This window comes from Glutamicibacter sp. FR1 (assembly GCF_047300825.1).
Lineage (GTDB): Bacteria > Actinomycetota > Actinomycetes > Actinomycetales > Micrococcaceae > Glutamicibacter > Glutamicibacter nicotianae.
In genome coordinates this window covers 56,521-113,421 of record NZ_CP178602.1, presented here as the reverse complement: position 1 = coordinate 113,421, position 56,901 = coordinate 56,521, and the positions used below count along the sequence as shown (strand labels likewise).

Genomic DNA, 56,901 nt, shown 5'->3' with positions numbered 1-56,901 from the left:
TGCCTGCATGCAAGTGGGCTGGACTTCGCTGGGTTCCTTCAGCACACGCTTCACCGAAGTGGTTGGGGAAACCCCGTCCGCCTACCGGGAACGGGATCATTCTGCCACGGGGCAGATCCCTGCCTGCATTGCCAAGATCCTTTTGCGTCCCGAGAGATTCTGAGCAGTTTTGAAGAAGCGCGAGCTGCGCGGCGCTGCCTAGGCTGGAGCCATGGCAAATATTTCAATCACTCATGTCCCGTTGACCGTGCTCGATGTAGATGAGGCGCTCGCGTTCTACCGCGATGCGCTGGGCTTCACGGTAATTTCAGATGTCGCCAACGGCGGCTTCCGCTGGGTCTCGCTTGCGGGCTCCGATGGCACCGGCACCAGCTTGGTGCTTTCGGCTCCGGGCGCCGGCCGCTCCGACGCCGATGCGCAGGCCCTGGCCGAGCTGGTAGCCAAGGGAACCATCGGTCCGCTGGTGCTTTCCACTACCGACCTGGACAAGGTGTTCGAGACCGTGAGTGCCTCGGGCGCTGAAGTCCTGCAGGAGCCGATGGATCAGCCGTGGGGTCCGCGCGATTGCGCATTCCGCGACCCTTCGGGAAATATGGTCCGTATCAGCCAAACGGTTTAGGGAGAAAAGCATAAGCAGTACTGAACAAGAGGGTTTTTCGGCCGCTGAGAAGGCCGCGATGAAAGAGCGCGCCGCTGAGGTGCACGTTCCGAAGAAGCGCATGACCAAGGCCGAGAAGGCCGAGCAGGCTCGACGTGAAGTGGGAGAGAAGCTTGCTTCCTTCGAAGGAAACGACAAGGTGCTGGCCGAGAAGCTGCACCGGATCGTCACCTCCACGGCTCCTGAGTTGGAACCGAAAACCTGGTATGGCATGCCAGCCTACGCCTTGGACGGCAAGATCTTGTGCTTCATGCAGGATGCCAAGAAGTTCGGCACCCGCTACCTGACCTTCGGCTTCAACGATGTTGCGCAGCTCGACGAGGGCACGCTCTGGCCCGCGTCATTCGCCATTACCGCGCTTGATGAGCAGCTGGAGGAAAAGCTTGCCGCGCCGGTCGCCAAGGCGGTAGGCCGCTAAGTCCGGCTGGCAAGGCGGGCCTCGATCGCCTCTCAGTCATCGAGGGCCTCTTGCTCTGCCCTGGGCAGGGCCCTGGCCAGCAACCCGGCAGAAAGCGCGAAGACCCCGAGCAAACCGATCAGCCCCATGCCGACAGGCAAGGAGCCCAGCTGGGCGGCGTCTTGACCCAAGACGGTGAACAGCATGGCGGCACCGAGCCCGAGGATTCCGAATCCAGCTGCCATGAAGCAGACCACAATGGATTTCGGCCCGGGATTCCAGTGCCCCAGTGAGGTGAAGTCGCGGTACGCGATGATGCCGATGGCAATGCTGAGCGTGGCCACGGCGCCGATTACGAGCATCACCAGCCATGTCGGGCTGTATCCGGCGCCATCGGCTCCTGCGTGGCGCACCAGCTGTTCCGGAAGCTCGGGCCGCAGGAAAAGGTACAGGGCCAAATAGGCCATGACGGCGAGGCAGGATGCGGCAATCATCTGCTGCCCCTTTCTTCGCATCTTCATGTGTTGACCCTACGACATGGGCGGATTAAAGCCAATAGCCGTGGAACTGGATTTCCCAGTTCCACGGCTAGTGGTGATTCCGCTAACGGCTCAGCTTTCCAGGGCTGCCGGTGCCGGCTCGCCTTCCAGCTGGCCGGTGCCGCCTTCGGCGTGGAAGACGAACTTGCGGCTCTCGCCTTCGCCCTCGACGTCCACGGTGACTTTCTGGCCGGCAACGATCTGGCTGAAGAGGATGCGCTCGGAGAGCTGGTCCTCGATGTCGCGCTGGATGGTGCGGCGCAGCGGGCGTGCACCCATTGCCGGATCGTAGCCGCGCTGGGCCAGCAGGCTGCGGGCAGCCTGGGTCAGCTCGATGGTGATATCGCGTTCCTGCAGGCGCTTGGCCAGGCGTGCGATGAACAGGTCGACGATCTCCTCGATCTCCTCCTGGTTCAGCTGCGGGAAGACCACGGTGTCGTCAACACGGTTCAGGAACTCAGGGCGGAAATGCTGGCGCAGTTCTTCCTGGACCTTGGCCTGCATCCGCTCGTAGCCGGTCTTGGTATCCGCGGCCGACTGGAATCCGGTCAACACACCCTTGGAGATGTCACGGGTACCGAGGTTGGTGGTCATGATGATGATGGTGTTCTTGAAGTCCACCACACGGCCCTGGGAGTCGGTCAGGCGTCCGTCTTCCAGGATCTGCAACAGCGAGTTGAACAGGTCCGCATGGGCCTTCTCCACCTCGTCGAAGAGCACCACGGAGAACGGACGGCGGCGGACCTTTTCGGTCAGCTGACCGCCCTCTTCGTAGCCGACGTAGCCTGGAGGGGCACCGAACAGGCGGGAAACGGTGTGCTTCTCCGAGTATTCGGACATGTCCAGGGTGATCAGCGCGTCTTCCTCGCCGAAGAGGAACTCCGCCAGCGCCTTGGCCAGCTCGGTCTTGCCCACGCCGGTCGGGCCGGCGAAGATGAACGAGCCGCCTGGACGGTTCGGGTCCTTCAGGCCGGCACGGGTGCGGCGGATCGCCTGCGAGATGGCCTTGATGGCCGAGTCCTGGCCGATAACGCGCTTGTGCAGCTCTTCTTCCATGTTGAGCAGGCGCGAGGACTCTTCCTCGGTCAGCTTCACTACCGGGATTCCGGTGGAGTTGGCAAGCACCTCTGCAATGAGGTCCTCGGTCACCTCGGAGATTTCGTCCATGTCGCCATTGCGCCAGGACTTCTCCTTCTCGTTGCGGGCCTCGATCAGCTTGGATTCCTTATCGCGCAGCGAGGCTGCACCTTCGAAGTCCTGCGCGTCAATCGCGGCTTCCTTCTCCAGGCGCACGGTGGCGATTTCCTCGTCCATTTCCTTCAGTGCCGGTGGCGCGGTCATGCGCTGGATGCGCAGGCGTGCGCCGGCCTCGTCGATCAGGTCAACTGCCTTGTCCGGCAGGAAGCGATCGGAAATGTAGCGGTGGGCCAGTTGGGCGGCAGCCTGCAGCGCGCCGTCAGTAATGGTCACGCGGTGGTGCGCCTCGTAGCGGTCGCGCAGGCCGCGCAGGATCTGCGTGGTCAGCTCAACCGAAGGTTCCTTGACCTGGATCGGCTGGAAGCGGCGCTCGAGCGCGGCGTCCTTCTCGATGTTCTTGCGGTACTCGTCCAAGGTGGTTGCACCAATGGTCTGCAGTTCGCCACGAGCCAGCATCGGCTTGAGGATCGACGCGGCATCGATGGCACCTTCGGCGGCACCGGCACCGACCAGGGTGTGGATCTCGTCGATGAACAGGATGATGTCGCCACGGGTGCGGATTTCCTTCAGGACCTTCTTCAGGCGTTCCTCGAAGTCGCCGCGGTAGCGGGAGCCGGCCACCAGCGAACCGAGGTCCAGGGTGTACAGCTGCTTGTCCTTGATGGTTTCCGGTACGTCGCCGCGCACGATGGCCTGGGCCAGGCCCTCGACAACGGCGGTCTTGCCGACGCCGGGCTCGCCGATCAGCACCGGGTTGTTCTTGGTGCGGCGCGAGAGGACCTGCATGACGCGTTCCATCTCGTGCTCGCGGCCGATCACCGGGTCGAGCTTGCCTTCGCGGGCGGCTGCGGTGAGGTTGCGGCCGAACTGGTCGAGCACTGCCGAGCCTGCAGGGGTACCTTCCTGCTGTCCGCCCGAGCTGACGCCAGCGGATGCGGTTTCCTTGCCGCCCTGGTAGCCAGAGAGCAGCTGGATGACCTGCTGGCGCACGCGACCGAGGTCGGCGCCAAGCTTCACCAGAACCTGGGCTGCGACGCCCTCGCCCTCGCGGATCAGGCCGAGCAGGATGTGCTCGGTACCAATGTAGTTGTGTCCCAGCTGCAGCGCTTCGCGCAGCGAGAGCTCCAAGACCTTCTTGGCGCGAGGAGTGAACGGGATATGACCGGAAGGCGCCTGCTGGCCCTTGCCGATAATCTCCTGAACCTGCTCACGAACGGCACCCAGCGAAATATTCAGCGACTCGAGCGCCTTTGCGGCGACGCCATCGCCTTCGTGGATTAGACCGAGCAACAGGTGCTCGGTGCCGATGTAGTTGTGGTTGAGCATGCGCGCCTCTTCTTGGGCGAGCACGACAACTCGGCGGGCACGGTCGGTAAATCTCTCAAACATCTTCGGCACACTCCTTGCTTACCAATAATTCGATGCTACGCACCATGCGCCCGCAATGCTCCCTTGTTCGCCACAGGGATAACCGATACCGCTCCCCGTTACCGGGAATCAGCAATAGGCATGCAATTTATAATGCGAATTACTTGGTTCGCCAATATTGCAATCTTCAATGAAAATCCATCGTGAATAACGAACATCGTTATAAGAATAGGAGCCGGCACGCATTGCGTGCCGGCTCCTATTTGAGACTTGTGCAAAACCTCGCGAATTACTTCGCGCGGCCTCGACCACCCTTTCGCATTGCAGCGTTGTAGGCGTCTACAACCTCTGCATTAAGGCGCCCGCGTGCGTTGACCTTGATGTTGTTTTCCTTCGCCCATGCGCGGATTGCTGGAGCTTCGCTCGCTGCAGTCTGCTTTGACGAACGAGCCGCTTCGATGTACGGCTCGATGGCTGCATGGAACTGAGCAGCATGCTCGTCGTTCAGGTCGATTTCAAAATGCTGACCAGCGACGCTGAATGCAATTGATTCAGTTGCCTCGCTACCATCAATATCGTCGATCAGGGCAATTTGAACCTGACGTGCCATTTAGGGATTCCTCCGAGCTTGAATGTACTGGACGGATCGGCATTCAGCCATCAGTCCATTTCAAACAACAAGCATATACAAATAGGCACGATAAATTCTAATTATCATCAGAATTCACAAGGTTCTATCAGGAACGACTAATTCTCGTTTACTGGATTATTTGAATCCGAGCGATTTTGAATTAGCGCATCAGCTTCAGCTTCAGCTTGGCGTTCTTTTCGATCCGCGTTTGTAATAGCTTTCATCACGTACCAGAAAAGCAGCGCCAGGCAGATTGTCGGGACGATCGCCTCAATATATGGCATTCTTATGCCTCCGGCTTTAGCAGTGGGAACAGAATAGTTTCACGAATACCGACGTTGGTGAAAAGCATAACCAGTCGGTCGATGCCCAAGCCGATGCCGCCCATTGGCGGTGCACCGTATTCCAGGGCACGCAGGAAGTCTTCATCAAGCTGCATTGCTTCTGGGTCTCCGCCGGCAGCCATCAAGGACTGCTCGGTCAGGCGCTCGCGCTGGATTACCGGATCAATTAGCTCGGAGAATGCAGTGCCGCGCTCCATGCCGCCGATGATCAGGTCCCATGCTTCGATAACACCCGGCTTCGAGCGGTGTGGACGCGCCAGCGGCTGTGCCAGAGGCGGGTAATCGCACACGAAAGTCGGGTCGATCAAGGTCGGTTCGACGATTTCGCCGAACAGCTCGATGACCAGCTTCTGTGCTCCCCAGGCCGGATCGATCTTCACTTCGTGCTTCGCGGCGATCTCGCGCAGCACCGATGCGTCTGTGTCTGGGGTGATCTCCACGCCAACAGCCTCGGACAGGCCCGGGTAGACGCTGACCCAGCGCCATTCGCCGTCCAGGTTGACGGTGCCCTTGGGGGTCTCGATGGTGCGGCCTGCGCCGATGGCGTCAGCTGCGTTGAGAATGATTTCCTTGATGCGGTCGGCCATGACGTACTGGTCGGCATAGGCTTCGTAGGATTCAAGGGTGGTGAATTCGGGCGAGTGGGTCGAGTCGACGCCCTCGTTGCGGAAGATGCGTCCCACCTCGAAGACGCGGTCGACGCCGCCGACGACGCAACGCTTGAGGTACAGCTCGGTGGCGATGCGCAGGGTCATTTCCTGGTCGAAGGCGTTCAGGTGGGTCTTGAACGGGCGAGCCGAAGCGCCGCCGTGAACCAGCTGAAGCATCGGGGTCTCAACCTCGACGTAGCCGCGGCTCTCCAGGGTGTTGCGCACGGCGCGGATGATCGCGGCTCGCTTGTAGACCATCTCGCGGGCTTCGTCGCGCACGATCAAATCGGCGTAGCGCTGGCGCACGCGGGTCTCTTCGTTCAGGTCGGCGTGCAGCACCGGCAGCGGGCGCAGGGCCTTGGAAGCCATTTCCCAGGCATCGGCCATGATGGACAGCTCGCCGCGGCGCGAGGAGATGACCTTGCCGGTCACGAATACGTGGTCACCCAAATCGACGAGCGACTTCCACTGCGCCAGGCGCTCTTCGCCGACGTTGGCCAGCGAGAGCATGACCTGCAGGCGAACCCCTTCGCCCTTCTGGCCGCCTTCCTGCAAGGTGGCGAAGCACAGCTTGCCGGTGTTGCGCATGAAAACGATGCGGCCGACGATGCCGACGACGTCCTCGGTCTCCTCGCCGGCTTCGAGGTGCTCGTACTTGTCGCGGATTTCCTGCAACGAGTGGGTGCGGGCAATGCCTACCGGGTAGGCTTCCTCGCCCTTGGCCAGCAGCTGGTTGCGCTTATCGGCGCGCACCTGTCGCTGGTCGTTTGGATTTGGGGCCGGTGCGGAATTATTTTCGGAAGTCACAATAGTCCATTCTACGTGTCATGGCGCGCAGTTGAAGCCCTTCATGATCAGCCTTACACAGTGTTCTTGGCCCGCAACGCAGGATGGGGCAGCGGCAAAGCCTGCTTTGCCCCTGCCCCATCCATTAGGTGATGCGGTTTACCAGATTTCCACGCGGTCGGCCGGATCCAGCCACATGCCATCGCCCGGCTTGGTTCCGAAGGCCTCGTGGAAGGAATCCAGGTTCTTCGGCACCTGGTTGCAACGGAATTCGCCGGGTGCGTGAGGGTCCGTGGTCACGCGCACCACCGCGGTTTCCGGACGGATCAGCGTGCGCCAGCATTCGGCCCAGGAGTAGAAGAAGCGCTGGTCGCCGGTGATACCGTCGATCACTTCATCTTCCTGGATGCCGCGGGCCGCCAGCTCGAGCTTGTAGGCCTTGTAGGCAATGCCCAATCCACCGAGGTCGCCGATGTTCTCGCCCAAGGTCAGTGCACCGTTGACGTTGTGTTCCGGGGCTTCTGAAGGGGACAGCGCGTTGTACTGGTCCACCAGCTTGGCGGTCAGCTTCTCGAAGGAAGCCCGGTCCTCATCGGTCCACCAATTGGTCAGCTGGCCAGTGCCATCGAACTGCGAGCCCTGGTCATCGAAGCCGTGGCCGATTTCGTGGCCGATGACCGCGCCGATGCCGCCGAAGTTCGAGGCGATGTCACGGTTCACGTCGAAGAATGGCGGGCGCAGGATTGCCGCTGGGAACGCGATTTCGTTCAGCAGCGGGTGGTAGTAGGCGTTCACCGTCTGGGGGAACATGAACCACAGTTCGCGATCCACCCCGTCATCGATCTTCTTCAGTTCACGAGCGAACTCGAATTCGTTCGCCGAGGCAATATTCGCGATGACGTCCAGTTCATCAGCCTGGATGGCAGAGTAGTCGATCCATTGGTTCGGGTAGCCGATCTTCGGACGGAACTTGGAAAGCTTATCCAGTGCCTTTTCGATGGTCTCCGGGCCCATCCAGGACAGTTCGCTGATCGAGATGCGGTAAGCCTCGATGAGCCGCTGGACCAGCGCGTCCATGGCATCCTTGGCCTCTGCAGGGAAGTGCTCAGCCACGTACAGTTGGCCGATGTCTTCGCCAACAGCACCTTCGGTGAATGCGACACCTCGCTTCCAGCGTTCCTTGAGCTGTTCCACGCCACCGAGCTTGGCCGAGTAGAAGGAGAAATTCTCATTGACGAATGCGCTGGACAAGTAGGGAGCGAACGAGCGCAGCACCTGGACCCGCAACCAGTTCTTCCAGGCATCCAGCGGCTGGGAGCCGAATAGCTCAGACAATCCCTGAAGGTAGCTTGGCTGCCAGACGACAACTTCGCTGTAGTACTTCGTCTCAATGCCGGCGCCTGCCAGCCAGGTGGTCACCCCTGGGAACAGCGTGGCGAGCTCTTCTCCGGACATCAGGTTGTAGCGTGCCTGGGCGTCGCGGACCTTGACCCGGTCCCAGTGGTGAGAGGCGATCGCCTTCTCGAGCTCCACGACGCTGGCTGCGGCTGCTTCAGCGCCGGCAATGCTGCCAAGACCCAGCAGCCGGCCGAGGTGCTCTTGGTAGTCGGCTACGGTTTCAGCGAACTGCTCTTCGCGGTAGTAGGACTCGTCGGGCAGGCCCAGGCCGCCTTGCAGGAAGGTCAGCAGGTTCCGGTCCGGATTGCCGGCGTCGTTCATCGCGCCGATATCCATGAAGCCGCTGATGCCTTTGCGCTGGAAGAAACCGCATACTTCGAGCAGCTGTTCGGTGTTCTGGATATCCGAAATAGTATTCAAGAAGACAGCAACCGGATCTGCACCGCGTTCTTCGATAACGGCTTCATTCATGAATGAGCTATAGAGGCGGGCAATGCGCTGGGTGGCGGCGTCAGTTTCTGCACCGGAATCGACCTTCTGCACTGCTTCATTAATGATTCCGTGGACCGCAGCCTCAGCCTGGTCGCGGAGTTCCATGAAGGAGCCGTAAATTCCTTGATCTCCTGGAATCGTTGCTGTCTCGAACCACTTGCCATTGCTATGGCGGTAGAGATCGTCCTGGGGACGAATTGAATCGTCGCGGTATGTCAGTGGACTCGTGGTCTCGGTGGTCAAGGAAAGCCCCTCGTGTAGAAGATCTTGTTATTTCTACTACACACCTTATCTACTTCCATGAAGATAGGAAGGGTGAGGACCGCCGATGCGCGTACGGCTTAAATAGTCTAGTTAAACAGGTGAGGCCCCGGCACCAAACGGTACCAGGGCCTCAAACCCATTATTTAGGTTAAGTCCGGCGGTGACCTACTCTCCCACACCCTCACGAGTGCAGTACCATCGGCGCAATGGGCCTTAGCTTCCGGGTTCGGTATGGGACCGGGCGTTTCCCCCACGCTATGACCGCCGTAACAATCACGAAGCACACAAACCCTACGGTTTGGTGTTGCCTTCGGTGGCATGCAGCAAAGCACGCACAAAGCCAAGTATTCTCGGTTTGAGGTTGTTGTCTCGTAACCGCATAGTGAACGCGAACAGCATTGAAATCATCAGTTCAAATCATTGTTTTATTGTGTGTTGTAAGTCATCGGCCTATTAGTACAGGTCAGCTGCACAAGTCTTCAGTTCTTGCTTCCACATCCTGCCTATCAACCCAGTGGTCTAGCTGGGGGCCTCTCACACACAATGGTGCATGGAAATCTCATCTCGAAGCAGGCTTCCCGCTTAGATGCTTTCAGCGGTTATCCCTTCCAAACGTAGCTAATCAGCGATGCACTTGGCAGTACAACTGACACACCAGAGGTTCGTCCGTCCCGGTCCTCTCGTACTAAGGACAGCCCTTCTCAAATTTCCAACGCGCGCAGCGGATAGGGACCGAACTGTCTCACGACGTTCTAAACCCAGCTCGCGTACCGCTTTAATGGGCGAACAGCCCAACCCTTGGGACCTACTCCAGCCCCAGGATGCGACGAGCCGACATCGAGGTGCCAAACCATGCCGTCGATATGGACTCTTGGGCAAGATCAGCCTGTTATCCCCGAGGTACCTTTTATCCGTTGAGCGACGGCCCTTCCACGAGGTGCCGCCGGATCACTAGTCCCGACTTTCGTCCCTGCTCGAGCTGTCACTCTCACAGTCAAGCTCCCTTGTGCACTTACACTCGACACCTGATTGCCAACCAGGCTGAGGGAACCTTTGGGCGCCTCCGTTACATTTTAGGAGGCAACCGCCCCAGTTAAACTACCCATCAGGCACTGTCCCTGAACCAGATCATGGTCCGAAGTTAGGTGACCGGTACAGCCAGAGTGGTATTTCAACGATGACTCCACCTGAACTAGCGTCCAAGCTTCACAGTCTCCCACCTATCCTACACAAGCTGCACCGAACACCAATACCAAACTATAGTAAAGGTCTCGGGGTCTTTCCGTCCTGCTGCGCGTAACGAGCATCTTTACTCGTACTGCAATTTCGCCGAGTTCATGGTTGAGACAGCGGGGAAGTCGTTACTCCATTCGTGCAGGTCGGAACTTACCCGACAAGGAATTTCGCTACCTTAGGATGGTTATAGTTACCACCGCCGTTTACTGGGGCTTAAATTCTCAGCTTCGCCACAAGGGCTAACCAGTCCTCTTAACCTTCCAGCACCGGGCAGGAGTCAGTCCGTATACATCGTCTTGCGACTTCGCACGGACCTGTGTTTTTAGTAAACAGTCGCTTCCCCCTGGTCTCTGCGGCCCACACCCGCCTCCGGAGAGCACGTCTCCATCACGGGGCAGGCCCCCCTTCTTCCGAAGTTACGGGGGCATTTTGCCGAGTTCCTTAACCATGATTCTCTCGATCGCCTTAGTATTCTCTACCTGATCACCTGTGTCGGTTTGGGGTACGGGCGGACTGGGACCTCGCGCCGATGCTTTTCTAGGCAGCATAGGATCACCGAATCACCCCATAAACGGGGCGCCTATCAGGTCTCAGAACATATGAGCGGCGGATTTGCCAACCACTCTTCCTACACCCTTGGACCAGGTCAATTCCATTGCCTGGCTCGGCTACCTTCCTGCGTCACACCTGTTAATACGCTGACCTCACTGCATCGGTTCCCACCACATCACACAACCAGCAACCCGAAGGCCGCAACAGCCATGATCCGTCATGGTTAGCATCCACAGCTTGGTATGGGCGGTCCTTCGCCGGTACGGGAATATCAACCCGTTGTCCATCGACTACGCCTGTCGGCCTCGCCTTAGGTCCCGACTAACCCAGGGCAGATTAGCTTAACCCTGGAACCCTTGATCATTCGGCGGACGGGTTTCTCACCCGTCATTCGCTACTCATGCCTGCATTCTCACTCGTGTGGCCTCCACCGCTGGTTTCCACCGCGACTTCACCGTCCACACGACGCTCCCCTACCCATCCAAGCACCCAATCGAAACCAGGCTAATACTTGAATGACGCAACTTCGGCGGTGTGCTTGAGCCCCGCTACATTATCGGCGCGGAATCACTTGACCAGTGAGCTATTACGCACTCTTTCAAGGGTGGCTGCTTCTAAGCCAACCTCCTGGTTGTCACAGCAACTCCACATCCTTTTCCACTTAGCACACGCTTAGGGGCCTTAGTTGGCGTTCTGGGCTGTTTCCCTCTCGACTATGAAGCTTATCCCCCACAGTCTCACTGCTGCGCTCTCACTTGCCGGCATTCGGAGTTTGGCTAAGGTCAGTAACCTTGTAGGGCCCATCGCCTATCCAGTAGCTCTACCTCCAGCAAGAAACACGCAACGCTGCACCTAAATGCATTTCGGGGAGAACCAGCTATCACGAAGTTTGATTGGCCTTTCACCCCTACCCACAGCTCATCCCCTCCATTTTCAACTGAAGTGGGTTCGGTCCTCCACACGCTCTTACACGCGCTTCAACCTGGCCATGGGTAGATCACTTCGCTTCGGGTCTAGATCACGCCACTCAAACGCCCTATTCAGACTCGCTTTCGCTACGGCTTCCCCACACGGGTTAACCTCGCGACGTAACACTAACTCGCAGGCTCATTCTTCAAAAGGCACGCCATCACCCAGGAACAAGTCCCAGGCTCTAACGGATTGTAAGCGCACGGTTTCAGGTACTATTTCACTCCCCTCCCGGGGTACTTTTCACCATTCCCTCACGGTACTGATTCACTATCGGTCATCAAGTAGTATTCAGGCTTACCAGGTGGTCCTGGCAGATTCACACAAGGTTTCACGGGCCCCGTGCTACTCGGGTATCAACACTAGAACGGCAGACACGCATTACACCTACGGGACTATCACCCTCTCTGGTCCGGCATTCCAACCGATTCACCTATACGCCTGCACCTCATCCCACCAGCAAGATAGCGCTGGTACATGTCAACCCCACAACCCCGGTGATGCAACGCCTATCCGCTATCACACACCAACCGGTTTAGCCCCATCCGCGTTCGCTCGCCACTACTAACGGAATCACTGTTGTTTTCTCTTCCTGCGGGTACTGAGATGTTTCACTTCCCCGCGTTCCCTCCACACAGCCTATACATTCAGCTGCAGGTCACACCACATAACATGGTGCGGGGTTCCCCCATTCGGAAATCCTGGTCTCAACGTCCGGTTATCGACTCCACCAGGCTTATCGCAGATTCCCACGTCCTTCATCGGCTCTTGATGCCAAGGCATCCACCGTGCGCCCTTAAAAACTTCAACACAAATCAAAGTCTCAGAATTGAGCAATAAAACAATCTAACAAAATCACGCAGACAAGACTCCAACACCAGGCAATCCCAGGAAAAGGACTACCCAGCTCATCTCATCTGCAAGATGCTCGCGTTCACTATACAGTTCCCAAACAACAACCCCGCACCCCCGCAACAACACCCCAAAACCAACACCAACCAAAGGCCAGCATCAATCCAACAGGACATCCTTGCAGCAAACACAGGACAAACACCGAAACACCAAGAACCCCTCACCCAAGCGAACACCACCAGGACCCTCCCCACAGGAAGAACCCCGGCAACCATTCACCAGGAAAGGAGGCTTGTTGCCTCAAAACCCAACAGCATGCCAAACCATACAAACCACACAACACCCACACACCGCATTCCAGCACCGCAAGAAGAAAACCCCCTGCAATGCGTACTAGCAGATGCCCAAGCACCACGCAGCCACAGCCAATACCCCGCACCAGCATCAGCCAGCACGTTTTCCAGTATTGAGTCCATTGATATTCCACCCATGAGCAACCCACCCGGACAACACTCGTGTCCAGCATGGGCAACCAATAATGGTTAGCTCCTTAGAAAGGAGGTGATCCAGCCGCACCTTCCGGTACGGCTACCTTGTTACGACTTAGTCCCAATCGCCAGTCCCACCTTCGACGACTCCCCCCACACAAGGTGGTTAGGCCATCGGCTTCGGGTGTTACCAACTTTCGTGACTTGACGGGCGGTGTGTACAAGGCCCGGGAACGTATTCACCGCAGCGTTGCTGATCTGCGATTACTAGCGACTCCGACTTCATGGGGTCGAGTTGCAGACCCCAATCCGAACTGAGACCGGCTTTTAGGGATTAGCTCCACCTCACAGTATCGCAACCCATTGTACCGGCCATTGTAGCATGCGTGAAGCCCAAGACATAAGGGGCATGATGATTTGACGTCATCCCCACCTTCCTCCGAGTTGACCCCGGCAGTCTCCCATGAGTCCCCACCACTACGTGCTGGCAACATGGAACGAGGGTTGCGCTCGTTGCGGGACTTAACCCAACATCTCACGACACGAGCTGACGACAACCATGCACCACCTGTGAACCAGCCCCGAAGGGAAACCCCATCTCTGGAGCGGTCTGGCACATGTCAAGCCTTGGTAAGGTTCTTCGCGTTGCATCGAATTAATCCGCATGCTCCGCCGCTTGTGCGGGCCCCCGTCAATTCCTTTGAGTTTTAGCCTTGCGGCCGTACTCCCCAGGCGGGGCACTTAATGCGTTAGCTACGGCGCGGAAAACGTGGAATGTCCCCCACACCTAGTGCCCAACGTTTACGGCATGGACTACCAGGGTATCTAATCCTGTTCGCTCCCCATGCTTTCGCTCCTCAGCGTCAGTAAATGCCCAGAGACCTGCCTTCGCCATCGGTGTTCCTCCTGATATCTGCGCATTTCACCGCTACACCAGGAATTCCAGTCTCCCCTACATCACTCTAGTCTGCCCGTACCCACCGCAGATCCGAGGTTGAGCCTCGGACTTTCACGGCAGACGCGACAAACCGCCTACGAGCTCTTTACGCCCAATAAATCCGGATAACGCTTGCGCCCTACGTATTACCGCGGCTGCTGGCACGTAGTTAGCCGGCGCTTCTTCTGCAGGTACCGTCACTTTCGCTTCTTCCCTACTGAAAGAGGTTTACAACCCGAAGGCCGTCATCCCTCACGCGGCGTCGCTGCATCAGGCTTTCGCCCATTGTGCAATATTCCCCACTGCTGCCTCCCGTAGGAGTCTGGGCCGTGTCTCAGTCCCAGTGTGGCCGGTCACCCTCTCAGGCCGGCTACCCGTCGTCGCCTTGGTGAGCCATTACCTCACCAACAAGCTGATAGGCCGCGAGTCCATCCCCCACCGATAAATCTTTCCACCACAAAACATGCGTTCCATGGTCATATCCGGTATTAGACCCAGTTTCCCGGGCTTATCCCAGAGTCGGGGGCAGGTTACTCACGTGTTACTCACCCGTTCGCCACTAATCCACCCAGCAAGCTGGGCTTCATCGTTCGACTTGCATGTGTTAAGCACGCCGCCAGCGTTCATCCTGAGCCAGGATCAAACTCTCCATAAAAAATAAAAAGCCACCAGCAACCCCTTGGAAAAGAAGGGCGAAGCCGATGAAGTCCTGGCGAATAATAAAACACTCAAGAACACTGCACGGGGGTGCAATGCCTCAAGCAAATGTTATGTATTCACCAAATAAAAATATTCGGTATCAACAAACTTGGCACACTATTGAGTTCTCAAACAACAAACACTTACCGGTTCTTTACCCACCATTCCAGGCGGTAATTTCGTCCAGCGTTATATTCATATTCTATAACCGTGAATTTCTGGAAGTCAAATCTATTGTTTGTGATTTGAACCAGTATTCTTGGTTCCCATTCTTTTCAATTCTTTATCCACAAGACTGTGGAAAAACCTTGATTTTCTGGGGTTCTGCCGCCGTTGAGCTACGGGTTTTTTGTTCCGTTTTGTTCTCGGCGACAAGGAAAAACTATACACGGGTTTGCGGGGTGCTGCAAATCGGCGGGGTGGTTTTTGGCGGGTGACCGTGCACACTTAATTCCTGAACTGCTGATTCGGCTCCTTCCATGTGCCCAATCGCTGGCAATTATTACCGAGCTAGGGCTGAGCGCGTAAACATTATTTCGCAGCTGCACAGAGCATCAGCGCCTGTACCTAGCGAGTTTATTGAACCCTTGAGAAGCGTACGCATATACGCGAACCCATGAATTGTGCCCACATCAGCCGATTAGACGATGCGGGCGCATGCGTGAGTCTGAGCAAGGCACAAGAAGAGAACGCACATGGCGAAACGATGCATCTGGAGGTTCCATGCGCGTGACGGCCAAGGCGGCATCAGCGCAATGACTACCTAGAGCAGTCGGCATTGATGCCGGCCCAATACAGGTCTCGCAGTGCTACGTAAGCACCACCCTCGGCTACGGTGAATAGCAGCGATATTTCGATCGCTGCCACTCCACTTGATGATCTACCGAATACAGGATGAAGTCTATGAAGTTCACGGCGTTGGAACGCTATTGCCACCTCACTGGGCAATCGTATGGCGAGGTGACTCCCGAAGAACAGCAGAGCGATTATCAAGCCGGGGTAACTGAGCTTGACGGACAGCGGTGGCGAATCAGGACCGCAAGGATCACGCCAACAAAGCCAGGTGGGTTCGTAGCCATATGGCATCGGGACGAAACTGGGACTACTGCCCCCTACGAATCCGAAGAGGGACTGCGCGGAGTTATGGTCTTTATCGAGGAAGCCGGCTGTTTCGGCGTCTTCCGCTTTACTCAACAGCACCTCGAGGAGCTGGGCGTCTTCGCCTCAGCATCGGCTCCAGGCAAGCGCGGTTTCCGCGTCTATCCATCATGGACGGCTGGCCTTAAGGGGCAAGCGAAGAAAAGCCAGAACAGTCAGCTGCCTGCGTTCACGTTGCTCGCAGACTAACTTGTCCCGCTCAGACTCCTACTGCAGCTCCATGCGCCGGAACCTGAGTTCTCGTTGCGCACCCCGCAAAGGTGAACCTTCAAAAGGCACCTCGCTGAGATCCACAGTCAATGTGGCTTTCAATGCCAACTGGTTCGCTGACTGCGTGGCCCGGTCAGCCAAGCCGAGCACCCTTGCAAGCTCCGTCCAGTGCTTCTTCTTCAGATTCTTAGCCTTGCCGGCAACAGTCAAAGCCATGGTGTCATCGCCGTAGACCAGGGTGCATGGGATGTCATAGATGGGCGCTACATGAAACCGTCCATGCAAGTCCGCCAGAATCGAGACGTTCTTTCCATGCAAGTCACCGTTGCCAGTTAGCCACGCAAAGACGAACTGCATGTATAGATTCCGCCTGGCGAGCACCGGAGCCTGGCACTGCAGCGCTAAGGCCTCAATAGCTTGTTCCGTGCTCACTGCATACTTACTTGCCGGCGGAAGGTTCAATACCTGCATGGCATCTTCCAACGCCAAACGCGTGGGACTATCCGCCCCCTCGACACCCTTGCGATCGAACCTCTCGACCAGCAGCCCCGGACTCCCAGTGGAATCCAGTACTAGCCGATTGTTTGCGACCGGAAGTTTGAGCAATCGCGCTGTTTCAGGTGCTGCGCCTCATTAACGACCAAATGCGGATGATCCCGGGGATCAAGCTTGAGCAGATAGGCGCTGTTCTTGAACTCCACTGGTGTTGTCAGCATGGTTGCGCTGATCTTGTCTTGCACGCCGGGGATCGAGTGGCGGTCCAAGGTGCGCGCGAGGACCGAGAAGTCGAGTTCGGCCGTGCTGCTGAATTCAGCAACCACGGGGGTTTGCTCCAGTGCTGATCCTTCCGGAACAACGCGTACATTGCCTGGAGTATCGGCGCCCACTGCCATCAGCAGAGTCAACTCGTCAGAGATGCTGGTCTTAGTTGCGTCCTTGAGAACGGTCAGGCGATGGCCTTCGGGCAATAGTCACGAGAAGAACGATGGCAACGCGCCCCCAGGCCCAACGTATGCCTCCGGGGAAGCTGGCAAAGATGTCGCAATGCCCGCGTCACCATGTGCAAGGTAGTCCTTGTTATAGCTGAAGGCCACGCTTCCGTCGGACTGTCTGGCTAGAGTGCCGACGAGGTTTTCGTTGCAGTAGACGTCAGCCTTGGTAACAAGCTTGAGCTCTTGGAGTTGCGGCTTCATTTGGCCACGCGAATTCGAAGGCCGAGTACATCCGCGACGGAGAGCACCGCTTCAATGGAGGGGTTTCCCGCCCCTCGTTCTATGGAGCGCAGCGTACGTTCGGAGATGCCAGCTAATTCAGCCAGCTGTTCCTGCGTCAAGCCATTCTGTTTTCTAACGCGCTGCAATTCGGCCCCTAGCTCAGTCACTGAATTCATGAAGGATCCTCTTCCGGCAGCATTGCGCCGATTGGCGACATTCTGCTCACTATCATTCAGCATGGAGCAAGAATCGGCAACAAGTTACCGAAATGATAGCCAGGTGCAAGCAATCGATTGTCAGAGGCATCAAAAGGCAGGATCTTGCCGATTGGCGGAGCAGAACCCATCGGATAAAGCACCTGCAACGGAGCGGGCGTTCTCTCCCGTAGTGAGCCGCGGAGGTCCAGGGCCACGCCGTCTGCTTAGCCCGGGTGTTTCATGATGGGCCACGTCATTAACTGTCATTAAAGACGAAAGAGTGATCTGAACTGGGAAAATAAAGGTGTCTAAGCCAAAATTCCATGAGTTCAAGGATCACTCTTTCAATGAACAATCATACCGGCCTTTACCCCCAGCTCCCAACCATGACCACCTCCCAGAATCTGGTGTCCCACGCAGGACTGTCCACGCTGACCGGCCTGCTCAACACCCTCGGGTTCCGTCAACTGGCCGAGGACCGGCTCAGCCAGTTCGTCCCCGCCACCGCGACCCACCGGCCAGGGAAGATGATCAGCGACCTGGTGTTGATGCTCGCCTCTGGCGGGGAACACGTGACCGATACCGATCAGCTACGCACCACTCCAGGCGTGTTCGGGCAGGTTGCCTCCGAGGCGACGTTCAGCCGCTTCTTCACCCGCCTCGCCGAGCATCCCGGCGCGTTCGACTACGCCTTCGCGACCATGCAAAGGGAGGTTCGCTCCCGGCTCTGGGCTGCCGCAGGAAAGCGTAGCCCCGCCGTCCGGGCGACCCGCACCCATCCTCTTATTGTGGATATTGATGCGTCGTTGGTGCATGTGCACTCGGATAAGGAAGGTGCCAAGGGCACTTATAAGCGCGGGTACGGCTTCGCTCCGATGATCGCCATGGCCGATTACGGCCAGGGCCACGGCACTGGCGAGGTGCTGGCGGTGAGGATGCGCCCCGGCAATAAGGGAGCCAACAGCGCGGCGGACCATATCAGCATCCTCACCGAGGCGCTGGCTCAGCTGCCCGATGATTTCTATGACCAAAACGGGTGTCTGATCGGTGAGAAGATTCTGGTCCGCACCGATAGTGCTGGTGCGTCCCGCGAGTTTTTGCACCACCTGGATGCCCTGGGTTTGCAGTTCTCCACTTCGTACGCGCTGCCGGTGGTCAATGAGCGGTTCATCGGGTGGATCAATGAGAAGAAGTATTGGGAGCCGGCGCTGACCGCCACCGGCGAGCAGCGTGAGGATGCGTGGGTGATCGACGCGACCAAGATCTTGGGGTTGAGGGATTATCCGCCGGGCACCAGGATCTATTTGCGGGCCGAGCCCCTGCATCCCGGGGCGAAGGCCAGCTTATTCGACACGGACGGGAATCGGGTGACTGCGTTTTTGACCAATGCTCCGCGGTTTGATCCGGCGTTCCTGGACGTGCGGCATCGGGCGCGGGGCCGTTGCGAGAATCGGATCAAGTCGCTGAAGGCTGCCGGGTTGGGCAAGCTGCCGTTCTTCGCGTTCGGTGCGAACCAGGCCTGGGCGAACCTGGCGATGTTCGCCTTGAACCTGGTGATATGGCTGCAACTGGCCGTGCTGCCAGCCGAGCACATAGCTGGGTGCTGGGACTTGAAGAGGTGGCGGTACCGCGTCTGGTCGCTGGCGGGGAAGCTGGTCACCGGCAGCCGCCAGCCGCGGCTCCTGGTCAACCAGGACGCGCCGGAAGCGGGGTTGGTGCTGCTGTTGCAGGAGCGGATCAGCCTGTTGGCTGGTCAGTGGCGGAATGGGCACTTGGCGGCCTGAGCCGCTGGTTCCTGGTTCTTGATTCCTTCAACAGCAATGCTTTTCGGCGGGTGGTGGCCGGCACGTGCGCCAGTGGTTGGCGCTCTTCGTCGTGCCCAGGAATGGGGAAACCCACCAGTGCGTGGCTTAGGCCGTGCGTTGGTGGGTTTCCGGGCCGTCATGAAAAAGTTGGGTTAGTCGCTTCAAGCGCGTCCGACATCGGGACACAGCTTAGCCATGGCTGCATCCACAACCCCATGCCTGCCTGGTCGTTCCTTCAGCGGTCTGCGCTAGCGGCCAGCACTCAAGCTCGTTAAAGCAGAAGGGGAGGAGGAACCAAGCAGTACCAGCTGCCCAATTCCCCCTCCCCTTCTCGTTAAACAGGTGAGGCTCCAACCATCACTGGTTAGAGCCTCAAACCCATTATTTAGGTTAAGTCCGGCGGTGACCTACTCTCCCACACCCTCACGAGTGCAGTACCATCGGCGCAATGGGCCTTAGCTTCCGGGTTCGGTATGGGACCGGGCGTTTCCCCCACGCTATGACCGCCGTAACAATCACGAAGCACACAAACCCTACGGTTTGGTGTTGCCTTCGGTGGCATGCAGCAAAGCACGCACAAAGCCAAGTATTCTCGGTTTGAGGTTGTTGTCTCGTAACCGCATAGTGAACGCGAACAGCATTGAAATCATCAGTTCAAATCATTGTTTTATTGTGTGTTGTAAGTCATCGGCCTATTAGTACAGGTCAGCTGCACAAGTCTTCAGTTCTTGCTTCCACATCCTGCCTATCAACCCAGTGGTCTAGCTGGGGGCCTCTCACACACAATGGTGCATGGAAATCTCATCTCGAAGCAGGCTTCCCGCTTAGATGCTTTCAGCGGTTATCCCTTCCAAACGTAGCTAATCAGCGATGCACTTGGCAGTACAACTGACACACCAGAGGTTCGTCCGTCCCGGTCCTCTCGTACTAAGGACAGCCCTTCTCAAATTTCCAACGCGCGCAGCGGATAGGGACCGAACTGTCTCACGACGTTCTAAACCCAGCTCGCGTACCGCTTTAATGGGCGAACAGCCCAACCCTTGGGACCTACTCCAGCCCCAGGATGCGACGAGCCGACATCGAGGTGCCAAACCATGCCGTCGATATGGACTCTTGGGCAAGATCAGCCTGTTATCCCCGAGGTACCTTTTATCCGTTGAGCGACGGCCCTTCCACGAGGTGCCGCCGGATCACTAGTCCCGACTTTCGTCCCTGCTCGAGCTGTCACTCTCACAGTCAAGCTCCCTTGTGCACTTACACTCGACACCTGATTGCCAACCAGGCTGAGGGAACCTTTGGGCGCCTCCGTTACATTTTAGGAGGCAACCGCCCCAGTTAAACTACCCATCAGGCACTGTCCCTGAACCAGATCATGGTCCGAAGTTAGGTGACCGGTACAGCCAGAGTGGTATTTCAACGATGACTCCACCTGAACTAGCGTCCAAGCTTCACAGTCTCCCACCTATCCTACACAAGCTGCACCGAACACCAATACCAAACTATAGTAAAGGTCTCGGGGTCTTTCCGTCCTGCTGCGCGTAACGAGCATCTTTACTCGTACTGCAATTTCGCCGAGTTCATGGTTGAGACAGCGGGGAAGTCGTTACTCCATTCGTGCAGGTCGGAACTTACCCGACAAGGAATTTCGCTACCTTAGGATGGTTATAGTTACCACCGCCGTTTACTGGGGCTTAAATTCTCAGCTTCGCCACAAGGGCTAACCAGTCCTCTTAACCTTCCAGCACCGGGCAGGAGTCAGTCCGTATACATCGTCTTGCGACTTCGCACGGACCTGTGTTTTTAGTAAACAGTCGCTTCCCCCTGGTCTCTGCGGCCCACACCCGCCTCCGGAGAGCACGTCTCCATCACGGGGCAGGCCCCCCTTCTTCCGAAGTTACGGGGGCATTTTGCCGAGTTCCTTAACCATGATTCTCTCGATCGCCTTAGTATTCTCTACCTGATCACCTGTGTCGGTTTGGGGTACGGGCGGACTGGGACCTCGCGCCGATGCTTTTCTAGGCAGCATAGGATCACCGAATCACCCCATAAACGGGGCGCCTATCAGGTCTCAGAACATATGAGCGGCGGATTTGCCAACCACTCTTCCTACACCCTTGGACCAGGTCAATTCCATTGCCTGGCTCGGCTACCTTCCTGCGTCACACCTGTTAATACGCTGACCTCACTGCATCGGTTCCCACCACATCACACAACCAGCAACCCGAAGGCCGCAACAGCCATGATCCGTCATGGTTAGCATCCACAGCTTGGTATGGGCGGTCCTTCGCCGGTACGGGAATATCAACCCGTTGTCCATCGACTACGCCTGTCGGCCTCGCCTTAGGTCCCGACTAACCCAGGGCAGATTAGCTTAACCCTGGAACCCTTGATCATTCGGCGGACGGGTTTCTCACCCGTCATTCGCTACTCATGCCTGCATTCTCACTCGTGTGGCCTCCACCGCTGGTTTCCACCGCGACTTCACCGTCCACACGACGCTCCCCTACCCATCCAAGCACCCAATCGAAACCAGGCTAATACTTGAATGACGCAACTTCGGCGGTGTGCTTGAGCCCCGCTACATTATCGGCGCGGAATCACTTGACCAGTGAGCTATTACGCACTCTTTCAAGGGTGGCTGCTTCTAAGCCAACCTCCTGGTTGTCACAGCAACTCCACATCCTTTTCCACTTAGCACACGCTTAGGGGCCTTAGTTGGCGTTCTGGGCTGTTTCCCTCTCGACTATGAAGCTTATCCCCCACAGTCTCACTGCTGCGCTCTCACTTGCCGGCATTCGGAGTTTGGCTAAGGTCAGTAACCTTGTAGGGCCCATCGCCTATCCAGTAGCTCTACCTCCAGCAAGAAACACGCAACGCTGCACCTAAATGCATTTCGGGGAGAACCAGCTATCACGAAGTTTGATTGGCCTTTCACCCCTACCCACAGCTCATCCCCTCCATTTTCAACTGAAGTGGGTTCGGTCCTCCACACGCTCTTACACGCGCTTCAACCTGGCCATGGGTAGATCACTTCGCTTCGGGTCTAGATCACGCCACTCAAACGCCCTATTCAGACTCGCTTTCGCTACGGCTTCCCCACACGGGTTAACCTCGCGACGTAACACTAACTCGCAGGCTCATTCTTCAAAAGGCACGCCATCACCCAGGAACAAGTCCCAGGCTCTAACGGATTGTAAGCGCACGGTTTCAGGTACTATTTCACTCCCCTCCCGGGGTACTTTTCACCATTCCCTCACGGTACTGATTCACTATCGGTCATCAAGTAGTATTCAGGCTTACCAGGTGGTCCTGGCAGATTCACACAAGGTTTCACGGGCCCCGTGCTACTCGGGTATCAACACTAGAACGGCAGACACGCATTACACCTACGGGACTATCACCCTCTCTGGTCCGGCATTCCAACCGATTCACCTATACGCCTGCACCTCATCCCACCAGCAAGATAGCGCTGGTACATGTCAACCCCACAACCCCGGTGATGCAACGCCTATCCGCTATCACACACCAACCGGTTTAGCCCCATCCGCGTTCGCTCGCCACTACTAACGGAATCACTGTTGTTTTCTCTTCCTGCGGGTACTGAGATGTTTCACTTCCCCGCGTTCCCTCCACACAGCCTATACATTCAGCTGCAGGTCACACCACATAACATGGTGCGGGGTTCCCCCATTCGGAAATCCTGGTCTCAACGTCCGGTTATCGACTCCACCAGGCTTATCGCAGATTCCCACGTCCTTCATCGGCTCTTGATGCCAAGGCATCCACCGTGCGCCCTTAAAAACTTCAACACAAATCAAAGTCTCAGAATTGAGCAATAAAACAATCTAACAAAATCACGCAGACAAGACTCCAACACCAGGCAATCCCAGGAAAAGGACTACCCAGCTCATCTCATCTGCAAGATGCTCGCGTTCACTATACAGTTCCCAAACAACAACCCCGCACCCCCGCAACAACACCCCAAAACCAACACCAACCAAAGGCCAGCATCAATCCAACAGGACATCCTTGCAGCAAACACAGGACAAACACCGAAACACCAAGAACCCCTCACCCAAGCGAACACCACCAGGACCCTCCCCACAGGAAGAACCCCGGCAACCATTCACCAGGAAAGGAGGCTTGTTGCCTCAAAACCCAACAGCATGCCAAACCATACAAACCACACAACACCCACACACCGCATTCCAGCACCGCAAGAAGAAAACCCCCTGCAATGCGTACTAGCAGATGCCCAAGCACCACGCAGCCACAGCCAATACCCCGCACCAGCATCAGCCAGCACGTTTTCCAGTATTGAGTCCATTGATATTCCACCCATGAGCAACCCACCCGGACAACACTCGTGTCCAGCATGGGCAACCAATAATGGTTAGCTCCTTAGAAAGGAGGTGATCCAGCCGCACCTTCCGGTACGGCTACCTTGTTACGACTTAGTCCCAATCGCCAGTCCCACCTTCGACGACTCCCCCCACACAAGGTGGTTAGGCCATCGGCTTCGGGTGTTACCAACTTTCGTGACTTGACGGGCGGTGTGTACAAGGCCCGGGAACGTATTCACCGCAGCGTTGCTGATCTGCGATTACTAGCGACTCCGACTTCATGGGGTCGAGTTGCAGACCCCAATCCGAACTGAGACCGGCTTTTAGGGATTAGCTCCACCTCACAGTATCGCAACCCATTGTACCGGCCATTGTAGCATGCGTGAAGCCCAAGACATAAGGGGCATGATGATTTGACGTCATCCCCACCTTCCTCCGAGTTGACCCCGGCAGTCTCCCATGAGTCCCCACCACTACGTGCTGGCAACATGGAACGAGGGTTGCGCTCGTTGCGGGACTTAACCCAACATCTCACGACACGAGCTGACGACAACCATGCACCACCTGTGAACCAGCCCCGAAGGGAAACCCCATCTCTGGAGCGGTCTGGCACATGTCAAGCCTTGGTAAGGTTCTTCGCGTTGCATCGAATTAATCCGCATGCTCCGCCGCTTGTGCGGGCCCCCGTCAATTCCTTTGAGTTTTAGCCTTGCGGCCGTACTCCCCAGGCGGGGCACTTAATGCGTTAGCTACGGCGCGGAAAACGTGGAATGTCCCCCACACCTAGTGCCCAACGTTTACGGCATGGACTACCAGGGTATCTAATCCTGTTCGCTCCCCATGCTTTCGCTCCTCAGCGTCAGTAAATGCCCAGAGACCTGCCTTCGCCATCGGTGTTCCTCCTGATATCTGCGCATTTCACCGCTACACCAGGAATTCCAGTCTCCCCTACATCACTCTAGTCTGCCCGTACCCACCGCAGATCCGAGGTTGAGCCTCGGACTTTCACGGCAGACGCGACAAACCGCCTACGAGCTCTTTACGCCCAATAAATCCGGATAACGCTTGCGCCCTACGTATTACCGCGGCTGCTGGCACGTAGTTAGCCGGCGCTTCTTCTGCAGGTACCGTCACTTTCGCTTCTTCCCTACTGAAAGAGGTTTACAACCCGAAGGCCGTCATCCCTCACGCGGCGTCGCTGCATCAGGCTTTCGCCCATTGTGCAATATTCCCCACTGCTGCCTCCCGTAGGAGTCTGGGCCGTGTCTCAGTCCCAGTGTGGCCGGTCACCCTCTCAGGCCGGCTACCCGTCGTCGCCTTGGTGAGCCATTACCTCACCAACAAGCTGATAGGCCGCGAGTCCATCCCCCACCGATAAATCTTTCCACCACAAAACATGCGTTCCATGGTCATATCCGGTATTAGACCCAGTTTCCCGGGCTTATCCCAGAGTCGGGGGCAGGTTACTCACGTGTTACTCACCCGTTCGCCACTAATCCACCCAGCAAGCTGGGCTTCATCGTTCGACTTGCATGTGTTAAGCACGCCGCCAGCGTTCATCCTGAGCCAGGATCAAACTCTCCATAAAAAATAAAAAGCCACCAGCAACCCCTTGGAAAAGAAGGGCGAAGCCGATGAAGTCCTGGCGAATAATAAAACACTCAAGAACACTGCACGGGGGTGCAATGCCTCAAGCAAATGTTATGTATTCACCAAATAAAAATATTCGGTATCAACAAACTTGGCACACTATTGAGTTCTCAAACAACAAACACTCTCGACACCACACCAGCCACCCTTGGTGGCCACTGCTTCGCTCCGGAGCAACTTTTCCAACTTACCAGACTTCCTGATCCGATCAAAATCGGTGGAAAACCTTGAGTGGAAAGTGATTGGCTGCCGGGTAAACATTCGGTAGATTCCGTGTTGTTTCCGTTCCGGCAACAGATAAAAACTATACACAGGTTCTTGGGCACTTACAAATCGAGGGGCCGCGTTCTAGGTCACATTCATTTCGCTGTTCTAGTCTGGGCTCATGAGCGACCTGCAAAGACTCCTTGGATACCGTGAACCCATCTTCAATGCATCTATGGCTGGCGCGGCTGGCGGCGCCTTGGCTGCAGCTGTTTCCCACGCGGGAGGTGTAGGGATGATCGGTTCGCCTGCAACTCCCACAGCTGACTGGATTGAACAGCAAACGCAATTCGTTGAATCCCTGAGTACTCCATGGGGCGTCGGCTTCATGGCCTGGGCGCTGGAAACGGATCTCTCCCCGCTAGAGGCCTTCTTGGAGTTCGGGCCCTCGTTGGTGACCTTGAGCTTCGGCGATGTCACCCGGGCCGCGGCGGTAGCCCATGAGGCTGGAGTTCTGACCGCCATGCAGGTAGGCAACGCGGCAGATCTGGAACGCGCCATGGCTGATGACATCGACATCATCATTGCCCGTGGGGCAGAAGGTGGCGGACACGGCCGCAATGAAGCTGGAACCCTGCCGTTGCTGCAGCTGGCAACCTCCCAGCACCAGAAGCCGGTGATCGCGGCTGGCGGCATCGGCACCGCACGGGGTGTCGCCGCGGTGCTTTCAGCTGGCGCCGAAGCCGCCTGGATCGGCACCCGCTTCCTTTCGGCAACAGAAGCCAGCGGGCACGAGAACATGAAGAGCGCAGTGCGCAACGCGGGCCTGGATGGCACTATCTATACGCGTGCCTTCGATATCGCCCAGCAACTGCCGTGGGCACCGGAATTCGGCGGACGCGCACTGCGCAATGAGTTCAGCGACAAGCACGAGGACCTGTCTGCCTGGGAGCCCAACGATGCACTGCGCGAGCAGATGATCAAGGCCCGTGCCGAAGCGCTGACGGACATCGCTCCGGTCTACGCCGGCGAGGCAGTGCAGTTCGTGGACGCTGAGCAGCCAGCCGCCGAGGTCATGCGGGAACTGTGCGGCTTCCGCCAGATCCTCGCCGATGCAGCACGGCGCTTTTCCTAGATCGGCTGGTTGTCGATCAGCCGGACATTGCCCACCTTCGCCGCGACAAGGACCAGGCCTTCTCCGGTAAAGGGGGTGTCCTGGCAGTTGAATGCCAGTTCCTGCAGGGTATCCGGGTTGACGACGACGAAGTAGTCAAGCTCGACCAGAGGTTCCATCTGGTACATGCCGATGGCATCTTCGATGTACAGTGGCTCGTTGCGTGCCGCGCGATCGGCAATCAGCTGGATCGAACGGTGCAGCACCAATGCCGCTTCCTTCTCTTCCTCGCTGAGCAATGCATTGCGGCTGGACAGCGCCAAGCCCTTCTCGCTGCGCACGATCGGCACCGCACGCAGCTCTACCGGGTAATCCAGGTCGGCAACCATGCGGCGGATCAGCACCAGCTGCTGGGCATCCTTCTGGCCGAAGTAGGCGCGGTATTCGCCACGGCGCGGGTCTGCCAGGTGCAGCAGCTTGGCAACAACTGCCAGCATTCCATCGAAGTGGCCCGGGCGCGAGGCGCCTTCATACATTTCGCCCAGTGCGCCGGAGTCAAGCTTCACCAGCGGCACCCCGGCGTGGTAGATCTCGGAGGCTTCCGGGGCAAAGACGATATCCACCCCGGCAGCAGCGGCCAGCTGGACATCGGCGTCGAGCTGGCGCGGATACTTCGCGTAGTCGTTGGCATCGTTGAACTGCAGTTCATTGACGAATACTGAAATGACCACAAGTTCATTTTCTTCACGGGCTGCCTTGAACAGCGAAGCGTGGCCGCTGTGCAGGGCTCCCATGGTGGGCACGAAGCCCAGCGACCCCGGGTTGGCTGCGGCAACGGCGGCCTTCAGCTCGGCACGGGTCTTGACAATCTTCGGGGTATTCACGCTATCTATTCTAGAACTCGCAAGAGCTCTTCCAGCGTGCTCTGGGAGATCAGGCCGCGATCGGCCGCGCGCAGTGCCGTCGCCCGCGAGAGGCTCCGGTAGGAATTATTCGTTTCTGCCGGGTCGTCGGCCAGCGCCTGCAGGTGCGCGGTCACGGTCCCGCGATCGCCGCGGGCCACCGGGCCGGTCAGGGCGCCGGCTCCGGAACGCAGCGCGTTATCCAGGCTCGCGTACATCAGGGCTCGCAGGGTATTGGATGGCTCTTCCACGCCGATGCGTCGCAGGATATCGGCCGATTGCGCCGTGATGGTGTTCAGGTGGTTTGCCGCATGGGCCAGGGCCGCGTGGTAGCTGACCCGGTCCTGCTCGGCGATCACCACAGGCTCTCCGCGCATCTCCACCACCAGCGCCTGGGCGACCGGCAGGATGGCCTCGTCGGCGGTGACCGCGAAAACGCAATCGGTCAGCCGCTGCAGGTCCATGCTCATCCCGGTGAAGGTCATTGCCGGGTGGATTGCCAGGCCGAAGGCGCCGGCGTCCATGGCCGGCTGCAGGATCGAGGTGCCGTACCGCCCAGCGGTGTGGGCGACCAGCTGCCCCACGGAGAAATGCCCGCCCGCTGCCAGCCCGGCCACGAGTTCGCCGAGCACATCATCGGGCACAGCAAAGAGCACCAGTTCGCTGCGCCGCAGGATTTCTGCCGGGTCCAGCAGTTCCACGCCGGGCAGCAGGGCGTCGGCGCGATCGCGCGAAGCCTCCGAGACTGCATGGATGCCGGTGATCCGGTGCCCGCTGGCGGCCAGCGCCGCACCGAGCACGGTGCCTACCTTGCCGGCCGAGATGATGCCGATTCCCAAGCGTGGTGCGTCCACTTCTACCTTTCAACCATGCGCCGGGTTTGCGCCCGGATAAATTCCGCAGCGGTGTCCGCATCAATCTGATGCACGTATCCGGTGATGCTTCCGCCAGCACTGTGCAAGCGGACACCGGCCAGTCTACGGCCTCGCTCCCACGGACCCTGTAGCCAGCTCATGCCCTGCACCCGGTTATGCGGCACGAAGCTGGCTTGGCGCGCCAGCCAGCCGTACCGGGAAATCACCGTGGTGCCGGTGGCCAAAAATCCCTGGTGCTTCCATGCCCCGGGGGACAACGGCTTGGCGCGTTCCGGGGAGCCGATGAAACCGTGCTCGGATCCGGTGCTCACCGCCGTGGCCAGCACCTCGCGCTGGTTCTCGACGCCAAGGTCCGGCAGCAGGATCCCCATGATCCGGGCGACCGACTCGAAGTCGCCCACCGGGAGCACCTGCAGGTTGTCGGCGTCATCGCTCTTGGTGCCCAGCACGTTGACCTCCACCTTGTACCAGCCCAGCATCCGCCAGAAGAAGGGGGCCGTCACCGAAATGGCCTGGACCCGGCCGGAGGGAATGGAGTGCTGGCGGGTGTCGGCCAGACCGTAGCTGATCCGCATGCCGGTGTCCGAGGCACTGGCGGTGAAGTTCCAGCCCTGGTTCAGCTGCTTGTAGAACCAGCTGCCGAAGGCCAGCACCGAGGGCACCAGGCCGGCGATGATTCCCTCGACCCCGGTAATCCACAGCACCAGCATCGACAGGCAGGCAAGCAGACCGATGATCACCGGCAGCTGCAGGAACAGCGAGGCGATCAGCCGACCGATGGGCACCTTGGCCATCAGCGGCGATGCTTGCATGGCAGGCTGCGGATCGGCCGGTGCGGGCACATCTGCCGCAGCCTGTTCGGCTTCTGGGGCATGCGCGGGTCGTCCGCCGCGGGCCCGCTGGAGGATGACCTGGCGCAACAGGTGGGCGTCGGCCTTGCGCAGGAAGGAAAGGCGCAGCACCGACTCGGAGGAATCGGCCACGTCGAAGCGCAGCTCGGCAAGTCCCAGCAGCCGGGCAACCAGCGGCTGGGCGATGTCGATGCCCTGCACCTTGTCGATGCGCGCCTGCTTCTGGCTGCGGAAGAGCATCCCTGAATTCACGTACACGTGCGTGCTGGTGAGCTTGTAGCGGGTGAAGTACCAGGAAAGGAAGTAGAAGATGAGCACCACGAGCAGGGCGATGCCGGCGCCCGCGACGGTCCAGATCAGCCTGTCGCCGGAAAAGCGTTCAGCCCAGGACAGTTCGTCGGTGTTCTGCCAGTAGATGTAGACCAGGCCGATGATGGCCAGCCAGCCGTGGACGAAGGGGCTGGCCGGGTGCACCCGCTGCCATGGCTCGGCGCTGTCACCGGCGGCCGGTTCCACGGACTGGCTCATAGCATCTGCTCTTCGCCGGCGGCCACGAGCCGTTCGCGCAATTCCTGACCTTCGCGCTCGGGCAGCCCGTAGACGTGCGCGGTGGCGCCGGTGCCTGCGGTGTTCAGCGTCAACTGGCACAGGCCGTAGCGCCGCTCCAGCGGTCCGCTGTTGACCTCGACATACTGCATCCGGCCGTAGGGAATGACTACCTGCTTGCGCCACATCACCCCCGAGCGGACAATGAAGTCTTCCTCGCGTTCGAGGTAGCCCAGTGCGGCGACCTGGCGGCGGATGATGCGCAGGGCCAGCAGTGCCAGCAGCAGCACCAGCAGGATCGGGGTGAGCACCAGCCACGGCGCAATGCCGGCGCCGGTTGCGGCCAGCACGGCAGGAACCAGGGAGGCCAGCAGGATCACGCCCCAGGTGATCGCCCAGGTGGTGAGCTTGACCTTGGCATAGTCCCGGTGGGCTGGTGTGAAGCTACTCGGTGACCACGGAGTCGCTGTTGCCATCGGTATCCTCCGGTGGAAGTTTGCACAGTTGCTGAACAATATACCCAATGACCACCATGAGGAGCCCGGCACCGGCCAGCACCAAGCCGCGGGTCAGGGTGGGGGTCATGCCGGTGGCCGCCCAGAGCATGATGATGGCTGGAACATGCCAGCCGGCGATGACCGCGCCGGCATAGGCCGAGGCCTGCGCCAGCACCAGAGTGCGGGCCGCGGCGATCGGCTCGAAGTCGGCCTTGCCCTGGGTGGAACGCTTCACCCGGATCCCCAGGAACAGCACCACCGCGCAGACTGCGCCCAGCGAGTACAGCGCCGAGTAGTCGAGCACCGGCGCGTACCGGCCTGCCGAGGTGAGCAGGCGCAGCGCAATCCAGCCGGCCGCGGCTCCGAGCCCGGCGCACGCGAACAGCCAGCGCAGCTTCAGCTTCGTCATAGCCGGATGATGTCTTTCGTGTCGGCGGCTTCGGCGGCCAGGCGGGAGACCAGTTGCCCCTCCAGCACCGCGTCCGGATCCATCCAGCTCCACGGGGCCAGCACGAAGCCGCGGATCGCGGCGCGCGGATGCGGCAGGGTCAGCCGCTCGTCATCCAGGCGCAGCTGGTCGTAGGCGATCAAGTCCAAATCCAGGGTGCGTGCTTCCCAGCGCACCTCGCGGGTGCGGTGGTGCTTGGCCTCGATGGACTGGCATAAATCCAGCAGCTCATGCGGGGAGCGCCGGGTGCGCACCTGGACTACCTGGTTGGTGTAGTCCGGCTGGTCCGGCGGGCCTCCCACCGGCTTGGTGATGGCCAGCGGGGACACCTTGAGCAGCTCTGTTTCCGCACCGAGCTCCTGCACCGCGGCGGCCAGCGTGGCCTGCGGGTCGCCCAGGTTGGCGCCCAGCGCGATGATCGCGGTGTGCTGCTTCTGGTGCCGGGTCAGCGAGATCGTAACATCGCTGAATGGCACCGGGATCGGCGCCTGCGGCTTGTGCACCACCACGTCGATGGCGGCCACGGACGGGTAGGCGGCGAGGATCGCCTCGGCGATTTCGCTGCCCAGCTTCTCGATCAAGTCCCACGGGCCGGCCTTGATCTGCTCGACCACCAGCTCACTGACTTCGCCGTAGTGCACGGTGTCCAGCACATTGTCGCTGGCTGCCGCCCGCGTGATGTCCACGTGCAGCACCACGTCGATGATGAATTCCTGGCCGTCGCGCTTCTCATGCTCGAACACGCCATGGTAGCCGGTGGCCGAAATTCCGTAGATGCTAATGCGATCCATAGGCCTGCACGACTTCGATGGCGTCGCGGCTGCCGGCGACATCGTGCACGCGCACCGCCCAGACCTTGTCGCGGGCGCCGAGCACGGTGGTGGCCGCGGTTGCCGCATCGCGTTCCAGCGGTGCCCGGCTCTTGGAGCCTTCGGCCAGCAGCTCGCCCAGGAAGCGCTTGCGGCTGGTGCCGATCAGCACACGGTGGCCGAGCTCTTCCATGGCAGGGACGTTGGCCAGCAGCGCCCAGTTGTGCTCCGCTTCCTTGGCGAAGCCCAGTCCCGGGTCGATGATGATCTGCTCCGGGGCCACGCCCTTGGCGACGAACTCGTCGCGCAGGCCGCGCAGCTCGCCGATGACCTCTGCGACCACGTCCTGGTATTCGGCCTTGGCGACCATGTTCTGCGCGGTGCCGCGGCGGTGCATGAGCACGTAGGGGACGCCGGTTTCGGCGATCAGCTCGGGCATGCCCTGCTCGTAGGTCAGGCCGGAGACGTCGTTGATGATGTGCGCGCCGGCCTCGATGGCCGCGCGGGCGGTGGAGACATGCATGGTATCCACGGAGATCACGGCGCCGGCCTTCACCAGGGCTTCGATGACCGGGATGATGCGCTCCTGCTCGAGGGCCGGATCCACGTCCTTGGCGCCGCGGCGGGTGGATTCGCCGCCCACGTCGATGATGTCCGCGCCGGAGTAGAGCAGTTTCAGGCCCTGGTCGATCGCGGCATCGGCGGACAGGTACTTCCCGCCGTCCGAGAAGGAGTCCTCGGTGACGTTCAGGATGCCCATGACCAGGGTGCGGCCGGTGGGCAGGTCGGCCATCGTCTTCTTCTTGGACTTGCGGATGATGGGCAAGGGGCTGGTGTTCGGGCCGGTGCCCGGGATCGCTCCAAGCGACATGGGGTTCCTACTTTCCGAGGATCAGGCTCATGGCTTCAGCACGGGTGGCAGTCTCGCGCAGCTGGCCGCGCACCGCACTGGTCACGGTCTTCGCTCCGGGCTTCTGCACCCCGCGCATGGACATGCACATGTGCTCGCATTCGACAACGACAATCGCGCCGGCCGGGCTCAGGTGCTCCACCAGCGCATCGACGATCTGGGTGGTCAGGCGTTCCTGGACCTGCGGGCGGCGGGCGTACACCTCGACCAGGCGGGCCAGCTTGGACAGGCCGGTGACCTTGCCGCCCTTGCCCGGGATGTAGCCGATATGCGCCGAACCGTAGAAGGGCACCAGGTGGTGCTCGCAGGTCGAGTAGAACGGGATGTCCTTGACCAGCACCATCTCATCGTGCTCGATGTCGAAGGTGGTGGACAGGTGGTCTGCCGGGTGCTGGTGCAGGCCGGCGAAGAACTCCGCGTAGGCCTTGGCCACCCGCTTCGGGGTGTCGACCAGGCCGTCGCGGTCGGGGTCCTCGCCGATGGCCTCCAGGATCTCGCGCACGGCTGCTGCGATCCGGGGCTGGTCAATCTCTTTCAGTTCACTCACGCTTTGATCCTAGTCGGTCGAGGAAGCTGCGCGCTCCTTGGGGCTTAATATCGGTCCCTCGCTGTGCACCGGACGGGCCTCGTTGCTCAGCCAGACTTCGCGCTTCTCACGCTTGGCCAGATCGGCGAAAATCTCCGCGATCTCCGTCTGGTTCAGGGTCTCGCGCTCCAGCAGGGCCAGGGCCAGGCGGTCGAGCACATGGCGGTTGGCGGTCAGCGCCTGGTATGCGTCGTTGTGCGCCTGCTCGATCAGCTCGCGCACCTCCTGGTCCACCAAGTGGGCCATTTCGTCGGAGAATTCGCGGGCGGCGTTGCCCATGCCCTGCTCGGCTGCCGAGCCAGCCAGGCGCACCGCGCCGACCTTCTCGCTCATGCCGTATTCGGTGACCATCTTGCGCGCGGTGGCGGTAGCCTTCTCGATGTCGTTCGATGCTCCGGTGGACGGGTCGTGGAAGACGATCTCCTCGGCGACGCGCCCGCCCATGGCGTAGGCCATCTGGTCCAGCAGCTCGTTGCGGGTGACCGAGTACTTGTCGGATTCCGGAACCACCATGGTGTAGCCCAGCGCGCGGCCGCGCGGCAGGATGGTGATCTTGGTGACCGGTGCGGTCTGGTTCATCGCCGCGGCGACCAGCGCGTGCCCGCCCTCGTGGTAGGCGGTGACCTTGCGCTCGTGCTCGTCCATCAGCCGGGTGCGCTTCTGCGGGCCGGCCATGACGCGGTCGATGGCCTCATCCAGCGCGCGGTCGTCGATCAGGTTCGCGTTGGAGCGTGCGGTGAGCAGCGCGGCCTCGTTGAGCACGTTGGCCAAATCGGCGCCGGTGTAGCCCGGAGTCTTCTTCGCGACGGCGTTCAGATCCACGGTGGCGTCCATCGGCTTGCCCTTGGCGTGCACCGACAGGATCTGCTCGCGGCCCTTCAAGTCCGGTGCCTCCACCGGGATCTGCCGGTCGAAGCGGCCCGGGCGCAGCAGCGCCGGGTCCAGCACGTCGGGACGGTTGGTCGCGGCGATCAGGATGACGTTGGTGGTGGCATCGAAGCCGTCCATCTCGACGAGCAGCTGGTTCAGGGTCTGCTCGCGCTCGTCGTTGCCGCCGCCGATGCCGGCGCCGCGGTGGCGGCCCACCGCGTCGATTTCGTCGACGAAGATGATCGCCGGGGAATTGTTCTTGGCCTGTTCGAACAGGTCGCGCACGCGCGAGGCGCCCACGCCGACGAACATCTCGACGAAGTCGGAGCCGGAAATCGAGTAGAACGGCACCTGGGCTTCGCCGGCCACCGCCTTGGCCAGCAGGGTCTTGCCGGTGCCCGGAGGGCCGTAGAGCAGCACCCCCTTGGGGATCTTCGCGCCCAAGGCCTGGAACTTGGCTGGTTCCTGCAGGAATTCCTTGATTTCGTGGAGTTCTTCCACTGCCTCGTCGGCGCCCGCGACGTCCTTGAAGGTCACCTGCGGCATGTCCTTGGTAATCAGCTTCGCCTTGGACTTGCCGAACTGCATGACCTTGGAACCGCCGCCCTGCGAGCGGGCGAGGATGAACCAGAAGATGCCGGCGATCAGCAGGAACGGGATGATGATCCCGAGCATCGACAGCAGCCAGTTGCTTTCCACCGGCTGGTCGGTGAACTTGCCCAGATTGGCCTTGTTGATCTCATCGACCACCTGTTCGGCGCGGGCGGTCGAGTAGTAGAAGCTCACCGTGGTGCCCTTGTCCACGCCGTCCACCTTCAGGGCGTCGCGCAACTTCAGGTCGACACGCTGATCGCCGTCGAACATCTTCGCTTCGGTGACATTGCCGCTGGTCAGCTGGTGCAAGCCGACGGAGGTATCCACCTTGGCAGAATTATTGCCAAAGACCATCGGCAGGAACAGCACCACTGCCACGACGCCGACCAAAACCCAAATGATCCAGCTGTTAAAAAGCTTCTTCGTTTTCATTGATCCGCCAGGCCCCGCGCCTGGCGCATCCCCCTCACGCACTGCTCTGGCGTCCGGGTCACGCCACCTTCGATACTTCTCAACGCCCCAATGGCGCGAAAAGTTCCCTACTGATAAATGTGCGGGGCCAAGGTGCCCACGCAATCCAGGTTGCGGTATTTCTCCGCGTAGTCCAGGCCGTAGCCCACGACGAATTCGTTCGGGATGTCCATGCCGACGTACTTGACGTCGATTTCCACCTTGGCAGCCTCGGGCTTGCGCAGCAGGGTGCAGATTTCCACCGATGCCGGGCCGCGGGATTCCAGGTTGGACTTCAGCCAGGACAAGGTCAGGCCGGAGTCGATGATGTCCTCGACGATCAGCACATGCTTGCCCATCAAGTCGGAGTCCAGGTCCTTGAGGATGCGCACCACACCGGAGGACTGGGTACCCGAACCGTAGGAGGACACTGCCATCCAGTCCATGGTCAGGTGGGAGTTCAGCGCGCGGACCAGGTCGGCCATGATCATCACGGCGCCCTTGAGCACACCTACCACGAGGATGTCGCGGCCTTCGTAGTCCTTGTCGATCTGCGCGGCGAGTTCCTCCACGCGGGTCTGGATTTCTTCCTTGGTGTACAGAACGTGCGCAAGATCGGCTTTGACTGCATTGGAATCCACGAGAATTCTCCTGATTCTAGAGGTGTGGTACTTACCTAGAGTGCCACATTTGGCGGATTGTTGTTTAGCCGGTTGTGGTGAAAACTATCACCGATTGCCGGCGGAAGGCGCTGATCGCGCCATCGAGCTGCACCGGACCAGCCGATTTGGACTTGGGGACGCCGAATCCGGCCAGCGCGCAGAGCGCCGCTGTTCGCTCATGGCCCACATTCCTAGCGCCGGCTTGGATGGCGGCCAGGCGTAATACTCGCGAGCTGACGGCCACCGGCAGCTTGGCCAATTCCGCGATCCGCAATCCATGCTCGGCCTTGGCCGCCTGCGCCCAGGTATCCAGTGCCTGGGCGTCGGCGGCGGCCAGGCTGGCGGTGCGCGCCAGGGCAACGGGGACATGCTCGCCAAGCTCGTCGCGCAGCAAAGGCAGGATCCGGTGGCGGATGAGGTTACGCCGGTACCCGGTGTCCGTGTTGCTCGGATCTTCCCAGAAGTCCAGGTCTGCCTCCCGGCAGATCTGCTCGGTCTGCTCCCGGGACAGATCCAGCAGGGGACGCCGGTAGGGTCCGCGGCGGGCCGGGATGCCTGCCAGCGAACGGGTACCGGATCCGCGCAGCAATCCGAGCAACACCTGTTCGGCCTGGTCGTCGCGGGTATGCGCGAGCATCAGCGTCTGCGCGTTGTGCTGGACGAGGGCCTCCTCGAAGGCCTGGTACCTGGCCTTGCGCGCCGAATCCTCATCTTTCGAGGTCTCGACCCGGATCACCTGCACCGGCTCCAGCCCCAGCTCGCGGCACTGCGCGGCGGCGCGCTCGGCCACCTCGGCGCTGCCGGCCTGCAGGCCGTGGTCGATGACCACCGCGCCGAAGGAACCAGGCAGCGTCGCCGCGGCAATGGCCAGGGCCAGCGAGTCGGCACCGCCGGAGACCCCGATCAGGTTCAGCCCCGGCGCGCAGCTGGCCTGGATCGCGCCGCGGGCGAGGTGCAGGGCGCGGCTCATCGGGTGCGGGCCAGCCAGCGTTCGGGGTGGTCGAGTTCCTCGGAGCTGGGGAACAGCTCGCGGGCGGTGAAGATCTCGTTGAAGCCTTCATAGCCGATCTCATCGACGATATGACGCACGAATTTCGCCCCGCGCTTGTACTGCAGTGCCTTGGCATCCAGGCCCAGCAGCTTGCCCAGCAGGATCGCCAGGGCCGAGCGGTTCTCGCCGCGGGCTTCGAAGCGGCGGCGGATGGTCTTGATGCTGCGGATCGAGGTGACATCGTTCATCACCACCATGGCATGCCCCTCCAGCACCGACATGATGCTGGTCAGCTCGGAAACCTCGGACTTCATGGATTTCAGGCGTTCGCCCAGTGCGCCCATGGAATTGGTAGTGCCGGCCAGCGGCTCGAAGGCCTCGGCCAGCGTCTGCTTCATGACCTCGGGGATCCAGGGGGCGTGCTCGAATTGCAGGCGGTGGGTCTGCTCATGGGTGGCGATCCACAGGTAGAAGTCGCGGGCGTTGACGTTCAGTTCGCCGCGGATCTGGGTTATGGTCGGTGCATTGAGCAGCAGCCGGGGTCCGACGAACGGATCGAATTGGCCCAGCACCCGGGTGCCGAGCACCGAGAGCACTGCGCCGAGTTCGGCGCCGGCGATCAGCGGTACCGCGCCGGGGACATCCTGGCGCATTGACGGGAGCATGGCCGCGAAGTTCTGGCTGACGGCCTTGGCCCAGCCTGAGCGGTCCACCACCAGGGTCTGCGCTGGCGCAGTCGAGGCCAGCCTGGAGACCTTCTCGGCCTCCACCAGGCCTTCGCCGGCGGCGATGCGCAGTTCCTCGACGATCCGGGCGGCATCCTGGGCCTGGATCTTCGGCCCGGCGGGCATCAGGGTTTTCGCGGCCTTGGCCGCCAGCTTCCAATCGACGAACTGGTTCATTTACTGCTCCTGAGCTTTCAGCTCCGGCAGCCACAACCGCGGATGGCGGTGACTGCAGAGTCAATGGTTGGCTTGTGGGGTGCGAGTGCTCCGTTGGGCTGGTTGGCATAGATCGAGAAGGCGAGCAGGCGCCCGTCCTCGGTCATGGTCATGCCGGTCAGCGTGGCCACGCCGGTCAGCGAGCCGGTCTTGGCACGGACCAGACCAAGTGTCGCGGCACCGTCCAGGCGGTGCATCAGGGTGCCGTTGTAGCCGGAGACTGACAGCGAATAGACGAGCTCGCGCAATTCCGGCTTGCCGCTGGTGGCCGCCGAACGCAGCACTGCGGTCAGCGCGGCGGGCGAAATCTGGTTCTTGGCGGCCAGGCCGCTGGCGTCCACCAGTGAAAGGCCACTCGCCCCGTGCTCGGCGGCTACCGCGGCGACGGCGGCTCCCGCCTGCTCGGCGGGCATCTGGCGCTTGAGCGCGACCAGCCGTCCCATGGTTTCGGCGATGTAGTTATCCGAGACCAGCAGCATGTGCTTGACGACATCACGCAGCGGCGCGGATTTCACCTCGGTGATCTGCTCGCCGCCGGCATAGGGCCCGCGGCCGCCCTCGGTCACCGTGATGCGCTCGCCCAGGGCCCGGGCGAAGACCTTGCGGACCTGCTGGGCGGCGTCGGACTGGTAGGCGGTGCTGGTGCTCTGCCCGGCACGCCCGGCGTAGTGCGCTATCGGGTAGACCTCGCCAATATTGTTCGAGGTGAACAACGACTTGTCCCAGTCCGGGTTGCTGTGCGCGTCGCCGAACAGCGAGTCGTCCAGCCACAGCTCGACCTCGCTGATCCCGCGTTTTTCAAGCTCATCGGCGGTCTGCTTAGCCAAGGTCGCCAGTCCTGCATAGCCCTTGGGGTGCGCCGGGTCGGATTCCCCGTCGCCCAGCAGCACATCGCCCCCGCCGCGCAGGATCAGCGTTCCGCCATCGAGCAGCACGCTGGTGGACAGCTGGGTGTCTCCGCCCAGGGCGTCGAGGGCGGCGATGGCGGTGGCGACCTTCAGGCTGGAGGCCGGGGTGCCGTTTGCGGCGGCATTCTTGTCATACAGGACGTTGCCCGTGGCGACGTCCACCACCTGGGCGCTGAAGGAGGTCCGGTCGGGCTTGTCGGCAAGGATGGCGTCCAGCTTCGCGGCGAGGATCCCGGGGTCCGGCTGCACGGCTTCGGGGTCCAGATCCCGCACGGCGACTGGGGATGGCGCGGCCAGCTGCGCGCTGGCCGGGGTGTAGGAAGCTTCGGGCTCCCCGGTGAAGAATCGCGGGGCCAGGAGCATCGCGACGACGACTGCAACCACGGCAACAATCGCCACCCCCAGCGTTATGGCGCGTCGGGCGGCAGTGTTCATATGGTTACATTCCTCTCGCAGTTTTATCCATCAGGCGCAATGGGGCGATACCCTTATTAGCGGATATCCCTAAGACTAGTTTAGGAGTGTGCTTTTCATGAGCCACGACGTGACCATCGAGATCCCTACCGGATCGCGCGTCAAGTACGAGATCGACCACGAGACCCACCGCCTGCGCCTGGATCGCGTGCTGTTCACCTCGATGCAGTACCCAACCCATTACGGCTACTTCGACGATACCTTGGGCGAAGATGGCGATCCATTGGATGCCATGGTCTACCTCCCGGGTGTCGACCTGATCCCAGGCGTTGTCGTGGAAGCCCGCCCGATTGGCGTCTTCAACATGACCGACGATGGCGGTGGCGATGCCAAGCTGCTGTGCGTTCCTGCCGACAAGCGCTTTGACCACATCAAGGAACTTGAAGACATCGACGAATGGCTGATCAAGGAAATCGAGCACTTCTTCACCCGCTACAAGGACCTGGAACCAGGCAAGTGGGTCAAGGCCGAGGGCTGGGAAGGCCGCGAGGCTGCCGAAGCCGAGCTGGCTCGCTCCATCGAGCGCTTCAAGGCCTAGTCGCTGGACTTGAGCTGAAATGGCGGCGATCCCCTTCGGGGGTCGCCGCCATTGCTTTTGCGCTGCCCAGCCTCAGGCGTCGGGCAGCAGCGAGCTGAGCACGTCGTCCTGCGCGGCAACTTCCAGGGTCTGCACGTCCTTGAGCTTGCGCTCCACCGCCCGGGTCCGGGTGCCGGCATCGCGCACCGTATTCTGCGCCGTGGCCAGCTGCTTGCCCAGCTTGTCCCAAACATCTCCGTACTTGCGGAATTCTTCCTTGGCTGCCGAGAGCACCTGCCACACTTCGCTGCTGCGCTTCTCGATGGCCAAGGTGCGGAAGCCCATTTGCAGCGAGTTCAGCAGGCTCATCAGGGTGGTCGGCCCGGTGACCAGCACCCGGTGCTCGGTCTGCAGCTTGCTGGCCAGCCCCGGGCTGCGCACCACCTCGGCGAACAGGCCTTCGGTGGGCAGGTACATGATGGCGAAGTCGGTGCTGTACGGCGGGGCGATGTACTTGCTGGAGATCAGCTTGGCCTGTTCGAGGATTGCCCGGTCCAGCGCCTTGCCGGCCGCGGCGATGGCCGCCTTGTCTCCGTGCTCCTGGGCATCGAGCAGGCGCTCGTAGTCTTCCTGAGGCAGCTTGGAGTCGATCGGCAGGTAGATCGTTCCGGCGTCCCGGCCGGGAAGGATCACCGCGAACTCGACAACCTCGCGGCTGCCAGGGACCACCGCCACGTTCTGCTCGTACTGCTCTGCGGTGAGGATGTCTTCCAGCTGTCGGGCCAGCTGCACTTCTCCCCAGGACCCGCGGCTCTTCACGTTGGTAAGCACGCGTTTGAGCCCGCCGACATCCTGGGCCAGGGACTGCATTTCACCCAGACCCTTCTGGACCATTTCCAGCCGCTTGCTGACCAGTTCGAAGGAATCCCCGAGCCGCTTCTCCAGGGTTCCCTGCAGCTTCTCGTCTACCGTTTCGCGCATCTTCTCGAGCTTGGCTTCATTGCCGGCGCGCAGCTTTTCCATTTCCTGCTGGAGCAGCACCTGGACCTGCAGATGGCGGTTCGCATTGGTTTCGGCCATCGCGGTCAGCTTGGCGTCGAGCTCGGTGCGCACTTCGCCCATGCCCTGGCGCAGTTCGGTGCGCTGGGTTCCCAGTTCCTGCCTCAGCTCCGCATTTCCAGCACGCACCGCGGCCTGGACCTGGGTGTCTTCGGAGCCGGAAGTCCTGCGAATCAGCAGCAGAGCAACACATGCCGTTGCAAGAATATTGAGGATGACGAGTACAAAAACCACGATTACCATGAGAACCTAGCCGAGATCTGTCGAGCGAACCATTACCCCAGTCCTATCAGCGGACACCGACAGTTTGGGACATAATGGGCTCATGCACATTCTGGTTACCGGTTTCGAGCCCTTCGGCAATGACGCATTCAATGCCAGCGGGGAGGCGGTCCGCCAGCTGCCAGCTGGCCTTGGCGAGCACGAGGTGACCACCGCGATCCTGCCGGTGTCCTTCGCGGCCTCCGGGCAGGTCCTTGCCTCGTTGCTGGCCGAGCATCAGCCCGATGCGCTGATTTGCGTTGGCGAGGCCGGGGGCCGAGCCGCGATTACTCCGGAGCGCTGGGCGGTCAACGAGGATCATGCGCGCATTCCAGACAATGATGGAGAGCAGCCTCGCTCAACAGCGATCAGGGAGAACGCCCCGACGCGCGTGGAGGCGAGCATCAATCCAACGGCGGCCGTCCAGGCCCTGCTGGCCGCCGGCCTTGAGGCCAGCGTGTCCGAGGACCCCGGGCGTTTCGTCTGCAATCACGTTGCGTATATGGCCTATTCCCAACCGGTCCCGTCATTGTTCATTCACGTTCCTGCACTGCGCCCGCCAGGCATCCGGGCCACGGTAGGTGCTGAAACCGATGCAACGGCTATCCAGCAGCAGCGCTCAGGCCTGAGCGAGCTGCCACAGGCGCTGGGCATCGCGATACTGGGTGCACTGGGCTGAGTTGGCCCACTTTTCAACGACGCTTTGCCCTTCGTTAACTGGCACCGGGAATATGACCAACTGATACCTGCGGATTACTGTGGCGGTTCGGCGCGAGGCTAGCCTTGAATCATCATGACCCTGCACAATCTCACCCCGCTCGATCAGCTGCGCGCCGGGAAGCTCCCGCTGCGCCTGGCAAATCTGTTCATCGGCCTGATGCTTTTTGCGCTGGCCATGGCGCTGCTGATCCGCGCCCAGCTCGGCGTGGACCCATGGGATGTGCTGCACCTGGGCCTGGCCAACCACATTCCGCTGTCGCTGGGAACCATCGTGATACTTGTCGGCGTCGTGGTGTTGCTGGCGTGGATTCCGCTGAAGCAGTGGCCGGGGCTGGGGACCATCGCCAATGTGCTGCTTATCGGGCTCGGCCTAGATTTCTTCCTCTGGCTCATCCCCGATGTCCATGGCCTGGGCTGGCAGATCCTGACCCTGGTGGGCGCCATAGTCATCAATGGACTGGGCGGCGCACTGTACATCGGCTGCCATTTCGGGCCCGGGCCGCGCGATGGCCTGATGACCGGGCTGCATCTGCGCACCGGCAAATCGATCCGCCTGCTGCGCACGATCATCGAGGTGTGCGTGCTGGGGATCGGCTGGATGCTCGGCGGTCCGGTGGGCGTTGGCACGGTGGCCTATGCGCTGCTAATCGGCCCCGCCACGCAGTTCTTCTTCCGTTACACCACGGTGCGCCTGGACGCGCAGCGCGCGACCGCGGGCGTCTGAGGGGCGCTTAGCGTGCGGCCCGCTCCAGCACTTCGGCCAGCTGTTCGTGGCCACGGGCCCGGGCGAGCCCTGCCATCTCTGCGAGCACTTCCGGGCTGCCCACCGACCGCAGGTACTCGCTGGCCGCCGCACCCTCCCCCGCTTCCGCCGATCCATGGGTGGCAGTGGCGGCATCGAGCCGCTCGGCCTGCTGGAGCACTGCCTGCAAATCCGCTTCGTCGGATCGGGCTTCGAGCATCATGAGCCGTCCGAGCACCGCCGGATTGCCGATTTTGATCCGCTTGGCTCCCATCAGCTGCGAGAGCATCGGCGCGGAGAGGCCCAGCACCTGGGCCAGCGAGCGCTGGGACAAGGCATACTTTTCCATCACGTGCCCGAAACGCTCCCCCAGGGGGGCGCCATACAGCCTCCGTTGCTGTTCGATAGGACTATCCATGGAAACAATCTTCGCACGGGGGTTTGCAATTGCAAATAAATGGCATATATTTGCAATTGCAAACATCACCGCCGGAAGGAAAGCCTGATGCTTCGCCGACATCTACTCGCACCGCTCTTGGCAGTGTTGCTGGCCGCCGTGCCGCTAGCCGCAACCCACGCCGATGAGCAAACCACCACCGAACCAGTGGTCGTCGTCATGGACTACTCCAGCTCCATGCTGGAAAAGGACGCCGACGCCAAAGGCACCAAGCGGATCGACGCCGCCAAGACCGCGGCCAAGAGCCTGATCGACAATGCCCCGGAAGATGCCACGATGGGCCTGGTCGTCTACGGCTCGAAGTCCCCGGGCAAATGCGACGACATCACCACCGTGCAGAAACCGGGCGCCGTGGACAAGAAGAAACTGTCCAAGAAAATCGATGAGCTCAAGGCCGTGGGAGAAACCCCGATCGGCGCCTCGCTGCTCCATGCAGCCAAGGACCTGGAAGGCATCGAAGGGCCCAAGTCGATCATCCTGGTCTCTGACGGCGAAGAGAACTGCGACAAGCCGCCGGCCTGCGAGGCCGCCAAGGACCTGGCCGGACAGGGCATCGCGCTGACCGTGCACACCATCGGCTTCAAGGTCAACGACAAGGCCCGCCAGCAGCTCGAATGCATTTCCGAGACCACCGGCGGAAGCTACGTGGACGTCGACGACGCGCAGTCGCTGGAAGAGGAGCTGACCAGCCGCACGCTGCGCGCCTTCCAGGGATACTCCACGGCCGGCACGCCCATCGAGGGCGGCACCCGCCTGCACGAGGCGCCGCTGATGGTCCCCGGCCAGTACCTCGACGAGCTGGAGAAGGGTGAAACCGACAGCTGGAACTCGAACGACGGCACGACCAAGTACTACAAGATCGGCCCGCTGCAGCCCGGGCAGTATGCGCATTTCTCCGCAACCATGATCCCCGAGCAGAAGATCGACGCGGATGACGACGACCCGGCGAAGGTCATCGTCGAACTGGTCAACGGCCAGGGCTCGAAGTGCTCCTCGGGCGACAGCTACACGGTGGGCAGCGACGAGCTCGGCCGTCCGCTGGCCGCCTACACCCGCAGCCCCGAGTTCGTCCAGGACTCCAGCTACGGCTGCTTCGCCGACGGCACCGGCGAGCTGTTCGCCAAGGTCACCCGCGAGGGCTCGCTGTTCCACGAGGACCCGATGGCCGTGGAGCTGCGCTATGTGCTGGAGCCTGCGGTGGACGCCGCGCTGCTGGGCGCCCCGGCAAGCGAGGAGGACAAGCCGCAGTCGGTCACCCTCACCGGAACGCCAGAGCCGGTCCTCGGCGGCTCGAGCTTCAACGACGCGCTGCCGGTGAAGTCCGGCACGATCTACTCCGACTCGGTGCTCAGCAGCGAGGCACGGTATTACAAGGTCCACGTGGGCAACGGCCAGAAAATCAATCTCCGGCTGACCAGCGGGAACAACGAGGATGCCAGCGCCCAGGCCGTGACCATGGGCGTCTACTCCCCGGTGCGGGACGGCGTGGACATGCTCGGCACCGGCCGGCTCCACAAGAGCACCTCCGGGGAAACGATCACCCGATCCATGCGCACCGCGGTGGACCAGTCGAACTATGACAGCTACATCGGCCGGTCGAACTACCTGGCCGGCGACTACTATGTGGTCATCTACTCGGACACCTGGATGCAAAAGGCCAACGGCGTGCCCTATGACTACGAGCTGGCCGTCGACGTGACCGGCACCGAGAAGGAGTTCGCCGGTGCCGCCCCGATCTTCGAGGCCAGCGAGATGCCCTCCGCCTCGCCCGAGGCCGGTGCCACGGAATCGGAAACCGCCACTGAAGCGGAAGCCGCCCCTGCATCATCGGCCGCCCCTTCCCCGTCCGAAAGCGAACCGCAGGCCGAAAGCGAACCGCAGGCCGAAACCGCCCCGGCAGCCTCCTCGGCACCGTTGTGGCCCTGGTTCACCGGCGGCCTGGTGGGCACCGCCGCCCTGCTGGGCGCGGGAACCTTCCTCTTCCGAAACCGGGCCACGACCGCCCATGAGCGCTCCGACAACATCGACCCGACCGTGCCAGGAGGCCGACCATGAGAATCCTTGCCACCCTGCTTTGTGCCGGACTTGCCCTGTCGCCGGCCGCTGGCGCGCTGGCTTCCGAAGCGGAACTCCCCCTGCATGAACCGGTCGGCCAGCAGGTCGACGGCGCACAGGACCAGGCATCGGCCCCGCAGCTGGAGGCCGGCCAGTGGGTCGACGAGCTGCCGACCACCGGCGACGACTCAGCGCTGTATTACCGGCTGCCGCAGATTGCCGACGGCGAACGGCTGCACGTGAGCGCGCAGCTGGTGGTGGACCCTTCGCAGCAGCCCACCAGCCAGGAGAGCACCGAACTATCGGCCGCGCTGGTGCAGGCCAACGGGGACTGGTGCGACCGCGGCAGCAACACCACCTCGCGCCGCAACATCGACAACCTTCCGCTGGTGGCACTGGACTCCCAACCGAAGAAGGCCGAGGGCTACTCGCGCTGCCTGGACCAGAACAACGACGAATTGCATCTCTCCTTGCAGCGCGACGGGCGCTGGCAGGATGACGCTGCGCTGCCGGTGCAGATCACCGTCGTGGTGCAGCCGGCGTTGGATCCTGCCACGCTCACCGGCACCACCCCCGGCAATCTGCCGCCGGTGTCGGTCACGCTTGATGCCGAGGCGCAGGCCGTGTCCGGCGGCAGCGGCTTCTCCAATGCGGCCGAACTGTCTTCCGGCGCCGCCTACTCGGACTCGGTGCTCCCCAATGAGGTGAAGTACTACAAGGTCCATGTGGCGCAGGGGCAACGGCTGAATTACCGGATGACCGTGCTCGACTCTCCCAATGCCAGCGCCAAGGAACTGGTCACCGGCACCTACAACCCGCTGCTGCAGGAGGGCATCATGACCGGCACCGCCAAGCAGGAACTATCTGCAGACGATGCCGGCGCCTCGCTGACGCGCAGCCTGGCCACGACGGTGTCCCGCGACCTGCAGGTCGACGGCTCGCATCCGAAGCTGGGCTATCCGGGGGACTACTACATCACCGTGGCCGGCACAGCCTATGAGCCGCGCGGGCTGAACCCGCTGAACTTCGAGCTGGCCATCGAGGTCACCGGAGAGGCCACCGGCACCGATGGCTGGGAACCCGCGGCACAGGCAGAATCCGGCGGCACGGTGGCGGGAACCGGCAGCTGGCTGCCGGGCAGCGCGCAGCTCGGCGCCCTGGCCGGCGGCGCGGCCGTGGCTCTGGCGGGCTACGCCGGCCTGTGGTTCTGGCGCCGGCGTGCCCAGGCAGCGGGCAAGCAGCGCGCCTAGCCTCCGGGCGGCCAGGCGGCCTCCACGCCAGCCACTGCGGCTGCCGCGGAGGCCGTTGCCGTGTCCGGCGACTGGCCGAACACCAACCAGAGGGATAGCACACCGAGCACCAGAGCCAGCAGCAAGGCGATCCACGGCAGCAGCTGGACCGCGGAGCGCGGACTGCCTCGGGAAGGCTTCGGGGCCGGCGCTGGTGCTGGTGCTGGTTCAGCAACGGGTTGCGTGTTGGATTGCACTACGGGTCTCGTCTCGGATGGCACCGCTGGTTGCGTCTCGGTGCCAGATGGCTGAGGTGCGTCCTGGGTTAGTTGCGGCGCGAAGTGGTCGAAGACCTCCAGGCGTTCTCGGGAGGCGACCTCGTAGCCGTCCTCGCGGCGCAACCCGGCCAGCGCCTGCGGCGCCCGGGCGGCGGCGGCACTGCGTTGCCGCGGATCACGGGAGAGCAGTCCGTCGAGCACTTCCTCGAGCTCCTTCTCGGTGCAGAAGCCGCCGGTGCGGCACCGTTCGGCCAGCGCATCGCCGCGCAGCTGCGGGTGCAGCAGCTGCACCGCGAGCACGCCCAGCGCATAGAGGTCCTGGAAGGGCTCGGGCTGGTGCCCGCAGGTCAGTTCGGGGGCAATGAACCCCGCGGTGCCCACCACCACGCCGTGCTCGGTCAGCCGCGGCTCGTCGCGGTGCGTGGCGATCCCGAAGTCGGCCAGGCGCACCACCGGCACCCCGTCGCCGGTGGATTCGAGCAGGACATTGGCGGGCTTGACATCGCGGTGCACCCAGCCGGATTCGTGCACATGGGACAGTCCGTCCAGCAGCTGCACCAGGATCTCGGCCACCAGTGGCGCGGAGAAGGCCCCGTAATCCTGCATTGCGGTATGCAGGTTGCCGCCGCGCATCAGCTCGGTGGCGATGACCACCCGGTCATCGACGGCCGCCCAGCCGTAGGGGGTGAGCAGGTGCGGGTGGTCGAATTTCACGCCCTGCTCGCGCACGAAGCGCAGGATCTCGCCGCTGTAGCTCTGCCGCATCACCTTGGCGGCGCAGAGCTGGCCGCGCTGCAGGTCGCGGGCGAGCCACACGGTCCCAGAGCCGCCCCGGGCGATCTGCTCGATGAGTTCGAACCGCCCCGCAATGATTTCGCCCGCCACCAACGCTCCTTCGAAGTTTCCGGTACCAGCTTAGCGGGGCGCGCCTCGGTGCGTCACTTCCTGCATTTGCAGGACAAATGCCTCCGGCACAGGCAATACTTGAAGCATGTTTGTCGTTGCGCTCAGCCCCCGGCCCCGCTCGGTCACCGATGTTGACGCCGCCAGCGAGCAGCTGTGGCACCAGCTGGAGCAGGTCGGCACGCACGCGCCGTTCACCGCGCTCAGCGGCCAGCTGCTGCTCGGGGTGCCTGATGGCCCCGATGCTGCAGTGGACGCGCTGCTGCGCGCGGCACGGCTGAACTTCTGCAATATCGGTCTGGGCATCGGCAGCCTGTATGAGCCGGTGCCCGTGGAGGCCGGCCTGGTCGAAGGCAAGGCGGTGCGGCGCGCGCTCGGCGCCCTGGAAGCCGCCAGCCACCGTGGCGAAAGGGTCCCGATCTGCGTCTCCTCGGGCAACGACGAGATGGACGGCGAGCTCGAAGGCCTGCTGCGCATGCTCGGGCATTGGATCCGCACCCGCACCGAGGCCGAATGGGCGGTTGTCGACCTGCTCACCCCCGGGGTGCGCGGGCAGCAGAAAGCCGTCGCCGAGATCCTGGGCATCACCCCGCAGGCGGTTTCCGCGGCGATCGTGCGCTCGGGCTACAACGACGAGCTGGGTGCGCGGGCGGCGATCGCCCGGCTGCTGGAGTACACCGACCAGCTGTAGCAGCGGCTGCTAGCCGGCCAGCAGGCCTTCCAGGACGAGGGCCAGGCCATCGGCGTCAACGTGTTCGGTGACCGCGTCCGCGGCGTCCTTGACCTCATCCGGGGCCTGGCCCATGGCCACGCCGTGGCCGGCCCACTGGAGCATCTCGATGTCATTGCGCCCGTCGCCGACGGCCAGCGTGTCATCGGCGTGGAAATCCAGGACGGCGCGCAAGCGCTCCAGCCCGCTGGCCTTGGTGGTGCCATCGGCTGCAATATCCAGCCAGGCGGTCCAGCCCACCGAGTAGGTCACCCCGGAGAGCCCCAGGCTCTGCACTGCATGCCCGAATTCCTCGGCGGTGTTGTCGGTGGAGAAGACCACCACGCGCACTGCCTTGCTGTTCACCAGCTCGCCGAAATCCACCACCCTGCTCTCGGCGCCGAAGCTCATGTCGCCGAAGGTCTCGCTGGAAAGGAATTCGCCGCGTTCGTTTTCCAGGGCGTACTTGGCAGTGGGGAGCTGTTCGCGCAGTGCGGTGAGCGCTGACGAGGGGTCGAAGATCTCGCGGTGCAGGATCTCGACGCCATCCTTTGACACCTTCGCGAGCACCCCGCCGTTGCTGACCACGACGTAGCCTTGGTCGATGCCCAGTTCTTCCATGATGGGCAGGGCCGCACCCAGGGAGCGGCCGGTGGAGATGATCACTTCGTGGCCCTGGGCCACGACTGCCCGCGCGGCGTCGCGCACGCGCTGGCTCATTTCGCCCTGGTGATTGACGATGGTGCCGTCCACGTCAAGGCAAATCATCAATTTTTGCTTGGTCAGCCGGTCGTCGTTGCCGAGCTTAGTCATAACAGTCATGGCTCAAGTTAACCACCAGCGCAGGTATTTGGCGATGACCCAAGGCACAGCTACGGGTGAACAACCGGTTAAACGCAGGTGCCGGCCGCCCCGCGAGGGGAGGCCGACACCTGCTCGGCATTGCCTACTTGAGCACTTCGAGTCCGCCAAGGTACGGCTGCAAGGCCTTCGGCACGTTGACCGAACCATCAGGGTTCTGGTGGTTTTCCAGGATCGCGACAATCCAGCGGGTCGTGGCCAGGGTGCCGTTCAGGGTTGCCACCGAACGGGTCTTGCCTGCCTTGCCGTCGATGACCTCGCGTTCGCGGACATTCAACCGGCGGGCCTGGAAGGTGGTGCAGTTCGAGGTCGAGGTCAGCTCGCGGAAGGTGCCCTGGGTCGGAACCCAGGCTTCGCAGTCGAACTTGCGCGCGGCGCTCATGCCCAGATCTCCCGCGGCGGTGTCGATGACGCGGTAGGCCAGCTCCATGCGGCCGAGCATGTCCTCTTCCATGGCCAGCAGCTTCTCGTGCTCCGCCTCGGCGTCCTCGACGCTGGCGTAGACGAACATCTCCAGCTTGTTGAACTGGTGCACGCGGATGATGCCGCGGGTGTCCTTGCCCGCCGAACCGGCCTCGCGGCGGTAGCAGGAAGACCAGCCGGCGTAGCGGATCGGGCCATCGGACAAATCCATGATCTCGTCCGCGTGGTAGCCGGCCAGGGCCACCTCGGAGGTGCCGACCAGGTACATGTTGTCGCGCTCGAGCTTGTAGATCTCGTCGTCGTGCTCGACGTCGAAGCCGGTGCCCTGCATGGTCTCCGGGCGCACCAGGGTCGGGGTGATCATCGGAATGAAGCCGTGGTCCATGGCCACATCCAGGGCCATGTTCATCATCGCGATTTCCAGGCGGGCACCGATGCCCTTGAGGAAGTAGAAGCGGGAGCCGGATACCTTGGCGCCCCGCTCCATGTCGATGGCGTCCAGCTTCTCGGCGATCTGCAGGTGGTCCAGCGGCTCGAAGCCCTCGGCCTTGAAGTCGCGGATGGTTCCCACGTGCTTGACGACGGTGAAGTCGTCCTCGCCGCCGGCGGGGATGCCGTCGATGATCAGGTTGGGGATGGAACGCTGCAGCGCGGTGCACTTGGCGGCTGCCGCGTCAGACTCGGCCTGGGCAGACTTGACCGCGGCGGCGAGCTCCTTGACCTCGGCAAGCAGGGCAGCGCGCTCGTCGCCCTTGGCCTTGCCGACCTTCTTGGAGAACGCATTCTGCTCGGCACGCAGGCGCTCGTAGGTGGCGATGGTTTCACGACGTGCCGTGTCAGCTGCCAGCAGCTGGTCGATTAACGACTCGTCGGCACCGCGCGCGCGTTGCGAGGCACGGTACAAATCCGGATTTTCGGTGAGCATTTTCAGGTCGATCACATGTTAAGGGTAGCAATCATGAGTACGATGAGAGCATTATGCAGACAAATCGTGTGATCGTTTTCTCTGCCGTGGTTGCTGCAGCTGCCACCGCGGCGACCAGTTGGTATTCGGTGCGCAAGCTTTCGAACTACAGCAAGCCGCTGGCCAAGCAGCCCGAAGCGGCCGCCCAGTCGGTCGCCGCCAAGGTGGCCCTGGTCATCAATCCTTCCAAGTCAGGTGCTGACGAAGCGAGGGAAGCGGTGGCCCGTGTCTGCGCCGAGGCAGGACTGGAAGCGCCTCTGGTCCTTGAAACCACCAAGGAGAATCCCGGCCAGGACGCAGCCCGGGAAGCACTCGATGCGCAATGCGACACAATTATTGCCGCCGGCGGCGACGGAACCATCCGCGCCGTCGCAGAAGTGCTCGAAGGCACCGACGCGTCCCTGGGTATCCTGCCGCTGGGCACCGGAAACCTGCTGGCCCGCAACGTGGACATCCCCGTGGATGACCTGCATACCGCGGCGCTGGTCGCGGTACGCGGAATGGTTCGCCGGATCGACGTCGGGCATATGAAGCTGCAGCTGCTGGACGGCAAAGAGGCGGACCATGCGTTCCTGGTCATCGCCGGCGTGGGCACCGACGCAGACCTGTTCGACGACACCAATGACGAGCTGAAATCCAAGGTTGGCTGGCTTGCCTATTCGGAAGCCGGCCTGCGCCAGCTGCCGGGCCGGCGCAAGAAGGTCAGCTTCAAGCTCTCGGAGGACGAGAGCTGGCAGACCCGCAAGGTCCGTTCGGTGCTCTTCGCCAATTGCGGCAAGCTGCAGGGCCTGGATTTCGTGCCGGACGCCAAGATCGACGACGGCGTGCTGGATGCCGTGGTGCTCTCCCCGCGCTCGGCCGCGGGCTGGACGTGGATCCTGCTGAAGACCGCATTCCGCGCCAAGAACAAGATCCCGGTCATGAGCTTCTACCAGACCACTGGCGTGTCACTGCGCTGCGATGAGCCGATGAATACCCAGATCGATGGGGACCCCACCGGCCAGGTCAATGAACTGCAGGTGTCCGTGAACCCGAGCGCACTGCGCCTGCGCACCCCATAACTGCTGCCGATCCCCCGGCCGTTTCCCATCCAGGAGGAACGGCCGGGGGATCGCTGTGCCTAGACCCGGTCGCGCAGCGACTGCACCCAGGCACGGGCCTCGCTGAAGGCCGCGTCGGAATTGTGCGTGTCCACGGATGCTTCCAGGCCTTGGGCCGCCGGGTAGGAACCGAGGAAGCGCAGCTTCGGGGACAGCCGGTGCAGCCCCGACAGCGCGGCGGCAACGCGTTCCTCGGCCACATGGCCTTCGATATCCACGGAGAAGAAGTACTCCCCCAGGCTCTTGCCGGTAGGCCGGGATTCAATGCGCGACAGGTTCACTCCGCGTGCGGTGAATTGCTCCAGGAGTTCCATCAGCGCACCGGGACGGTCTTCGGGAAGCGGCAGGATCAGCGTTGACTTGTCCACACCGGTCGGCTGCGGAATCCTTCCCGGGCGGGTAACCAGGATGAAGCGGGTGACCGCTCCGACGTTGTCCTCGACGCCGCTCACCAGCACCTTCAGGCCGCGTTCCTGGGCCACCAGCGGAGAGCAGATCGCCGCATCATGCGGAGGATCCGCCTCTTCGAGGGCCAGGGCGCCAGCGGCTGTGGAGGAGGCCGGGGTGAATGCGGCACCGGGAATATTTGCTTCGGCCCATAAGCGGCACTGTGCCCAGGCATGCCCATGGGTGGAGACCTGCTTGATCTGCGCCAGCGAGTCGATGCCGGGGCGCACCGCCAGCACGAAGGTGATCGGAACCAGGATCTCGGAGACAATCTGCAGCGATTCGCCCTGGGCAATCGCGTCCAGGGTGGCCGAAACGCCGCCTTCTACCGAGTTCTCGATCGGCACCATCGCCGCATCGGCGGCACCTTCGCGCACCATGGACAGCGCCACGTTGACGTTGGAGGCGGGAATCCGCTGCGCATCGGCAGCCCCGGGAACCTGCAGGAGGGCCGACTCGGTGAAGGTGCCCGCAGGTCCCAGATAGGCGTAGTTCATCGTACGGTTGGCTCCTGGCCGTTGTCCGCTTCCATTGGCAGGCCTGCTTCGATCCACGCATCCGAGCCGCCGGCAACATTGAAGGCGGTGTAGCCCATGGCGGTGAGCCACGAGGCGGCCTGAGCCGAGCGGCCGCCGGTACGGCAGATGACGTATGTGTCTACATCCGGGTCAAGCTCCGATACCTTCTCCGGCAGGGTGCCCAGGGGAATATGGGTGGCTCCGGCGGCACGGCCGGCTTCCCATTCGAAGTCTTCGCGCACATCGAGGATGAAGGCGTCCTTCGGGACGTCATTGACCTGGACAGTCTCAAAATCGCTCACGGCTAGCATTCCTCTCACATAGGGTGTTTGCTTATAAGACTAGTCATTTCCTGCGTCGAAAGCCGACATGTTTCCCTCAAGCGCCCTGAAATTGCGAGACGAGCTGGCCCGCGGCGAGCGTTCAAGCCGCGAGGTGACCGAGCACTACCTCAAGCGCATTGAAGAGCAGGCGGACCTCGGTGCTTTCGTCCACGTGGCGGAGAATGCGATGGAGGCCGCGGCAGCGGCCGACGAGGCGCATGCCCGCGGCGAGATTGGCCGGTTGCACGGTCTTCCCACCGCGTTCAAGGACCTGAACGATGTGGCGGGGATGCCCACCACCCACGGCACCGCGGCCATGCCAGCGGCGGTGGCCGGACGCGACCACTCCTTGGTGGCCAGGCTTCGCGCCGAGGGCGTGGTGATCCTGGGCAAGACCCAGGTCCCGGAGTTCGGGCTGAGCAGCTATTCCGAGAACCTCATCGCTCCCCCTTCGCGCAATCCCTTCGATCCAACGCGCACTTCGGGCGGTTCCTCCGGCGGGCAGGCCGCGGCGATTGCCGCCGGCATGATTCCGCTGGGCCCGGGCTCCGATGGCGGCGGCTCGGTCCGCATCCCGGCGGCGGCCTGCGGACTGGTGGGGCTGAAGCCTTCCTTGGGGCGCATCCCCAGCGACATCCTCGATGGCTACACCGACCCCATGGGTGCGCCGAAATTAGCCGTCAGCGGACCACTGGCCCATGATGCCCTGGATGCGTCTTTGCTGCTGGACGCCATGCGCGGGAAGGACCACTACCTGCCGTTGCTGCAGGGCAGCTACCCCCAGCGCCTGGATGGCCTGAAAATCGGGTACAGCACCCACTCGCCTTTTGAACCCGTCTACGAGATTGAGCTGTCGCAGGAAGCCCGGGCGGCCTTCGCCCAGGGGCTTGAACACCTGGGCGAACGCCATCGCGTCCAGCCGGCAAATCTGCACTATGCCACCGACTATCCGGAAACCTTCGCGGCGGTGTGGACCAACGGACTGAAGTCCGTTCCGGTCTTAGATGATTCGCTGCTGGGCGAACTGGCAAGGGACTTCCGCCAGCGCGCCGCCGAGCGCTCCCTGGAGCAGAGCCTGCAGGCCGGGTCGCGGTTGAAGCAGATTGCGGCGGATTTCGTGCGCCAATGGTCCGCCTTCGATGTGGTGGCTACCCCTGCCATGGCGTCAATCCCGCCGAAGATCGGGCACAATACACAATCCACGCCAGATGTGGATTATATGTTGCAGTGCCAGTACACCCCCTACACGTCCATGGTGAACGTCGCCTCGGTAGCTGCCATCACCGTTCCGGTGGGCCACTCCAATGAGGGGTTACCCATGAGTATTCAGCTGATTTCCCCGCGTTCCGACGAAGGCCTGCTGCTCGCGCTGGCCGCTCAGATGCAGTTGTGAGCTTTCCCATATAAGTAGGTACTCGCGTAGGCAAAAGCGAAAAATGTTACGTATGTCTACTGCAACAACGAGCACCAAATCTTCCGGAAAGACCTTCTTCGGTCATCCCGGTGCGCTTGCAAGCCTGTTCAGCGTCGAGATGTGGGAGCGATTCTCCTTCTACGGCATGCAGGGCTTGCTGGCCTACTACATGTACTACTCGGTCACCGACGGCGGCTTGGGCATGGACCAGGGCCTGGCCCTGTCGCTGGTCGGCGCCTACGGCGGTGCCGTATACCTGTCCACCATCCTGGGGGCCTGGCTCTCCGACCGCCTGTTCGGCTCGGAACGCGCCCTGTTCTTCTCTGCCATCGCGATCATGCTCGGCCACATCGGCCTGGCCCTGTTGCCAGGCTATGTGGGCCTAATCGTCGGATTGGTCCTCGTTGCCATCGGCTCCGGCGGCCTGAAGGCCAACGCCGTAGCCCTGGTCGGCTCCCTGTACTCCAAGGATGATCCGCGCATCGATGCAGGCTTCTCCCTGTTCTACATGGGCGTGAACATCGGCGGCCTGCTCGGCCCGCTGCTCACCGGCTGGCTGCAGGTCAAGTACGGTTTCCACATCGGCTTCGCGGCCGCAGCTGTCGGCATGGCCATCGGCCTGGCGATCTACGCCATGGGCCGCAAGAAGCTGCCGGAATCCGGCCGCATCCCGAGCAACCCTTTGCCGGCCGCCGAGCGCAACCGCTACGTGGTCATCTTCGTCGCCGTGATCGCCCTGATCATTGCCGCATTCGCGTCCAAGATCGTGACCCCGCAGAATCTGGCAAGCACCATCGCCTACGTGGTGATCGCCGCGTCGATCGTGTACTTCGCATTGATCCTGCGCAGCAAGAAGGTCAACGCCACCGAACGCAAGCAGGTCTGGGCCTTCATTCCGTTCTACATCGGTTCGGCTGCCTTCTGGGCCCTGTTCCAGCAGCAGTTCACCTTCATCGCCGCCTACTCGGACCAGCGGCTGGACCGCCACCTGGGCAGCTGGGAAATGCCGCCGAGCTGGGTCACCTCGATCAACCCGGTCTTCATCATCATCTTCGCCGGCATCTTCGCCGCCCTGTGGACCAAGCTGGGCAAGCGACAGCCACGCACCTCGATGAAGTTCGGACTGTCGCTGGTGGTTGTGGGCGCGGCCTTCCTGCTGTTCATCCCGCTGGAATCCTTCGTGAAGACTCCGCTGCTGGCGCTGGTCGGCATCCTGCTGCTGTGCACCTTTGCCGAGCTGCTGCTCTCGCCGGTGGGCCAGGCAATTGCCACCAAGCTGGCGCCGGCCGCCTTCGGCACCCAGATGATCGCCTTGTTCTTCCTCTCGGTTTCGCTGGGCACCACCCTGTCGGGTGTGCTGGCCGGCTACTATACCGAGGGCAATGAGATCCCGTACTTCATCGGCATGGGCGGCACCGCCGTCGTGCTGGGTATCGCCATGATGGCAGCTACCCCGGCCTTGAAGAAGCTGATGGGCTCGATCCACTAAGGCCCCGGACATCGGCACTGCTGTGGCGCGGATTCCCTCGGGAATCCGCGCCGCAGCCTTTTAATGTCTTAACGAAGGACCAGCAACTCGCCAATCTCGCACTCCAGGGCCTGGCAGATGGCCACCAGGGTGCTGAAACGGATGGCCTTGGCCCTGTCGTTTTTGAGCACCGACAGGTTCACCACCGAGACATCGACCAGCTCGCCGAGCTGGACGACCGTCATCTTGCGCTCGGCCAGCAATTCGGTCAGCCTGCAGTGCACATTGCGCAACTCCACGGATCAGACCAGCCCATCGGTCTCGGCGCGCAGCTGTTCGTTCTGACGCACCATCACCATGCCGGCATTAACCAGCTCAACCACCACCAGGATAGCCAGCGCCATGAAGAGCGGCGCGAATTCGTAGTTGATGGAGAAAGCGGGAACCGGCCACGGGGACGGGCCGGCGAATACCTGGTCTCCGGTCATGGAGTAGCCGTCCACCCGCAGCGTTTCCTCACCTGCCCGGTAGGTGCCGATGCCGGTGAGCGTCTGGCCGATGAGTGTTCCGAGGGCCAGAGCGCAGGCGGCAAGCCGCCCGGAGCGGAGCAGCGAATTGCTGAACGGCTTGCCGGCCAGCAGTTTGCTGCACAGTGCGATGACCGCCGCCAGCACCGCGATGACGGCCAGGCCGGAAACCATGGAGCCCGCGGCAAGCAAGCCGCGGGTTGCGGCGCCGAGGTTTGCAGCGGTCACGGTCACCGTGGTGATTTCGCTGCGTACGGCGTCGCCGTGGTCCGGCGTCACGTCGCTGACCGCGGGAAATTCAGGCCAGTACGGCTCGACCGGCACCTGGAGGGTCGATTCACCGTTCACGATCGCCGCCGCGGTACCGACGAGCACGGATCCGCCGATCAGCACCACGCCGACCCAGGCGACGATCCGGGTGAAAGCGACGACTGCGCTGATATCTGAAGATTTGCGACGCAGCACGTAGAGGATCCCGAGGACTACCGCGGGAAGGACGAGCACCAGCAGAAGGGGCAATACCGCGAACATGGCGATCCTATCGATAGTCGTTAATAACGATTATCGTTAAGATAGCACCGTCCTGGGCGCTGGCCTAGGAGTAATTCAGGTCGTTGTAGGCGTAGTCCGTGTAGTCATAGATGGCCCCGGGCATCCAGAGGACCAACCAGATCACCAAAGCATAGAGCGATACCGCGATCACCAGCGCGATCCAGGAGGTGATCAGCCCAGCCAGCGACAGCGCCCGCGAGTTCGGTTCACGCCGGTAGCCGAGGTGCCCGGTGATCACTCCGGCCAGCGGAACTAGAATGATTATGGCGAAGCCCAGCATCGAAAGGATGCCGAGCACCAGCGACGCCACCGACAGCCCGGTCGATTCCGGCGGGCGCTGGTAGGGGTTTTGCGGGTATGGGTAGTAGCTCATCACTATCCATTGTCTACGACCCCGTGGACATCGCACCACCTAGGAGACACACGCAGTGGCACACGAACGAGCCGGGCAGCCGGCGCAGGAAACCGACCTGATCGATCTTCAGGCGGTGATCGACGCCTACACCCGGATTGTGCCTTCCAGCGCGAACCCAGACCAGGCAGTCATCTTCGGCACCTCCGGCCACCGCGGCACATCGCTGAACGGCACCTTCAACGAAGCGCATATCGCCGCGATCACCCAGGCCGTGGTCGATTACCGCAACAGCGCGGGCATCACTGGGCCAATGTACGTGGGCAAGGACAGCCATGCGCTCTCCGAGCCGGCAT

General features: G+C 61.6%; 48 protein-coding genes, 6 rRNA genes and 1 pseudogene (2 of these 55 cut by a window edge). 17 read left to right on the top strand and 38 right to left on the bottom strand.

What is annotated here, in order from left to right; all coding sequences use genetic code 11:
- The 3 genes in view from ACLQ8T_RS00560 to ACLQ8T_RS00550 are tightly spaced (at most 58 nt apart) and all read left to right on the top strand, a layout consistent with a single transcriptional unit that may run on beyond the window.
- Positions 1–163, top strand: partial view of a helix-turn-helix domain-containing protein gene (locus ACLQ8T_RS00560; RefSeq protein WP_413456359.1) — the end only. 182 nt of this gene lie to the left of the window's left edge; 163 of the gene's 345 nt are visible here — the last part of the coding sequence; its start codon lies off the left edge, out of view; its stop codon occupies positions 161–163.
- A gap of 48 nt (positions 164–211) precedes the next feature.
- Complete coding sequence (locus ACLQ8T_RS00555; RefSeq protein WP_413455362.1) at positions 212–619, top strand: VOC family protein; 408 nt, start codon at positions 212–214, stop codon at positions 617–619.
- A 58-nt stretch (positions 620–677) separates the two neighbouring features.
- A complete protein-coding gene (locus tag ACLQ8T_RS00550) occupies positions 678–1,076 on the top strand; it encodes an iron chaperone (protein WP_413455361.1) in 399 nt (132 codons plus the stop codon).
- A 32-nt stretch (positions 1,077–1,108) separates the two neighbouring features.
- Here the strand turns inward: ACLQ8T_RS00550 and ACLQ8T_RS00545 are convergent, their stop codons facing one another.
- From ACLQ8T_RS00545 to ACLQ8T_RS00505, 9 genes are all read right to left on the bottom strand, one after another.
- The gene (locus ACLQ8T_RS00545; RefSeq protein WP_413455360.1) at positions 1,109–1,576 is read right to left on the bottom strand and encodes a hypothetical protein; all 468 of its coding nucleotides are present in this window, start codon (positions 1,574–1,576) and stop codon (positions 1,109–1,111) included.
- Between the two features lie 90 nt (positions 1,577–1,666).
- Positions 1,667–4,180 carry an ATP-dependent Clp protease ATP-binding subunit gene (locus tag ACLQ8T_RS00540; protein WP_204719894.1) on the bottom strand — a complete coding sequence of 838 codons (2,514 nt, stop codon included), beginning with the start codon at positions 4,178–4,180 and terminating at the stop codon, positions 1,667–1,669.
- A 268-nt stretch (positions 4,181–4,448) separates the two neighbouring features.
- Entirely contained in the window at positions 4,449–4,769 is a 321-nt protein-coding gene (locus tag ACLQ8T_RS00535; protein ID WP_038993581.1) for a histone-like nucleoid-structuring protein Lsr2, read from the bottom strand.
- Positions 4,770–4,906: 137 nt separating this feature from the next.
- A complete protein-coding gene (locus ACLQ8T_RS00530) occupies positions 4,907–5,074 on the bottom strand; it encodes a hypothetical protein (RefSeq protein WP_204719892.1) in 168 nt (55 codons plus the stop codon).
- A 2-nt stretch (positions 5,075–5,076) separates the two neighbouring features.
- Positions 5,077–6,591 carry a lysine--tRNA ligase gene (gene lysS, locus ACLQ8T_RS00525; protein WP_204719890.1) on the bottom strand — a complete coding sequence of 505 codons (1,515 nt, stop codon included), beginning with the start codon at positions 6,589–6,591 and terminating at the stop codon, positions 5,077–5,079.
- A 138-nt stretch (positions 6,592–6,729) separates the two neighbouring features.
- Positions 6,730–8,703: a M13 family metallopeptidase gene (locus tag ACLQ8T_RS00520; protein WP_204719888.1), complete on the bottom strand. Its 1,974-nt coding sequence runs from the start codon at positions 8,701–8,703 to the stop codon at positions 6,730–6,732.
- Positions 8,704–8,876: 173 nt separating this feature from the next.
- A 5S ribosomal RNA gene (rrf, locus tag ACLQ8T_RS00515) occupies positions 8,877–8,993 on the bottom strand.
- Between the two features lie 163 nt (positions 8,994–9,156).
- Positions 9,157–12,291 (bottom strand): 23S ribosomal RNA (locus ACLQ8T_RS00510).
- Between the two features lie 596 nt (positions 12,292–12,887).
- Positions 12,888–14,413 (bottom strand): 16S ribosomal RNA (locus ACLQ8T_RS00505).
- Together the 16S, 23S and 5S rRNA genes form the textbook arrangement of a ribosomal RNA operon.
- Before the next feature lie 97 nt (positions 14,414–14,510).
- Between ACLQ8T_RS00505 and ACLQ8T_RS00500 the strand changes: the two genes are divergently transcribed.
- The gene (locus ACLQ8T_RS00500) at positions 14,511–14,894 is read left to right on the top strand and encodes a hypothetical protein (RefSeq protein ID WP_413455359.1); all 384 of its coding nucleotides are present in this window, start codon (positions 14,511–14,513) and stop codon (positions 14,892–14,894) included.
- Positions 14,895–15,360: 466 nt separating this feature from the next.
- On the top strand, positions 15,361–15,804 hold the full coding sequence (locus ACLQ8T_RS00495) for a MepB family protein (protein WP_038993720.1): 444 nt from the start codon (positions 15,361–15,363) through the stop codon (positions 15,802–15,804).
- 18 nt (positions 15,805–15,822) lie between these two features.
- Here ACLQ8T_RS00495 and ACLQ8T_RS00490 read toward each other — a convergent pair whose 3' ends face one another.
- From ACLQ8T_RS00490 to ACLQ8T_RS00480, 3 genes and pseudogenes are all read right to left on the bottom strand, one after another.
- Positions 15,823–16,431: a type II toxin-antitoxin system HipA family toxin gene (locus tag ACLQ8T_RS00490; RefSeq protein ID WP_413455358.1), complete on the bottom strand. Its 609-nt coding sequence runs from the start codon at positions 16,429–16,431 to the stop codon at positions 15,823–15,825.
- Positions 16,398–17,018 (bottom strand): annotated as a pseudogene (locus ACLQ8T_RS00485) (type II toxin-antitoxin system HipA family toxin). The gene ACLQ8T_RS00490 and the pseudogene ACLQ8T_RS00485 overlap by 34 nt, the downstream one beginning before the upstream one ends.
- Positions 17,015–17,215, bottom strand: a complete 201-nt coding sequence (locus ACLQ8T_RS00480) for a helix-turn-helix transcriptional regulator (RefSeq protein WP_038993722.1) — start codon at positions 17,213–17,215, stop codon at positions 17,015–17,017. The pseudogene ACLQ8T_RS00485 and the gene ACLQ8T_RS00480 overlap by 4 nt, the downstream one beginning before the upstream one ends.
- Before the next feature lie 368 nt (positions 17,216–17,583).
- On the opposite strand from ACLQ8T_RS00480, the gene ACLQ8T_RS00475 reads away from it, so the two are divergent.
- Positions 17,584–19,020, top strand: coding sequence for an IS1380 family transposase (locus tag ACLQ8T_RS00475; protein WP_413455087.1), 1,437 nt, complete (start codon positions 17,584–17,586; stop codon positions 19,018–19,020).
- Positions 19,021–19,435: 415 nt separating this feature from the next.
- On the opposite strand, the gene rrf (ACLQ8T_RS00470) is transcribed toward ACLQ8T_RS00475, so the two are convergent.
- The 3 genes from rrf (ACLQ8T_RS00470) to ACLQ8T_RS00460 form a co-directional block, all read right to left on the bottom strand.
- A 5S ribosomal RNA gene (rrf, locus tag ACLQ8T_RS00470) occupies positions 19,436–19,552 on the bottom strand.
- Positions 19,553–19,715: 163 nt separating this feature from the next.
- Positions 19,716–22,850 (bottom strand): 23S ribosomal RNA (locus ACLQ8T_RS00465).
- Positions 22,851–23,446: 596 nt separating this feature from the next.
- A 16S ribosomal RNA gene (locus tag ACLQ8T_RS00460) occupies positions 23,447–24,972 on the bottom strand.
- Between the two features lie 447 nt (positions 24,973–25,419).
- Between ACLQ8T_RS00460 and ACLQ8T_RS00455 the strand changes: the two genes are divergently transcribed.
- Positions 25,420–26,373: an NAD(P)H-dependent flavin oxidoreductase gene (locus ACLQ8T_RS00455; protein ID WP_204719882.1), complete on the top strand. Its 954-nt coding sequence runs from the start codon at positions 25,420–25,422 to the stop codon at positions 26,371–26,373.
- Here ACLQ8T_RS00455 and panC read toward each other — a convergent pair.
- The 13 genes from panC to ACLQ8T_RS00390 form a co-directional block, all read right to left on the bottom strand.
- A complete protein-coding gene (gene panC / locus ACLQ8T_RS00450) occupies positions 26,370–27,236 on the bottom strand; it encodes a pantoate--beta-alanine ligase (protein WP_204719880.1) in 867 nt (288 codons plus the stop codon). The two genes, ACLQ8T_RS00455 and panC, sit on opposite strands and share 4 nt — an antisense overlap.
- Positions 27,237–27,241: 5 nt before the next feature.
- Entirely contained in the window at positions 27,242–28,108 is an 867-nt protein-coding gene (locus tag ACLQ8T_RS00445; protein WP_038992645.1) for a Rossmann-like and DUF2520 domain-containing protein, read from the bottom strand.
- Positions 28,109–28,110: 2 nt separating this feature from the next.
- On the bottom strand, positions 28,111–29,508 hold the full coding sequence (locus ACLQ8T_RS00440; RefSeq protein WP_413455357.1) for a PH domain-containing protein: 1,398 nt from the start codon (positions 29,506–29,508) through the stop codon (positions 28,111–28,113).
- A complete protein-coding gene (locus ACLQ8T_RS00435) occupies positions 29,505–30,002 on the bottom strand; it encodes a PH domain-containing protein (RefSeq protein WP_413455356.1) in 498 nt (165 codons plus the stop codon). Before ACLQ8T_RS00435 ends, ACLQ8T_RS00440 begins: the two co-directional genes overlap by 4 nt.
- Positions 29,971–30,432 (bottom strand): DUF3180 domain-containing protein, encoded by a 462-nt coding sequence (locus ACLQ8T_RS00430; RefSeq protein WP_066142591.1) that lies wholly within the window; start codon positions 30,430–30,432, stop codon positions 29,971–29,973. Before ACLQ8T_RS00430 ends, ACLQ8T_RS00435 begins: the two co-directional genes overlap by 32 nt.
- On the bottom strand, positions 30,429–31,262 hold the full coding sequence (folK, locus tag ACLQ8T_RS00425; RefSeq protein ID WP_239543129.1) for a 2-amino-4-hydroxy-6-hydroxymethyldihydropteridine diphosphokinase: 834 nt from the start codon (positions 31,260–31,262) through the stop codon (positions 30,429–30,431). Before folK ends, ACLQ8T_RS00430 begins: the two co-directional genes overlap by 4 nt.
- Positions 31,249–32,151 (bottom strand): dihydropteroate synthase, encoded by a 903-nt coding sequence (folP, locus tag ACLQ8T_RS00420; RefSeq protein ID WP_413455355.1) that lies wholly within the window; start codon positions 32,149–32,151, stop codon positions 31,249–31,251. Before folP ends, folK begins: the two co-directional genes overlap by 14 nt.
- A 7-nt stretch (positions 32,152–32,158) precedes the next feature.
- Entirely contained in the window at positions 32,159–32,737 is a 579-nt protein-coding gene (gene folE, locus ACLQ8T_RS00415; RefSeq protein ID WP_338085729.1) for a GTP cyclohydrolase I FolE, read from the bottom strand.
- Between the two features lie 9 nt (positions 32,738–32,746).
- Positions 32,747–34,672 (bottom strand): ATP-dependent zinc metalloprotease FtsH, encoded by a 1,926-nt coding sequence (gene ftsH / locus ACLQ8T_RS00410; protein ID WP_204719874.1) that lies wholly within the window; start codon positions 34,670–34,672, stop codon positions 32,747–32,749.
- 107 nt (positions 34,673–34,779) lie between these two features.
- On the bottom strand, positions 34,780–35,331 hold the full coding sequence (hpt, locus tag ACLQ8T_RS00405; protein WP_128470811.1) for a hypoxanthine phosphoribosyltransferase: 552 nt from the start codon (positions 35,329–35,331) through the stop codon (positions 34,780–34,782).
- 64 nt (positions 35,332–35,395) lie between these two features.
- Complete coding sequence (gene tilS, locus ACLQ8T_RS00400) at positions 35,396–36,322, bottom strand: tRNA lysidine(34) synthetase TilS (RefSeq protein ID WP_413455354.1); 927 nt, start codon at positions 36,320–36,322, stop codon at positions 35,396–35,398.
- Positions 36,319–37,245: a zinc-dependent metalloprotease gene (locus ACLQ8T_RS00395; protein WP_121865907.1), complete on the bottom strand. Its 927-nt coding sequence runs from the start codon at positions 37,243–37,245 to the stop codon at positions 36,319–36,321. The genes tilS and ACLQ8T_RS00395 overlap by 4 nt, the downstream gene beginning before the upstream one ends.
- Positions 37,246–37,262: 17 nt before the next feature.
- Positions 37,263–38,627, bottom strand: a complete 1,365-nt coding sequence (locus ACLQ8T_RS00390; protein WP_413455353.1) for a D-alanyl-D-alanine carboxypeptidase/D-alanyl-D-alanine-endopeptidase — start codon at positions 38,625–38,627, stop codon at positions 37,263–37,265.
- A 97-nt stretch (positions 38,628–38,724) separates the two neighbouring features.
- Between ACLQ8T_RS00390 and ACLQ8T_RS00385 the strand changes: the two genes are divergently transcribed.
- Positions 38,725–39,204: an inorganic diphosphatase gene (locus ACLQ8T_RS00385; RefSeq protein WP_038992659.1), complete on the top strand. Its 480-nt coding sequence runs from the start codon at positions 38,725–38,727 to the stop codon at positions 39,202–39,204.
- Between the two features lie 72 nt (positions 39,205–39,276).
- Here the strand turns inward: ACLQ8T_RS00385 and ACLQ8T_RS00380 are convergent, their stop codons facing one another.
- A complete protein-coding gene (locus tag ACLQ8T_RS00380) occupies positions 39,277–40,485 on the bottom strand; it encodes a DNA recombination protein RmuC (protein ID WP_413455352.1) in 1,209 nt (402 codons plus the stop codon).
- Between the two features lie 82 nt (positions 40,486–40,567).
- Between ACLQ8T_RS00380 and ACLQ8T_RS00375 the strand changes: the two genes are divergently transcribed.
- Both ACLQ8T_RS00375 and ACLQ8T_RS00370 read left to right on the top strand, forming a co-directional pair.
- Positions 40,568–41,182 carry a pyroglutamyl-peptidase I gene (locus tag ACLQ8T_RS00375; protein ID WP_413455351.1) on the top strand — a complete coding sequence of 205 codons (615 nt, stop codon included), beginning with the start codon at positions 40,568–40,570 and terminating at the stop codon, positions 41,180–41,182.
- 114 nt (positions 41,183–41,296) lie between these two features.
- Entirely contained in the window at positions 41,297–41,947 is a 651-nt protein-coding gene (locus ACLQ8T_RS00370; RefSeq protein ID WP_204719868.1) for a YczE/YyaS/YitT family protein, read from the top strand.
- 7 nt (positions 41,948–41,954) lie between these two features.
- Here the strand turns inward: ACLQ8T_RS00370 and ACLQ8T_RS00365 are convergent, their stop codons facing one another.
- Complete coding sequence (locus ACLQ8T_RS00365) at positions 41,955–42,383, bottom strand: DNA-binding protein (protein ID WP_413455350.1); 429 nt, start codon at positions 42,381–42,383, stop codon at positions 41,955–41,957.
- 87 nt (positions 42,384–42,470) lie between these two features.
- Between ACLQ8T_RS00365 and ACLQ8T_RS00360 the strand changes: the two genes are divergently transcribed.
- Positions 42,471–44,477, top strand: a complete 2,007-nt coding sequence (locus ACLQ8T_RS00360; RefSeq protein ID WP_413455349.1) for a vWA domain-containing protein — start codon at positions 42,471–42,473, stop codon at positions 44,475–44,477.
- Entirely contained in the window at positions 44,474–45,727 is a 1,254-nt protein-coding gene (locus ACLQ8T_RS00355; protein ID WP_413455348.1) for a hypothetical protein, read from the top strand. Before ACLQ8T_RS00360 ends, ACLQ8T_RS00355 begins: the two co-directional genes overlap by 4 nt.
- Here the strand turns inward: ACLQ8T_RS00355 and ACLQ8T_RS00350 are convergent.
- Positions 45,724–46,869: a serine/threonine-protein kinase gene (locus ACLQ8T_RS00350; protein WP_413455347.1), complete on the bottom strand. Its 1,146-nt coding sequence runs from the start codon at positions 46,867–46,869 to the stop codon at positions 45,724–45,726. The genes ACLQ8T_RS00355 and ACLQ8T_RS00350 overlap by 4 nt on opposite strands.
- Positions 46,870–46,975: 106 nt before the next feature.
- On the opposite strand from ACLQ8T_RS00350, the gene ACLQ8T_RS00345 reads away from it, so the two are divergent.
- Entirely contained in the window at positions 46,976–47,578 is a 603-nt protein-coding gene (locus ACLQ8T_RS00345; protein WP_204719860.1) for a hypothetical protein, read from the top strand.
- A 9-nt stretch (positions 47,579–47,587) separates the two neighbouring features.
- Here ACLQ8T_RS00345 and ACLQ8T_RS00340 read toward each other — a convergent pair whose 3' ends face one another.
- Positions 47,588–48,418, bottom strand: a complete 831-nt coding sequence (locus ACLQ8T_RS00340) for an HAD family hydrolase (RefSeq protein WP_413455346.1) — start codon at positions 48,416–48,418, stop codon at positions 47,588–47,590.
- Positions 48,419–48,542: 124 nt separating this feature from the next.
- Positions 48,543–49,820 (bottom strand): serine--tRNA ligase, encoded by a 1,278-nt coding sequence (serS, locus tag ACLQ8T_RS00335; protein WP_128470823.1) that lies wholly within the window; start codon positions 49,818–49,820, stop codon positions 48,543–48,545.
- Between the two features lie 38 nt (positions 49,821–49,858).
- Here serS and ACLQ8T_RS00330 point away from each other — a divergent pair, with 38 nt between their 5' ends.
- Positions 49,859–50,905 carry a diacylglycerol/lipid kinase family protein gene (locus ACLQ8T_RS00330; protein WP_413455345.1) on the top strand — a complete coding sequence of 349 codons (1,047 nt, stop codon included), beginning with the start codon at positions 49,859–49,861 and terminating at the stop codon, positions 50,903–50,905.
- Between the two features lie 59 nt (positions 50,906–50,964).
- Here the strand turns inward: ACLQ8T_RS00330 and pheA are convergent, their stop codons facing one another.
- Both pheA and ACLQ8T_RS00320 read right to left on the bottom strand, forming a co-directional pair.
- Positions 50,965–51,888 carry a prephenate dehydratase gene (gene pheA / locus ACLQ8T_RS00325; protein WP_413455344.1) on the bottom strand — a complete coding sequence of 308 codons (924 nt, stop codon included), beginning with the start codon at positions 51,886–51,888 and terminating at the stop codon, positions 50,965–50,967.
- Positions 51,885–52,211: a rhodanese-like domain-containing protein gene (locus ACLQ8T_RS00320; protein ID WP_038993350.1), complete on the bottom strand. Its 327-nt coding sequence runs from the start codon at positions 52,209–52,211 to the stop codon at positions 51,885–51,887. Before ACLQ8T_RS00320 ends, pheA begins: the two co-directional genes overlap by 4 nt.
- A gap of 67 nt (positions 52,212–52,278) precedes the next feature.
- Here ACLQ8T_RS00320 and ACLQ8T_RS00315 point away from each other — a divergent pair, with 67 nt between their 5' ends.
- Both ACLQ8T_RS00315 and ACLQ8T_RS00310 read left to right on the top strand, forming a co-directional pair.
- On the top strand, positions 52,279–53,625 hold the full coding sequence (locus tag ACLQ8T_RS00315) for an amidase (RefSeq protein WP_204719853.1): 1,347 nt from the start codon (positions 52,279–52,281) through the stop codon (positions 53,623–53,625).
- A gap of 52 nt (positions 53,626–53,677) precedes the next feature.
- On the top strand, positions 53,678–55,135 hold the full coding sequence (locus ACLQ8T_RS00310; RefSeq protein WP_413455343.1) for a peptide MFS transporter: 1,458 nt from the start codon (positions 53,678–53,680) through the stop codon (positions 55,133–55,135).
- Between the two features lie 68 nt (positions 55,136–55,203).
- Here the strand turns inward: ACLQ8T_RS00310 and ACLQ8T_RS00305 are convergent, their stop codons facing one another.
- From ACLQ8T_RS00305 to ACLQ8T_RS00295, 3 genes are all read right to left on the bottom strand, one after another.
- On the bottom strand, positions 55,204–55,413 hold the full coding sequence (locus ACLQ8T_RS00305; protein WP_038992680.1) for a helix-turn-helix domain-containing protein: 210 nt from the start codon (positions 55,411–55,413) through the stop codon (positions 55,204–55,206).
- A 3-nt stretch (positions 55,414–55,416) separates the two neighbouring features.
- Complete coding sequence (locus tag ACLQ8T_RS00300; protein WP_413455342.1) at positions 55,417–56,172, bottom strand: hypothetical protein; 756 nt, start codon at positions 56,170–56,172, stop codon at positions 55,417–55,419.
- Positions 56,173–56,236: 64 nt separating this feature from the next.
- Positions 56,237–56,566: a DUF4190 domain-containing protein gene (locus ACLQ8T_RS00295; protein WP_204719847.1), complete on the bottom strand. Its 330-nt coding sequence runs from the start codon at positions 56,564–56,566 to the stop codon at positions 56,237–56,239.
- A 55-nt stretch (positions 56,567–56,621) separates the two neighbouring features.
- On the opposite strand from ACLQ8T_RS00295, the gene pgm reads away from it, so the two are divergent.
- Positions 56,622–56,901 carry the 5' portion of a phosphoglucomutase (alpha-D-glucose-1,6-bisphosphate-dependent) gene (gene pgm / locus ACLQ8T_RS00290; RefSeq protein ID WP_413455341.1) on the top strand. It continues 1,319 nt past the right edge of the window, so the window shows 280 of its 1,599 coding nt (coding positions 1–280); its start codon is at positions 56,622–56,624; its stop codon lies off the right edge, out of view.

Excerpts from the sequence above, each read along its gene's own strand:
- ACLQ8T_RS00555 (WP_413455362.1), top strand. The coding sequence starts at position 212 with ATGGCAAATATTTCAATCACTCATGTCCCGTTGACCGTGCTCGATGTA.
- ACLQ8T_RS00550 (WP_413455361.1), top strand. The coding sequence starts at position 678 with ATGAAAGAGCGCGCCGCTGAGGTGCACGTTCCGAAGAAGCGCATGACC.
- ACLQ8T_RS00545 (WP_413455360.1), bottom strand. The coding sequence starts at position 1,576 with ATGAAGATGCGAAGAAAGGGGCAGCAGATGATTGCCGCATCCTGCCTC.
- ACLQ8T_RS00540 (WP_204719894.1), bottom strand. The coding sequence starts at position 4,180 with ATGTTTGAGAGATTTACCGACCGTGCCCGCCGAGTTGTCGTGCTCGCC.
- ACLQ8T_RS00535 (WP_038993581.1), bottom strand. The coding sequence starts at position 4,769 with ATGGCACGTCAGGTTCAAATTGCCCTGATCGACGATATTGATGGTAGC.
- ACLQ8T_RS00530 (WP_204719892.1), bottom strand. The coding sequence starts at position 5,074 with ATGCCATATATTGAGGCGATCGTCCCGACAATCTGCCTGGCGCTGCTT.
- ACLQ8T_RS00500 (WP_413455359.1), top strand. The coding sequence starts at position 14,511 with ATGCCTCAAGCAAATGTTATGTATTCACCAAATAAAAATATTCGGTAT.
- ACLQ8T_RS00495 (WP_038993720.1), top strand. The coding sequence starts at position 15,361 with ATGAAGTTCACGGCGTTGGAACGCTATTGCCACCTCACTGGGCAATCG.
- ACLQ8T_RS00480 (WP_038993722.1), bottom strand. The coding sequence starts at position 17,215 with ATGAATTCAGTGACTGAGCTAGGGGCCGAATTGCAGCGCGTTAGAAAA.
- ACLQ8T_RS00475 (WP_413455087.1), top strand. The coding sequence starts at position 17,584 with ATGAACAATCATACCGGCCTTTACCCCCAGCTCCCAACCATGACCACC.
- ACLQ8T_RS00455 (WP_204719882.1), top strand. The coding sequence starts at position 25,420 with ATGAGCGACCTGCAAAGACTCCTTGGATACCGTGAACCCATCTTCAAT.
- ACLQ8T_RS00440 (WP_413455357.1), bottom strand. The coding sequence starts at position 29,508 with ATGAGCCAGTCCGTGGAACCGGCCGCCGGTGACAGCGCCGAGCCATGG.
- ACLQ8T_RS00435 (WP_413455356.1), bottom strand. The coding sequence starts at position 30,002 with ATGGCAACAGCGACTCCGTGGTCACCGAGTAGCTTCACACCAGCCCAC.
- ACLQ8T_RS00430 (WP_066142591.1), bottom strand. The coding sequence starts at position 30,432 with ATGACGAAGCTGAAGCTGCGCTGGCTGTTCGCGTGCGCCGGGCTCGGA.
- folK (WP_239543129.1), bottom strand. The coding sequence starts at position 31,262 with ATGGATCGCATTAGCATCTACGGAATTTCGGCCACCGGCTACCATGGC.
- folP (WP_413455355.1), bottom strand. The coding sequence starts at position 32,151 with ATGTCGCTTGGAGCGATCCCGGGCACCGGCCCGAACACCAGCCCCTTG.
- ftsH (WP_204719874.1), bottom strand. The coding sequence starts at position 34,672 with ATGAAAACGAAGAAGCTTTTTAACAGCTGGATCATTTGGGTTTTGGTC.
- tilS (WP_413455354.1), bottom strand. The coding sequence starts at position 36,322 with ATGAGCCGCGCCCTGCACCTCGCCCGCGGCGCGATCCAGGCCAGCTGC.
- ACLQ8T_RS00395 (WP_121865907.1), bottom strand. The coding sequence starts at position 37,245 with ATGAACCAGTTCGTCGATTGGAAGCTGGCGGCCAAGGCCGCGAAAACC.
- ACLQ8T_RS00390 (WP_413455353.1), bottom strand. The coding sequence starts at position 38,627 with ATGAACACTGCCGCCCGACGCGCCATAACGCTGGGGGTGGCGATTGTT.
- ACLQ8T_RS00385 (WP_038992659.1), top strand. The coding sequence starts at position 38,725 with ATGAGCCACGACGTGACCATCGAGATCCCTACCGGATCGCGCGTCAAG.
- ACLQ8T_RS00380 (WP_413455352.1), bottom strand. The coding sequence starts at position 40,485 with ATGGTAATCGTGGTTTTTGTACTCGTCATCCTCAATATTCTTGCAACG.
- ACLQ8T_RS00375 (WP_413455351.1), top strand. The coding sequence starts at position 40,568 with ATGCACATTCTGGTTACCGGTTTCGAGCCCTTCGGCAATGACGCATTC.
- ACLQ8T_RS00370 (WP_204719868.1), top strand. The coding sequence starts at position 41,297 with ATGACCCTGCACAATCTCACCCCGCTCGATCAGCTGCGCGCCGGGAAG.
- ACLQ8T_RS00365 (WP_413455350.1), bottom strand. The coding sequence starts at position 42,383 with ATGGATAGTCCTATCGAACAGCAACGGAGGCTGTATGGCGCCCCCCTG.
- ACLQ8T_RS00360 (WP_413455349.1), top strand. The coding sequence starts at position 42,471 with ATGCTTCGCCGACATCTACTCGCACCGCTCTTGGCAGTGTTGCTGGCC.
- ACLQ8T_RS00355 (WP_413455348.1), top strand. The coding sequence starts at position 44,474 with ATGAGAATCCTTGCCACCCTGCTTTGTGCCGGACTTGCCCTGTCGCCG.
- ACLQ8T_RS00345 (WP_204719860.1), top strand. The coding sequence starts at position 46,976 with ATGTTTGTCGTTGCGCTCAGCCCCCGGCCCCGCTCGGTCACCGATGTT.
- ACLQ8T_RS00340 (WP_413455346.1), bottom strand. The coding sequence starts at position 48,418 with ATGACTGTTATGACTAAGCTCGGCAACGACGACCGGCTGACCAAGCAA.
- ACLQ8T_RS00330 (WP_413455345.1), top strand. The coding sequence starts at position 49,859 with ATGCAGACAAATCGTGTGATCGTTTTCTCTGCCGTGGTTGCTGCAGCT.
- pheA (WP_413455344.1), bottom strand. The coding sequence starts at position 51,888 with ATGAACTACGCCTATCTGGGACCTGCGGGCACCTTCACCGAGTCGGCC.
- ACLQ8T_RS00315 (WP_204719853.1), top strand. The coding sequence starts at position 52,279 with ATGTTTCCCTCAAGCGCCCTGAAATTGCGAGACGAGCTGGCCCGCGGC.
- ACLQ8T_RS00310 (WP_413455343.1), top strand. The coding sequence starts at position 53,678 with ATGTCTACTGCAACAACGAGCACCAAATCTTCCGGAAAGACCTTCTTC.
- ACLQ8T_RS00300 (WP_413455342.1), bottom strand. The coding sequence starts at position 56,172 with ATGTTCGCGGTATTGCCCCTTCTGCTGGTGCTCGTCCTTCCCGCGGTA.
- ACLQ8T_RS00295 (WP_204719847.1), bottom strand. The coding sequence starts at position 56,566 with ATGAGCTACTACCCATACCCGCAAAACCCCTACCAGCGCCCGCCGGAA.